This is a genomic window from Actinomycetota bacterium (assembly GCA_035640355.1).
Classification (GTDB): Bacteria; Actinomycetota; UBA4738; order UBA4738; family HRBIN12; genus CALGFI01.
On the sequence record DASQWI010000011.1, the window covers coordinates 227220 to 284890 of the forward strand.

The 57671-nt window shown below is 67.9% G+C and carries 56 protein-coding genes and 1 tRNA gene (2 of these 57 cut by a window edge); 41 read left to right on the forward strand and 16 right to left on the reverse strand.

Annotated elements, in window-relative coordinates; translation table 11 throughout:
- The 3 genes from VFA08_06530 to VFA08_06540 form a co-directional block, all read left to right on the forward strand.
- Nucleotides 1–13, forward strand: partial view of a xanthine dehydrogenase family protein molybdopterin-binding subunit gene (locus tag VFA08_06530; protein HYZ13249.1) — the final stretch only. It extends 2351 nt beyond the left edge of the window; 13 of the gene's 2364 nt are visible here — the last part of the coding sequence; the start codon falls outside the window, past its left edge; its stop codon occupies nt 11–13.
- Entirely contained in the window at nt 10–840 is an 831-nt protein-coding gene (locus VFA08_06535) for a xanthine dehydrogenase family protein subunit M (GenBank protein HYZ13250.1), read from the forward strand. Before VFA08_06530 ends, VFA08_06535 begins: the two co-directional genes overlap by 4 nt.
- A 65-nt stretch (nt 841–905) precedes the next feature.
- Nucleotides 906–1781: a mechanosensitive ion channel family protein gene (locus VFA08_06540; protein ID HYZ13251.1), complete on the forward strand. Its 876-nt coding sequence runs from the start codon at nt 906–908 to the stop codon at nt 1779–1781.
- A 66-nt stretch (nt 1782–1847) separates the two neighbouring features.
- Here VFA08_06540 and VFA08_06545 read toward each other — a convergent pair whose 3' ends face one another.
- The gene (locus VFA08_06545) at nt 1848–3053 is read right to left on the reverse strand and encodes a DUF222 domain-containing protein (protein ID HYZ13252.1); all 1206 of its coding nucleotides are present in this window, start codon (nt 3051–3053) and stop codon (nt 1848–1850) included.
- Between the two features lie 272 nt (nt 3054–3325).
- Between VFA08_06545 and VFA08_06550 the strand changes: the two genes are divergently transcribed.
- The 3 genes from VFA08_06550 to VFA08_06560 are packed head-to-tail and all read left to right on the forward strand — an operon-like array spanning nt 3326 to nt 6227.
- Entirely contained in the window at nt 3326–4204 is an 879-nt protein-coding gene (locus tag VFA08_06550; protein HYZ13253.1) for a MoxR family ATPase, read from the forward strand.
- A 3-nt stretch (nt 4205–4207) separates the two neighbouring features.
- Complete coding sequence (locus tag VFA08_06555; protein HYZ13254.1) at nt 4208–5365, forward strand: VWA domain-containing protein; 1158 nt, start codon at nt 4208–4210, stop codon at nt 5363–5365.
- A 37-nt stretch (nt 5366–5402) separates the two neighbouring features.
- Nucleotides 5403–6227 carry a tryptophan 2,3-dioxygenase family protein gene (locus VFA08_06560; protein ID HYZ13255.1) on the forward strand — a complete coding sequence of 275 codons (825 nt, stop codon included), beginning with the start codon at nt 5403–5405 and terminating at the stop codon, nt 6225–6227.
- Here VFA08_06560 and VFA08_06565 read toward each other — a convergent pair.
- Nucleotides 6224–6979: an MBL fold metallo-hydrolase gene (locus VFA08_06565; GenBank protein HYZ13256.1), complete on the reverse strand. Its 756-nt coding sequence runs from the start codon at nt 6977–6979 to the stop codon at nt 6224–6226. The two genes, VFA08_06560 and VFA08_06565, sit on opposite strands and share 4 nt — an antisense overlap.
- A gap of 77 nt (nt 6980–7056) precedes the next feature.
- Here VFA08_06565 and VFA08_06570 point away from each other — a divergent pair, with 77 nt between their 5' ends.
- Nucleotides 7057–7437: an ACT domain-containing protein gene (locus VFA08_06570; GenBank protein ID HYZ13257.1), complete on the forward strand. Its 381-nt coding sequence runs from the start codon at nt 7057–7059 to the stop codon at nt 7435–7437.
- Nucleotides 7438–7445: 8 nt separating this feature from the next.
- On the opposite strand, the gene VFA08_06575 is transcribed toward VFA08_06570, so the two are convergent.
- The 5 genes from VFA08_06575 to VFA08_06595 form a co-directional block, all read right to left on the reverse strand.
- Complete coding sequence (locus VFA08_06575; GenBank protein HYZ13258.1) at nt 7446–8762, reverse strand: (Fe-S)-binding protein; 1317 nt, start codon at nt 8760–8762, stop codon at nt 7446–7448.
- Between the two features lie 101 nt (nt 8763–8863).
- On the reverse strand, nt 8864–9919 hold the full coding sequence (locus VFA08_06580; GenBank protein HYZ13259.1) for an FAD-binding protein: 1056 nt from the start codon (nt 9917–9919) through the stop codon (nt 8864–8866).
- Entirely contained in the window at nt 9916–11379 is a 1464-nt protein-coding gene (locus VFA08_06585; protein HYZ13260.1) for an FAD-linked oxidase C-terminal domain-containing protein, read from the reverse strand. Before VFA08_06585 ends, VFA08_06580 begins: the two co-directional genes overlap by 4 nt.
- Nucleotides 11380–11426: 47 nt before the next feature.
- Nucleotides 11427–11774, reverse strand: coding sequence for a rhodanese-like domain-containing protein (locus VFA08_06590; protein ID HYZ13261.1), 348 nt, complete (start codon nt 11772–11774; stop codon nt 11427–11429).
- A 47-nt stretch (nt 11775–11821) separates the two neighbouring features.
- Nucleotides 11822–12322 (reverse strand): O-acetyl-ADP-ribose deacetylase, encoded by a 501-nt coding sequence (locus VFA08_06595; protein HYZ13262.1) that lies wholly within the window; start codon nt 12320–12322, stop codon nt 11822–11824.
- Between the two features lie 114 nt (nt 12323–12436).
- On the opposite strand from VFA08_06595, the gene ugpC reads away from it, so the two are divergent.
- From ugpC to VFA08_06640, 9 genes are all read left to right on the forward strand, one after another.
- Entirely contained in the window at nt 12437–13651 is a 1215-nt protein-coding gene (gene ugpC, locus VFA08_06600; GenBank protein HYZ13263.1) for a sn-glycerol-3-phosphate ABC transporter ATP-binding protein UgpC, read from the forward strand.
- A 14-nt stretch (nt 13652–13665) separates the two neighbouring features.
- Entirely contained in the window at nt 13666–15045 is a 1380-nt protein-coding gene (locus VFA08_06605; protein ID HYZ13264.1) for a GH1 family beta-glucosidase, read from the forward strand.
- A gap of 55 nt (nt 15046–15100) precedes the next feature.
- Nucleotides 15101–16420: an ABC transporter substrate-binding protein gene (locus VFA08_06610; GenBank protein HYZ13265.1), complete on the forward strand. Its 1320-nt coding sequence runs from the start codon at nt 15101–15103 to the stop codon at nt 16418–16420.
- 93 nt (nt 16421–16513) lie between these two features.
- Entirely contained in the window at nt 16514–17641 is a 1128-nt protein-coding gene (locus VFA08_06615; protein ID HYZ13266.1) for a sugar ABC transporter permease, read from the forward strand.
- Complete coding sequence (locus VFA08_06620; GenBank protein ID HYZ13267.1) at nt 17638–18612, forward strand: carbohydrate ABC transporter permease; 975 nt, start codon at nt 17638–17640, stop codon at nt 18610–18612. The genes VFA08_06615 and VFA08_06620 overlap by 4 nt, the downstream gene beginning before the upstream one ends.
- Nucleotides 18612–19175 (forward strand): hypothetical protein, encoded by a 564-nt coding sequence (locus VFA08_06625; protein ID HYZ13268.1) that lies wholly within the window; start codon nt 18612–18614, stop codon nt 19173–19175. The genes VFA08_06620 and VFA08_06625 overlap by 1 nt, the downstream gene beginning before the upstream one ends.
- A 19-nt stretch (nt 19176–19194) precedes the next feature.
- Complete coding sequence (locus VFA08_06630; protein HYZ13269.1) at nt 19195–20127, forward strand: carbohydrate kinase family protein; 933 nt, start codon at nt 19195–19197, stop codon at nt 20125–20127.
- A gap of 49 nt (nt 20128–20176) precedes the next feature.
- Nucleotides 20177–20410, forward strand: a complete 234-nt coding sequence (locus VFA08_06635) for an Lrp/AsnC ligand binding domain-containing protein (protein HYZ13270.1) — start codon at nt 20177–20179, stop codon at nt 20408–20410.
- Nucleotides 20411–20425: 15 nt separating this feature from the next.
- Nucleotides 20426–21133 carry a pirin family protein gene (locus VFA08_06640; GenBank protein ID HYZ13271.1) on the forward strand — a complete coding sequence of 236 codons (708 nt, stop codon included), beginning with the start codon at nt 20426–20428 and terminating at the stop codon, nt 21131–21133.
- A 6-nt stretch (nt 21134–21139) separates the two neighbouring features.
- Here the strand turns inward: VFA08_06640 and VFA08_06645 are convergent, their stop codons facing one another.
- Nucleotides 21140–22384: an FAD-binding oxidoreductase gene (locus VFA08_06645; GenBank protein ID HYZ13272.1), complete on the reverse strand. Its 1245-nt coding sequence runs from the start codon at nt 22382–22384 to the stop codon at nt 21140–21142.
- A 74-nt stretch (nt 22385–22458) separates the two neighbouring features.
- On the opposite strand from VFA08_06645, the gene VFA08_06650 reads away from it, so the two are divergent.
- The 4 genes from VFA08_06650 (at nt 22459) to VFA08_06665 (ending at nt 25679) form a co-directional block, all read left to right on the forward strand.
- Complete coding sequence (locus tag VFA08_06650) at nt 22459–23208, forward strand: CPBP family intramembrane glutamic endopeptidase (GenBank protein ID HYZ13273.1); 750 nt, start codon at nt 22459–22461, stop codon at nt 23206–23208.
- Entirely contained in the window at nt 23208–23828 is a 621-nt protein-coding gene (locus VFA08_06655) for a hypothetical protein (GenBank protein ID HYZ13274.1), read from the forward strand. The genes VFA08_06650 and VFA08_06655 overlap by 1 nt, the downstream gene beginning before the upstream one ends.
- A 193-nt stretch (nt 23829–24021) precedes the next feature.
- Nucleotides 24022–25158, forward strand: coding sequence for a hypothetical protein (locus VFA08_06660; GenBank protein HYZ13275.1), 1137 nt, complete (start codon nt 24022–24024; stop codon nt 25156–25158).
- Nucleotides 25159–25247: 89 nt separating this feature from the next.
- Nucleotides 25248–25679, forward strand: coding sequence for a DUF6766 family protein (locus VFA08_06665; protein HYZ13276.1), 432 nt, complete (start codon nt 25248–25250; stop codon nt 25677–25679).
- A 9-nt stretch (nt 25680–25688) separates the two neighbouring features.
- Here the strand turns inward: VFA08_06665 and VFA08_06670 are convergent, their stop codons facing one another.
- From VFA08_06670 to VFA08_06680, 3 genes are read right to left on the reverse strand one after another with little or no spacing between them, the layout of a single operon-like run.
- Nucleotides 25689–27668, reverse strand: coding sequence for a CocE/NonD family hydrolase (locus VFA08_06670; protein ID HYZ13277.1), 1980 nt, complete (start codon nt 27666–27668; stop codon nt 25689–25691).
- Between the two features lie 23 nt (nt 27669–27691).
- On the reverse strand, nt 27692–29206 hold the full coding sequence (locus tag VFA08_06675) for a phospholipid carrier-dependent glycosyltransferase (protein HYZ13278.1): 1515 nt from the start codon (nt 29204–29206) through the stop codon (nt 27692–27694).
- A 16-nt stretch (nt 29207–29222) separates the two neighbouring features.
- Entirely contained in the window at nt 29223–29642 is a 420-nt protein-coding gene (locus tag VFA08_06680) for a DUF3052 domain-containing protein (protein ID HYZ13279.1), read from the reverse strand.
- Nucleotides 29643–29716: 74 nt separating this feature from the next.
- Here VFA08_06680 and rsmI point away from each other — a divergent pair, with 74 nt between their 5' ends.
- From rsmI to VFA08_06730, 10 genes are all read left to right on the forward strand, one after another.
- Nucleotides 29717–30544, forward strand: coding sequence for a 16S rRNA (cytidine(1402)-2'-O)-methyltransferase (gene rsmI, locus VFA08_06685; protein ID HYZ13280.1), 828 nt, complete (start codon nt 29717–29719; stop codon nt 30542–30544).
- A 47-nt stretch (nt 30545–30591) separates the two neighbouring features.
- The gene (metG, locus tag VFA08_06690; GenBank protein ID HYZ13281.1) at nt 30592–32124 is read left to right on the forward strand and encodes a methionine--tRNA ligase; all 1533 of its coding nucleotides are present in this window, start codon (nt 30592–30594) and stop codon (nt 32122–32124) included.
- 117 nt (nt 32125–32241) lie between these two features.
- A complete protein-coding gene (locus VFA08_06695) occupies nt 32242–33051 on the forward strand; it encodes a TatD family hydrolase (GenBank protein ID HYZ13282.1) in 810 nt (269 codons plus the stop codon).
- Between the two features lie 165 nt (nt 33052–33216).
- A complete protein-coding gene (locus VFA08_06700) occupies nt 33217–34308 on the forward strand; it encodes an RlpA-like double-psi beta-barrel domain-containing protein (GenBank protein ID HYZ13283.1) in 1092 nt (363 codons plus the stop codon).
- Nucleotides 34241–35149, forward strand: coding sequence for a 16S rRNA (adenine(1518)-N(6)/adenine(1519)-N(6))-dimethyltransferase RsmA (rsmA, locus tag VFA08_06705; GenBank protein ID HYZ13284.1), 909 nt, complete (start codon nt 34241–34243; stop codon nt 35147–35149). Before VFA08_06700 ends, rsmA begins: the two co-directional genes overlap by 68 nt.
- Entirely contained in the window at nt 35146–36015 is an 870-nt protein-coding gene (ispE, locus tag VFA08_06710; protein ID HYZ13285.1) for a 4-(cytidine 5'-diphospho)-2-C-methyl-D-erythritol kinase, read from the forward strand. Before rsmA ends, ispE begins: the two co-directional genes overlap by 4 nt.
- A 10-nt stretch (nt 36016–36025) precedes the next feature.
- Nucleotides 36026–36096, forward strand: a tRNA-Gln gene (locus VFA08_06715).
- Nucleotides 36097–36144: 48 nt separating this feature from the next.
- Nucleotides 36145–37584, forward strand: a complete 1440-nt coding sequence (glmU, locus tag VFA08_06720; GenBank protein HYZ13286.1) for a bifunctional UDP-N-acetylglucosamine diphosphorylase/glucosamine-1-phosphate N-acetyltransferase GlmU — start codon at nt 36145–36147, stop codon at nt 37582–37584.
- 1 nt (nt 37585) lies between these two features.
- The gene (locus tag VFA08_06725; GenBank protein ID HYZ13287.1) at nt 37586–38563 is read left to right on the forward strand and encodes a ribose-phosphate diphosphokinase; all 978 of its coding nucleotides are present in this window, start codon (nt 37586–37588) and stop codon (nt 38561–38563) included.
- Between the two features lie 150 nt (nt 38564–38713).
- Nucleotides 38714–39841 (forward strand): DUF222 domain-containing protein, encoded by a 1128-nt coding sequence (locus VFA08_06730; GenBank protein ID HYZ13288.1) that lies wholly within the window; start codon nt 38714–38716, stop codon nt 39839–39841.
- A gap of 49 nt (nt 39842–39890) precedes the next feature.
- Here VFA08_06730 and VFA08_06735 read toward each other — a convergent pair whose 3' ends face one another.
- Both VFA08_06735 and VFA08_06740 read right to left on the reverse strand, forming a co-directional pair.
- Nucleotides 39891–41438, reverse strand: coding sequence for a hypothetical protein (locus VFA08_06735; protein HYZ13289.1), 1548 nt, complete (start codon nt 41436–41438; stop codon nt 39891–39893).
- A 22-nt stretch (nt 41439–41460) separates the two neighbouring features.
- Nucleotides 41461–41982, reverse strand: coding sequence for a sigma-70 family RNA polymerase sigma factor (locus VFA08_06740; protein HYZ13290.1), 522 nt, complete (start codon nt 41980–41982; stop codon nt 41461–41463).
- A 99-nt stretch (nt 41983–42081) separates the two neighbouring features.
- Here VFA08_06740 and VFA08_06745 point away from each other — a divergent pair, with 99 nt between their 5' ends.
- The 5 genes from VFA08_06745 (at nt 42082) to mazG (ending at nt 48803) form a co-directional block, all read left to right on the forward strand.
- A complete protein-coding gene (locus VFA08_06745; protein ID HYZ13291.1) occupies nt 42082–42747 on the forward strand; it encodes a 50S ribosomal protein L25/general stress protein Ctc in 666 nt (221 codons plus the stop codon).
- A 66-nt stretch (nt 42748–42813) separates the two neighbouring features.
- Complete coding sequence (pth, locus tag VFA08_06750; protein ID HYZ13292.1) at nt 42814–43395, forward strand: aminoacyl-tRNA hydrolase; 582 nt, start codon at nt 42814–42816, stop codon at nt 43393–43395.
- A gap of 169 nt (nt 43396–43564) precedes the next feature.
- Nucleotides 43565–46906: a transcription-repair coupling factor gene (gene mfd, locus VFA08_06755; GenBank protein HYZ13293.1), complete on the forward strand. Its 3342-nt coding sequence runs from the start codon at nt 43565–43567 to the stop codon at nt 46904–46906.
- Complete coding sequence (locus tag VFA08_06760; protein HYZ13294.1) at nt 46903–47928, forward strand: peptidylprolyl isomerase; 1026 nt, start codon at nt 46903–46905, stop codon at nt 47926–47928. Before mfd ends, VFA08_06760 begins: the two co-directional genes overlap by 4 nt.
- On the forward strand, nt 47925–48803 hold the full coding sequence (gene mazG, locus VFA08_06765; protein ID HYZ13295.1) for a nucleoside triphosphate pyrophosphohydrolase: 879 nt from the start codon (nt 47925–47927) through the stop codon (nt 48801–48803). Before VFA08_06760 ends, mazG begins: the two co-directional genes overlap by 4 nt.
- Here the strand turns inward: mazG and VFA08_06770 are convergent.
- On the reverse strand, nt 48788–49450 hold the full coding sequence (locus tag VFA08_06770) for a methyltransferase domain-containing protein (GenBank protein HYZ13296.1): 663 nt from the start codon (nt 49448–49450) through the stop codon (nt 48788–48790). The genes mazG and VFA08_06770 overlap by 16 nt on opposite strands.
- Before the next feature lie 81 nt (nt 49451–49531).
- On the opposite strand from VFA08_06770, the gene eno reads away from it, so the two are divergent.
- The 5 genes from eno (at nt 49532) to VFA08_06795 (ending at nt 53818) form a co-directional block, all read left to right on the forward strand.
- Nucleotides 49532–50812, forward strand: coding sequence for a phosphopyruvate hydratase (gene eno / locus VFA08_06775; protein ID HYZ13297.1), 1281 nt, complete (start codon nt 49532–49534; stop codon nt 50810–50812).
- The gene (locus VFA08_06780; GenBank protein HYZ13298.1) at nt 50809–51129 is read left to right on the forward strand and encodes a septum formation initiator family protein; all 321 of its coding nucleotides are present in this window, start codon (nt 50809–50811) and stop codon (nt 51127–51129) included. The genes eno and VFA08_06780 overlap by 4 nt, the downstream gene beginning before the upstream one ends.
- A 157-nt stretch (nt 51130–51286) precedes the next feature.
- On the forward strand, nt 51287–51580 hold the full coding sequence (locus VFA08_06785; GenBank protein HYZ13299.1) for a S1 RNA-binding domain-containing protein: 294 nt from the start codon (nt 51287–51289) through the stop codon (nt 51578–51580).
- A gap of 13 nt (nt 51581–51593) precedes the next feature.
- Nucleotides 51594–52979, forward strand: a complete 1386-nt coding sequence (locus VFA08_06790) for a DUF501 domain-containing protein (protein ID HYZ13300.1) — start codon at nt 51594–51596, stop codon at nt 52977–52979.
- A 50-nt stretch (nt 52980–53029) separates the two neighbouring features.
- A complete protein-coding gene (locus VFA08_06795) occupies nt 53030–53818 on the forward strand; it encodes a peptidylprolyl isomerase (GenBank protein ID HYZ13301.1) in 789 nt (262 codons plus the stop codon).
- Here the strand turns inward: VFA08_06795 and VFA08_06800 are convergent.
- Nucleotides 53805–54845, reverse strand: a complete 1041-nt coding sequence (locus tag VFA08_06800) for a lysylphosphatidylglycerol synthase transmembrane domain-containing protein (GenBank protein HYZ13302.1) — start codon at nt 54843–54845, stop codon at nt 53805–53807. The genes VFA08_06795 and VFA08_06800 overlap by 14 nt on opposite strands.
- A gap of 144 nt (nt 54846–54989) precedes the next feature.
- Nucleotides 54990–56216: a hypothetical protein gene (locus VFA08_06805; GenBank protein HYZ13303.1), complete on the reverse strand. Its 1227-nt coding sequence runs from the start codon at nt 56214–56216 to the stop codon at nt 54990–54992.
- Nucleotides 56217–56364: 148 nt separating this feature from the next.
- Here VFA08_06805 and VFA08_06810 point away from each other — a divergent pair, with 148 nt between their 5' ends.
- Nucleotides 56365–57671, forward strand: the 5' portion of a protein-coding gene (locus VFA08_06810; GenBank protein ID HYZ13304.1) for a hypothetical protein. The gene runs 199 nt beyond the window's last position; only the first 1307 of its 1506 coding nucleotides appear in the window; it begins with the start codon at nt 56365–56367; its stop codon lies beyond the right edge, outside the window.

Genomic DNA, 57671 nt, shown 5'->3' on the forward strand with positions numbered 1-57671 from the left:
GGGTGGGGCATGATCCCAGCACCGTTCGAGTACGAGCGCGCCGGATCGGTGGACGAAACGATCGCGCTGCTAGATCAGAACGAGGGCGCCAAGATCCTCGCTGGCGGCCACTCGCTGCTGCCATTGATGCGGCTGCGTCTGGCGAGTCCGTCGATGCTGGTGGACATCACGCGGATCGGCGAGCTGAAGTACATCCGCGAGGACGGTGACAGGATCGCGATCGGCGCGTTGACCCGCCACCACGACGTGGCGAACAGCGAGCTACTCCAGCGGGTGTGCCCGATCCTCCCGTACGCCGCGAGCAAGGTCGGCGACCCGCAGGTGCGGCACGTCGGAACGATCGGCGGCTCGGTCTCGCACGGCGATCCGGCCGGCGACATGCCCGCAGTGTTGCTCGCGCTCGGCGCCGAGATGACCGTGCGCGGTCCGAACGGCGCGAACCGGACGGTGAAGGCCGACGATTTCTTCCGCGGGCTGTTCGAGCCCGATCTCGCGTCGAACGAGGTCGTCACCGAGATTCATGTGCCCACGACCGCCGGGCGAGGGTGGAGCTACGTGAAGTTCAATCGACGCGCGCAGGACTGGGCGCTCGTCGGAGTCGCCGCGCTCGCGTCGAACGGCGCGCCAGCGGCGGTGACGCTGACGAACATGGCCGACCGGCCGATGCACGCCTCGGGCGTCGAGGAGGAGCTCGCCCGCGGCGCCGATCCAGCGAAGGCGGCCGAGCGCGCAGACGAGAACACCCGTCCTCCATCGGACGCGTTCGCAAGCGCCGAGTATCGCCACGAGCTCGTCAAAGTCCTCGTCAGGCGCGCGCTTGAGGAGGCGTTGCGCCGCTAGCTTTGACGCTCGGTCGAGGAGGCGTTGCGCCGCTAGCTTTGACGCTCGCTCGCTCGTCTGCCTAGATGAAAGCTGTGTTGGGCCAAATCCTTCCGGACGAGCTGAGCTGGTTCGAGGAATACGGCCTCCCCCTCCTCGTCATCGTGGGGGTCGCCATCCTCGTGACGATCGCCCTGCAGCTGGTCGTTCGCCGGTTCCGTCGCAGGCTGGAGGGCAGCCCGAGCCTCACGCAGGAGATCAACCTCCAACGTATCGCGACGCTCACAGGCGCGCTGTCTGCCGCAGGGCTCGTGCTGATCTGGGTCCTCGCCGTTCTTCTCGTGCTCGACAAGTTCCACGTTCCGCTCGGACCTTTCTTCGCGAGCGCGGGGATCGTGGGCGTCGCGCTGGGCTTCGGGGCGCAGTCGATCGTTCGCGACACGCTGTCGGGATTCTTCATCCTGCTCGAGAACCAGTTCGGTGTGGCCGACGTCGTCGAAGTGCGCACCACCGCGAACCCGGTCTCGGGGAAGGTCGAAGCGCTCACGCTCCGTGTCACCATGCTGCGCGACTTCGACGGAACGCTGCACATCATCCCGAACGGCAACATCCAGCTCGTCAGCAACAAGTCCCGAGGGTGGGCGCGCGCGATCGTGGACGTACGCGTCGCGTACGGCGAGGACGTCGATCGCCTGCGTGGCACCCTCGAGGACGTCTTCCACGAGATCAAGCAGGACGAGCTCCTCGGCGATTGGATCTACGAGGGACCGAGCGTTCTTGGCATGGAGACGCTCTCGGACTACGCGAAGGTCGTGCGCGTCGTCGCCGACACGCGCCCGTCGAAACGTTGGGATGTCGAACGCGCCCTTCGCGAACGCATCACGCGTCGCCTCGACTCCGATGGGTTCCGCACCCCGATCCCGCCCACGATCGCCGAGCGCCCCGGCGAGCCCGCGCGCTGAGGCCGTGTACTAGACCCGTTTGACACGATCAAGAGCGCCACCGCGCCCGCCGTCGGGTAGCGCTCGTCAGGGCGGCGCCCGATCCGCGGTCTCGAGCACCGTGCCGTCCGATCGGGAGAACCGCGGCAGTCCGTCCACGATCTGCACCGAGAACCGCTTGTGGTGGATCAGCCGGTGGTGTCGCCGACACAGCAGCACGAGGTTCGACAGCGCGGTCGGACCACCGTTGGTCCAGTGGACAACGTGGTGCGGGTCGCACCACGAAGGCGGTCTGCCGCAGTCGGGGAAGGCACACCCGCCGTCTCTCACCATCAGCGCCTTTCGGATCCACGGCGGGGTGATCCGGGTGGTCCGTCCCACGTCGAGCGGTCTCAATGTCGCGTCGGTGATCACCCGGCTCACCTGGGCATCACACGCCCACATCAGCGCGTCCGCCGCGGAGATGGCGCCGACGTCTGCGAGCCGACCGCCAAGTCGCGCTCCGGCGGAGCGAGCGGTGCCCGGCCCGTTCTCCCTTCGACCGAGGCTCCCCACGTCGATGGTGACGATGACGTGGGGACGCTCCCCGGCCACGGTCGGCCGGTCCGAGGAGTCGAGCCACTGGCGGCAGATCTCCCCCAGGGCGTCGGCCCGACGACGGGCGGGGGAGCGGGCATCGGTCCGGTCGTTCGAGCGAACCTCCGTGTCCTGCACCGCCCGGAGCGCGGTGATCATTACCTGGGTGGTCTCGGCGTTCAGATCGCCAAACACCTTGCCCCGGCCAACGAGCGTCGGTGAGAGATACAGCTCCTGGCGATCGTCCTCGGCCTCGTCGGCGTGGTCGTGGCGCCACCGCGCCACGACGTCTTTCAGCTCCTCGACGGAGAGCGTTCGGGCGGCAGCGACCAGTGACTCCTCGGCCCGGGCGAACTGCTCGGGCGCTTCCTCGCGGGCCGACGCGAGGAGCGTGATCGCCGACGATGAGAGCTCGCCAGAGGCGAGCGCGTCGGCGGCGACCGGCATCGCCTCCAATGCCCGAGCCATCCGAACGTGACCGGCTGCGGTCAACGGCGCGACGCGATGTCTGGAGGCGAGCCACGATGCCAACGAGAGATGGCCGTCGCGCGCATGAGTGCCCCGCCGCTCCAGTTCGGCGACCCGACGGCCACGCTCGACTTCGAACACGCGGGTGGCGTGTTCGAGCTCGTCGAGGTCCGATGCGAGTTGCTCCTCACTCAGTGCGAACACGTCCGTGGACCGGAGTTCATCGAGCGCGGATCGAAGCGTGCTCATCGCACGTACGACGATAGGCAACGCTCGTTCGCGCCGCAGTGAGGTCGGTCACACCTCCGACGAAATAGGTAGGTCCACAGAATCACGCCCCCTGCGGGTGATGGGCGAACGCGGCTCAGGGATGCCACGTTCGAACGCAGGTGACAACACGACTGACGGCGGGTCACAACGCGACCGACGGCGAGGTAACGGGGCAGCAGCGGGCGATCCGGAGGGACGGCGCCTGACGGCGAGTGACGGCGCGTCAGCACGGCGGCCGCTACGCTGACGCCGTGCCGAACGCCACGTTCGCATCCATTGAGGAACTTCAACAGCGGCTCGCCGCCGAGCGCTACCTCGCAGACCGTGGACTCGCGACGGCGATCTACCTCGCCGTCTCTCTCGACAAGCCGCTCCTGCTCGAGGGCGAGGCGGGCGTGGGCAAGACCGAGGTGGCCAAGGCGCTCGCATCGCTGCTCGATCGTGAGCTGATCCGGCTCCAGTGCTACGAGGGCATCGACGCCTCCCAGGCGCTGTACGAGTGGAACTACTCGAAACAGCTCATCGCAGTGCGCGCGATGCAGGACGTGACGGCAGAGACGAACGTGCAAGACCTGTTCGGACCGGAGTTCCTGGTCGAACGTCCACTGCTGTCCGCGATCCGCGCGGGCTCGAACGCGGTGCTCCTCGTCGACGAGCTCGATCGGGCCGACGACGAGTTCGAAGCGTTCCTGCTCGAGATCCTCTCGGAGTTCGCGGTGACGATCCCCGAGATCGGACGCATTGCAGCCGAGGAGCCACCGGTCGTCGTCATCACGTCGAACCGCACCCGCGAGCTCCACGACGCGCTGAAGCGGCGCTGCCTGTACCACTGGATCGACCATCCCGCGCTCGATCGAGAGATCGAGATCATCCGCACCCGTGCGCCCGAGGTTCCCGAGGCGCTCGCGCGCGACATCGCGACCGCCGTGATGCGGATCCGCGGGTTCGACATCACGAAACGGCCCGGCGTGGCCGAGACGATCGATTGGGCGAACGCGGTGACGTTCCTCGGCATCGACCGGTTGGACGAGGAAACCGCGATGGCAACGCTCGGAGCGGTGCTGAAGGACCACGACGACCAGGAGCTCGCGACGCCGCGCCTGGCCGAGGTCGTCGGCTCGGACGAATAGCCGATGGGCGTCGAGGCCGACGCGCTCGAGCGACTCATCGGGTTCGGACGGGAGCTTCGCCGCCGGGGCCTCAACGTCGGAACGGGCCGGATCGTCACGTTCTGCCGGAGCGCAGCCGCGCTCGGAGCCCTCGACCGAACCGGCCTGTATTGGGCCGGACGCTCCTCGTTGATCTCGAGGCCCGAGGATGCGCAGGCGTTCGACGCCGCCTTCGATGAGTGGTTCCGCGAGGGCATCCGGATCGAGCTCGACCTCGGCGCGCACCTGCCCGGAGCGGGGATCGAGCGCGACCTCGACGAGCTTCAAGGCCTGACGGTCGATGAAGACCCCGTGGTCGCCAAGGAGTGGCACGCGCTCGACGAGAGCGACGAGCCCGTGGGCGAGGACGCGATCCGAATCGTCGCAAGCGCGGTCGAACTCCTTCGCGAGAAGTCGTTCGCCGACCTAACCGAAGAGGAACGTTTGCGAGTGGCCCGCGTGATCCGTCGGCTCGCCGTTGCCGTCCCCAGGCGACGGACGCGACGCTTCCGACCGGCGCCGGGCGGAGCGCGGTTCGACGTGCGGCGAACGTTGCGTCGTTCGCTTCGGACCCACGGTGAGCCGTTCCATCGCGCCTGGCGCGATCGCGGCGTCAGGACGAGACCGCTCGTGCTCATCCTCGACGTCAGCGGTTCGATGTCGCCGTACGCGCGCGCGCTGCTGCAGTTCGCCTTCGCGGCGATGGCGGCGGGACGACGCGTCGAGGTGTTCTGCTTTGGAACCCGACTCACTCGGGTGACGCGAACACTCAAGACGAAAGACCCGGATCGCGCGATGGACGAGATCGGACGCCAGGTCGCGGACTGGGAGGGCGGAACGCGGATCGGCGCGTCGCTGAAAACCCTGCTCGACGAATGGGGGCAACGCGCGGCGCTTCGCGGCTCGGTCGCGGTGATCTGCTCGGACGGGCTCGAGCGCGGCGAGCCCGAACTGCTCCGCGACCAGATGGCGCGTCTTCGAAGGCTCGCGCACCGGGTCGTGTGGGTGAACCCGCTCAAGGGGAGCCCGAGGTACGAACCGCTCGCGCGAGGGATGGCCGCGGCGCTGCCCTCGATCGACGTGTTCCTCCCGGGTCACAACCTCGAGAGCCTCGAGGAGCTCTCCCACGCGCTCGCCGACTGACGCCTTCGGGCGCTGCGGCGTGACTACGATGACCGAGATGGATCAGTCGGAGGAACGCCCCGCATCGGTTCGGCGCATGGGGCGGCTCACCGAGTCCGCCGACGAAGGGCTCCTCACCTATGGCGGGTACCTCGCCGTCCCGGAGCTCCTCGCGCTCCAACGCCTTCGATCCGATCCGCCCGTGCACGACGAGCTCCTGTTCATCACCGTCCACCAGGCGTACGAGCTCTGGTTCAAGCAACTGATCTTCGAGCTCGAGTCGATCCGCGACCGGTTGATCGACGGCGATGCCGAACGAGCGCGCCACTACCTCACGCGCGTGCACGCGATCGAACGCGTGCTGATCGTGCACATCGAGGTGCTCGAGACGATGACGCCGCAGGACTTCCTGGAGTTTCGCTCGCTGCTCTCACCGGCGTCGGGGTTCCAGTCGGCGCAGTTTCGAGAGGTCGAGTTCATATCCGGCCTGAAGGATCGGCGCTACCTTCGCGAGCTCGCGGCGACGCCCGAAGAGGTCGAACGACTCAAGCGTCGCATGGACGAGCCGACCGTCTGGGATGGGTTCGTCGCGCTCGTCGAGTCGAACGGCCTACCGATGCCCGAGGACGACGAGGATGCGCGGCGCGACAGCCTTCTGCAGATAGCTCGCGAGCCGAAGCGGGCTCCGCTGTTCGCGGTCGCCGAGGGACTGCTCGATCACGACGAGGCGTTCGCGGAATGGCGCTACCGCCACGTGCTCATGGTCGAACGCGAGATCGGAGCGAAGGAAGGAACGGGGGGTTCGGCGGGGGTCGAGTACCTTCGCTCGACGCTGCACAAGCGCTTCTTCCCGGAGCTGTGGGGACTGCGCTCGCACCTCTAGAGAGCCCGCTTCGCGACGTACTCATCGATGAGCTCGTGGAGGCGCTCGCGTCCGAACGAGTCGTCGTGTCCACCGTGGACGATCCGAACAGGGAGATCGAGCAGCCGCCGCATGCTCCGCACGTAGTCGTCGATGTTCGACTCCGGCAACTCGTCGAGGAGTACGCCGCTCTCGTACACGCAGTCGCCCGAGAACAGCGTGCCGGTTTGCTCCTCCCACAACCCGATCTCGCCCGGCGTATGTCCGGGGAGGTGGAGGACCGTGAACCGTCGGTCGCCGAGGTCGAACACGTCACCCTCGTCGAGGACGCGCGTCGGCGCCGGGGGGTGGACCCGGTAGTCGCCGACGTCGAACCCCTCGTGCGGAAGCGCCGTGAGCAGCGACTGACCTACGTCGTAGCCTCCGAGCTCATCGGGCGGGTAGTCCTCGATTCGAAGGCTGGCGAACCCGCCGGCATTCGCGACCGACGCGGCGTCGTTGCGGTGGACGGCGACCTCGTCGAACTCGTGCAGGCCACCGGTGTGATCGAAGTGGCGATGAGTGGCGACGGCGACGACCGGCCGCTCGAACAGCGTGTCGAGCTGCTCGCGGAGCGAGGCGATCCCGAGACCGGTGTCGACGAGAAGGTCCCGTTCGCGCCCGCGAACGAGGTACATGTTCCCGCGCAGGAACGGGTCGACGTGAGGCTCGACGATGCGGATCACGCCTTCGTCGACCGTCTCGTGGTCGAACCACCGGTCGGCGACGCGCATCGCGCGGGATCGTAGCGATTTGACGGGCCGCGTCGGCCCGGGATAGGACCCGCCTGTTCGGTCGAAAGGAGGTTCGCATGGCCACGGATCTGTCGGTGTCGGTCAAGGACGAGCCGGGCGGGCTCGCGGGAGTCGCGAAGGCGCTGGGCGACGCTGGCGTGAACATCGAGGGACTGGCGGGACTTGGTGGCGGCGGCGCCGGTCACATCCATCTGCTCGTGGAGGACGCCGGCAAGGCGCGGTCCGCGCTCGAGGGGGCCGGTTACTCGATCGACGGCGAGCGCGAAGCGCTGGTACTGGACGTCGCGGGTGAGGATCGTCCCGGCTCGCTCGCCATGATCGCCGGCAAGGCGTCGGACGCGGGTGTCAACCTCACGGCGTGTTACGCCGCGACTCGTTCACGAATCGTGCTGGTCTCGGACGACGCTGCGGCACTGCGAAAGGCGGTCGGCGGGTAGACGTCGGTTCAGCTCGAGCGAGGACCGTTCCTCTCGGACTCCTGATAGGCGCGGTCCAGCAGCTCGATGGGATGAACGACGCGGACGTCCGCGCCGAGCTCCCGCACGCCGGCCGCGATCTGCATCGTGCACCCCGGGTTCGCGCTGGCGACGACGGCGGCGCCGGTCGACACGACGGCCTCGGCCTTCCGCCTGCGGAGCTCCGACGACATCTCGGGCTCGACGACGCTGTAGAGACCGGCCGCGCCGCAACAGACGTCCCCGTTCGGCACGTCGACGACCTCGAGTCCGGGGATCGTTCGCAGCACCGACCGCGGCTGTTCGCGGATCTTCTGGACGCGGAGGGCGTGGCACGCGTCGTGATAGGCCACGCGGTCGACGCCCGCGCCCGCCGTCGGACGTTCGAAGCCCTCGTCGGCCAGCAGCTCCATCACGTCGCGTGCCTTCGCAGACAACGCGTGCGCGCCGTCGGTCCCGAGGAGCTCGCCGACGTCGGTCAGGTGCGCTCCGCAGCCCGCCGCATTCGCCGCGACGAAATCGGCGTCGGCGAAGGCCCGCACGTTGTGATCGGCGAGCCGTCGAGCGGTGTCCAGTCTGCCGTGGTGCGCCGAAAGGGCTCCGCAGCAGTGCTGCGCGCGCGGCACCACGACATGCCATCCGTTCCGCGCGAGGACGCGGATCGTCGAGCGGTTCACCTGCCGGTACCAACGATCTTGAACGCAGCCCGACAGCAGCGCGACCGTGCCCTTCGCCTCGCCGCGTGGCCGCGTCGCTTCGGGGAGCCGCCGGAGCAGCTCGGTTCGCTTCGGGACCATCGCGCGAACGCGTTTCGGCATGAACGCCACGCCGATCGGTTGGAGTGCGGCAGCGAGCCACAGCAACTTCTTGCGTGGCAACGTCACGTCGAGCCCGAGCCATCGGACGAACCGCGCGCGTCGGGAACGGAGCGGTTCGATCTGCGTGCGCGCGTGCTCCATCATCCGCCCGAACGGGACGTGCGATGGGCACACGTCCTCGCACGCTCGACACGCAAGGCAGAGATCCATGAATCCGGCGAACGTGTCGTCGACGTTCGCCACGCCCTCGTTCACCGCGCGCATCGCGGCGATCCGGCCTCGTGGCGAGGCCGACTCCTCGCCGGTCAGCCGGTACGTCGGGCAGTGCGGAAGGCACAGCCCACACGCGACGCACGAGGAGAGGTCGGCCGTCGTCGGCGCGTCGGCCACGACCGGCCAGCGCGGCTCGGCGCCCGGGAGCGGACCGATGAACCGCGCGCCCTCCGGCATCTCCGCGCCGAGCGCGGTTCGTTCGTTCGCCATGTCCATCTTCACGGCGATGCTATCGCCGTGAAGATGGGAGACCCGGACGAACGCCGCTCAGCCGGTGTTCTGACGACCCGCCGCGACGCCGTTGATCGTTGTCGCGCTCAGACCCCGCCCCAACCCCGGCCGGGCGCCAGCACGCCGTTCGGATCAAACGCCGCCTTCAGTCGTCGCTGGACCTCCGGCGCGGGTATCGGATCCTCCCCTAGGCCGCCGGGCCCACGGATCACCGGGCCGATCCCGCCGGCCTCGTGCACCCGCCGGCGAAGCGTGTCGAGCGGAGCGTCGGCGTGATCGAGACCCACCCAGGCGATCCCCACGCCGACGAGTGCGCTCCAGCGGTCGCCGTCGACGACGTCGCCGAGCCGCGACGGCGTGACCGCGACTTCCGCGACGACCGGAGCCTCGTCCCACGGGCTCGACAGGGGGAACGGAGCATCGTCTGCCTCATCCACCGGTTCTGCGACATCACGCGCGGCGAGCGACTGCTCGTCCACCTCAGCGGTCCAGCCCTCCAGTCGAAGCTCCACACCGTCCGGCGTCGCGATGATGCCGGCCGCCGCCGGCACCGCGTCGAGGAGCGCGGTTGCCATCGTCAGATCGCCACCGAATCGAAGCGTCCGCCGGCGTTGTGGGAGCGGACGGACCTTGAGCGCAACCTGCGCGATGACTCCGAGCGTGCCGAGCGAGCCGGAGAGGAGCTTGTGCACGTCGTAGCCGGTGACGTTCTTCACGGTTCGCGCGCCGCTGCGAACGAACCGGCCGTCGCCCGTCACCACCTCGGCCTCGAGCACCGTATCGCGGAGGGGCCCGAGCTTGAGCCGTCGCGGGCTCGAGGCCGAGCTCGCGACGACTCCGCCGACGGTCGCGGCATCCGGCGCGTCGGCGGGCCACTCCTGTCCGCCGCCCGCCAGGAGACTCCGAAGCGTGCCGACCCTCATGCCGGCCTCGACGACGGCGATCATCTCGGCCGGCTCGTACGCGATGAGCGCATCGAGCTGCGTCGTCCACAGCTCGCCGTCGACGTCGGAAGGGTTTCCCTTGTCGAGATGCTGCCCGCCGCCGACGACGAGCACACGTCGTCCGTCGGCGTTTGCCCGACGAACCTCCTCAACGAGGTCTCGCTTCGTTTGCGGGTGGATCCGCGGAACGGGGGTCACAGCCAGGCGCCTTCGGGAAGCTCGGCGGCCGCGCGCGCCGCGTCGTCCCCGCGCGCCATGGCGAAGTCACCGCATCGAGCGCCATCGGGAAGGACCTTCAGTGGGTTCATCCGGGCGTCGGGATCGAACGCCGAGCGAACGCACGCCTGCGCCGAGAGATCCTCGGCGGTGAACACGAGGGGCATGAAGTCCCGCTTCTCCAGACCGATGCCGTGCTCGCCGGAGAGCGCTCCACCGGCATCGACGCAGAGCCGGACGATCTCCTCGCTCGCGGCGAGAACGCGCTCGAGCGTTCCCGGAACGGTTCGGTCGAACGAGAGCAACGGATGGAGGTTGCCGTCGCCCGCGTGGAACACGTTCGTCACGATGAGGTCGTGACGGTCGGCGATGTCGTACACGCCGGCGAGGACGTCGACGAGCTTGGACCGCGGTACGACGCAGTCGTGGAGGTGGTAGTGCGGCGCGATCTGAGCAACCGCGCCGAACGCCGACTTCCGCCCCTTCCAGATCAGCGCCGCTTCGGCTTCGTCCGCCGCGACGCGGATCGTTCGAACGCCATTGGCGCTCGCCGCCGACTCGACCGCGGTCGCCTGCTCCTCGACCGCGGCCTCCGTGCCGTCGACCTCGACGATGAGGATCGCGGCGGCGTCGGTCGGGTAGCCGGCGTGCGCGAACCGCTCGGCGGCGACGACGATCCCATGGTCCATCATCTCGACGGCGGCAGGAACGACCCCGCTCGCGATGATCGCCGAAACCGTTGCGGCGCAGTCGCCAACGGTATCGAAGTCGAGCAGCATGGTCCGGATGGCCGGCGGCAGGGGCGTCAGCCGGACGCACACGGCGGCGACGACGCCGAGCGTTCCCTCCGACCCGACGAAGACTGCTCGAAGGTCGTAGCCGGCCGCCTCGGGGCCCTCGGAGCCGAGCCGTTCGACGGTCCCGTCGGGCAGGACGACGTCGAGCGCGAGGACGTGGTTCGACGTCACGCCGTAGGCCAGGCAGTGCGGTCCGCCGGCGTTCGTGCTGACGTTGCCGCCGATCGAGGATGTCTGCTGCGACGACGGGTCTGGCGCGTAGGTGAACCCGTACGGGCGGAGAGCGTTCGCCAGGTCGAGGTTCGCCAACCCCGGCTCCACCCACGCGATACGATCGGCCGGACGAACCTCGATGAGGTCGGTCATCTTCGACGTGACCACCACGAGCGCGTCCCCGATCGGCGTCGACCCCCCGGCGAGGCCGGTTCCCGAGCCGCGCGGCACGATCGGCAGGCCGTGCTCGCCGGCGATACGAACGCACGCGACCACGTCCGATAGTCGTTGGGGGAACGCCACGAGCGCGCATCCACCCTCGACGAGCGACGCGTCGCGCGCGTACAGACGGAGGGCGAGCGGATCGGAGAGGACCTCGGATTGACCGAGCGCTCCCTCGAGTGCGCGACGTGCTGCCTCGACGTCGGCCATGACGCGCGTTCAGGCTAACGCGGTCCGTCGATCGGTTGAACGCTGCGTTAGGCGACCCGGCCGGGCTGACCCTCAGGCGTCGACAGCGGTCGGCCCTCCGCCGCCCACTCCTCGAGCCCACCATCCAGGTTGTGGGCAGTGAACCCACGCGCCTGCAGCATCAAGGCGCCGAGCTCGCTGCGGTTGCCCGAACGACACACGACGACCGTTTCCTTGTTCGGATCGAGCTGGTCGACGGCGCCGGCCAGGATCGAGTTCAGCGGGACGTGGATCGAGCCTTCGATGCGCCCCGCCTCCCACTCGTCGGGCTCACGGCAGTCGACGATCTGCACCTCGTGGAGGCGCTCGGCCAGGCCGCTCGATGTCGTGAGATCGCTCGTGGTGTCTCCCCGCACGCGAGGGAACGGGAAAAGGCAATGCTAGCAGCGCGTCCGCGTACGACTCACTCGCCGAGAGCGCGTTGGAACGCGTCGAGGGCCTCGCCATCGAACAGCACGAAGCGAACCTCGTGGACGGATGTCCGCGCGCCCCGCACGGATTGAATCGCCACGGATGCTGCCTCCTGAACCGGGTACCCGAACACGCCTGTCGAGATAGCGGGAAACGCCACCGTCTTGGCGCCGAGCTCGTCGGCCACGCGCAACGCCTCCGCGTGGCACGTTGCGAGAAGCTGAGCTGGTTCGTCTACGCGGTCGTAGACCGGCCCGACGGTGTGGATCACCCACTGCGACGGCAGCTCACCCGCCGTCGTCGCGACCGCCTGCCCCGTTGGAAGACCGTCCGGGAACCGCGTCCGCCGGACCTCTTTGCACTCCTCGAGGATCGCCGGGCCACCTTTGCGGTGGATCGCGCCGTCGACGCCACCGCCGCCGAGCAGGGACGAGTTCGCCGCGTTCACCACCGCGTCGACCTGCTGTTCGGTGATGTCGCCTCGCGCGAGCATGATCCGTGGAGCCACGACGTCAGCGTAGCCTGCGCCGAGCCACCGGTTCGACCTGGGAACGCCACCTGCGGTTCAATACCCGTAGCTGAACGAACCAAGGAGACGGAGGGAAGCGTGGCCGAGATCGTGATGGACGACGTATCGAAGGTCTATCCAGATGGAACCGTCGGCATCTCGGACCTCAGTCTGGACATCAAGGACGGCGAGTTCATCGTGCTCGTCGGCCCGTCGGGCTGCGGCAAGACCACCGCGCTGCGGATGGTCGCCGGACTGGAGAGCATCACCGGCGGAACGATCAGCATCGGCGACCGGGTCGTGAACGCGGTTCCCCCGAAGGAACGCGACATCGCGATGGTGTTCCAGAACTACGCGCTGTATCCCCACATGAGCGTGTACGACAACATGGCGTTCGGGCTGAAGCTGCGGAAGCTGTCGAAGGAGGAGATCGACCGGCGAGTGAAGGAAGCCGCGACCATCCTCGGATTGGAGGACTTCCTTCAACGCAAGCCGAAGGCGCTGTCGGGCGGTCAGCGCCAGCGCGTGGCGATGGGTCGCGCGATCGTTCGCGAGCCGAAGGCGTTCCTCATGGACGAGCCGCTGTCCAACCTGGACGCGAAGCTCCGCGTGCAGATGCGTTCCGAGATCGCCCGCATCCAGCACGAGCTCGGCGTGACGACCCTGTACGTGACGCACGACCAGACCGAGGCGATGACGATGGGCGACCGCGTCGCGGTCATTCGCAAGGGCGTGCTGCAGCAGGCCGACACGCCGCAGTACCTGTACGACCACCCGTTGAACCTGTTCGTCGCCGGTTTCATCGGGTCCCCGGCGATGAACATGGTCGAGGCGACGGTCGCGCGAACGAACGGATCGGCGGCGATCGAGTTCGGCGGCTACAAGCTGCGCATCCCGGATCACGTGATGTCATTGCGGCCGGCGCTGAAGGGGTTCGACGGGAAGCGGGTGATCGCCGGGATCCGCCCGGAGGACATGGAAGATGCGTCGCTCGGATCGCAGGCCTCCGATGACCGGATCCGATCGACGGTCGACCTCCGCGAGGCATTGGGCTCGGACGTCGTTGTCCACTTCAAGGTGAACGCGCCGCCGGCGATCACGGAGGACGTCAAGGAGCTCGCGCACGACGTCGGCGCCGAGGCCCTCGAGGACGTGGAGCACAAGGCCGAGCAGGGCGAGTCGACGTTCGTCGCTCGGCTCAATCCGCGGACGAAGGCCCAGCAAGGCGAGCCGATCGAGCTCACCGTCGACGTCGGCCGGATGCACTTCTTCGATCCCGACACCGGACTCGGGATCTACGAGGACGGCGCCTGAGCCGAGACTCCGCAATCCACGCCTTCCCCGACGGCTTTCTCTGGGGTGTCGCCACGTCGGCGTACCAGGTCGAGGGCGCCGTTCACGAGGATGGGCGCGGAGTCTCCATCTGGGACACGTTCTGTCGGACCCCGGGAAAGGTCCGAGGCGGCGAGACCGGGGACGTCGCCTGCGACCAGTACCACCGGTACGAACAGGACGCCGACCTCATGGCGGAGCTCGGGATCGGGGCGTACCGGTTCTCGATCGCGTGGCCGCGGATCCAGCCCGAGGGGCGCGGTGCGCCGAACCGAGCCGGGCTCGATCACTATCGCCGACTCGTCGACGCGCTGAACCGACGGGGCATCGCCCCTGTGGCGACGCTGTACCACTGGGACCTTCCCCAGGCTCTCGAGGACGCGGGCGGGTGGCCGGTTCGCGAGACCGCCGAGCGCTTCGCCGAGTACGCACGCCTCGTCCACGACGCACTCGGAGGCGAGGTGCCGTACTGGATCACGTTGAACGAGCCGTGGGTCGCGGCGTGGCTCGGGTACGGCACCGGCGTGCACGCGCCCGGCAAGAACGACGATGCGCTCGCCCTCGCAGCGACCCACCACCTGCTGCTCGCGCACGGACTCGCCCTCGATGCGCTGACAACCGGCGAGGTCGGCATCGCCCCGAACCTCGAGCCGTGCCTGCCGGAGACCGATCGGCCGGAAGACGTCCGCGCCGCGCGCCTGGCCGATCTCCACCTCAACGCGTTGGTGCTGGATCCGCTTTTCGGCCGCGGATATCCGCGCGAGCTCATCGAGCACTTCCGCGGCGTGACCGACATGGAGTTCGTGCTGGACGGCGATCTCGAGGCCATCTCCGGGCCGCTCGACTACCTTGGCGTGAACTACTACCGCCGGCACACCGTGAGCGCGCGTCCGCGACCCGGGCGCTCCAGCGGGGACTTCCCCGGATCGCTCGGCGCATGGTCGTACCCGCCGCCGGGCGTCGAGGTGACCGCGATGGGGTGGCCCGTGGAGCCCGAGGGCCTCGCCGTCGTCCTGACCAGGATCCATCGCGAGTACGGGCCGGCAAAGATCTTGATCACCGAGAACGGAGCGGCTTTTGAGGACGAGCCGGGAGTCGACGGTTTCGTCCAGGACGATCGTCGCGTGACGTATCTGCGTGAGCACGTGACGGCTGCGAAAGACGCGCTCGACCAGGGGGTTCCACTGGCCGGGTATTTCGCCTGGTCGCTGCTCGACAACTTCGAGTGGGCGGAGGGGTACGCGAAGCGGTTCGGCGTGGTCCGGGTTGACGTCGCCACCCAGGTCCGGACGCCGAAGGCCAGCGGGCGCTGGTTCGCCGACCTCATTGCGCGTTCGGACGACGGCGCCATGGCTCGACCCACGACCCCGGGTTGACCGTATTAGATACGTGTGGGCGAAATAGCTTGCCCGCGAGAGAGGGGGAAGGCGTATGCGTTTGCTCAGGCTGATGGCGCTAGCTGTCGTCCTCGTCCTGGTCGGAGCGGCTTGCGCCGCCGACGAGGACGGAGACGGCGGTGGCGGCGGGGGAGGAGGTAACGAGAACACCGGCACGGTGAACGTGCTCTCGGCCGGCGACCCCGGAGAGGTCGAGGTCTACAACGGGATCATCGACGAGCTGATCAATGCGAACGTCGACTACACGGCCGAGATCGAGGCCTCGGGCGAGGCGGAGCAGCAGGCTCAGATCCGGGCCGAGGCCGGCACCCTGGACATCTTCCTGGCGCCGCAGCCGGGACTCGTCGCTGACCTCGCACAGGCTGGCCAGCTCACGTCGCTGGAGGACCTGGGGATGGACGTCGGCCAGCTCGAGGAGCTGTTCGGCGAGTACTTCGTGTCGCTCGGCGAGGTCGACGGCCAGCACTACGGTGTCCCCACCAACATCAACCTGAAGAGCATGGTGTGGTACCCGAAGGACGACTTCGACGCCGCGGGATACACCGAGCCCACGACGTGGGACGAGATGCTTGCCCTGTCCGATCAGATCGTCGCCGACGGCGGGACGCCGTGGTGCGTGGGCTTCCAGAGCGAGGGGTCGACCGGCTGGCCGGCCACGGACTGGATCGAGGACATCATGCTGCGCACCGCGGGGCTCGACGTGTACGAGCAGTGGTACAAGCACGAGATCCCGTTCAACGACCCTGCCGTTCTCAACGCGGCGCAGATGTTCGGCGACGTCATGTTCCACCCGGACTACGTGCTCGGCGGCGCGGAGAACACGCCGTCGGTCCAGTTCGGTGAGGCGCCGCTCCCGATGTTCGACGATCCGCCGGGATGCTGGTTGCATCGACAGGCCAGTTTCATCAACGCGTTCTTCCCGGAGGGCACCGAAGCCGGTGTCGACTACGACTGGTTCCCGCTCCCGCCGATCGACCAGGAGGGGACACTGTTCGCCGGTGAGCTCGCCGTCGTGGGGACGGGCGGGAACCGTCCGGAGGTCCGGGACTTCCTCGAGCGGTTCATGGCCGAGGACGTCCAGTGCGCGCTCTCGGGCGATCCGGCGTCGTCCCGCATCTCCCCGAACATCAACGTCGGCGCGGACTGCTACGCGAACGACATCCTCGCCGAGTCGTCCACCGTACTGACGGACGGCCTGTCCGCGGGGACGGCCGGGTTCGACGCGTCGGACCTGATGCCGTCGGCCGTCGGGGCGGGCAGCTTCTGGACGGGGATGGTGGACTACATGCGCGACGGTCCGGACTCGATCCAGGGGATCCTCGACGAGATCGAATCGAGCTGGCCGGCGGAGTAGAACCGAGGAGAGTTGCCGGAACGAGGGGCGGCCGCACAGCGGCCGCCCCTCGTGTTTGCGCGAGTGACCGAGGTCGGGAGAGGATGACCCGACGTGACCGACACGACCCCTGAAGCGGTCGCACCGCCCGCGTCCGCGGGACGGGCAGGCGTCTTCGTCCTCCGGCTGCTCAGCGCGATCGTCGTCCCCATCGTCGCCTTCACCCTCCTGTGGGTGACGTTCGACTACCTGCGCGACGAGAACGCCAATCGCTTCATCGTCGTCGGGGTCGCGCTCGTCGTCGGCGTGGGCGGCGTCTTCTTCCTCTACTGGGGGGCGAACAGGGTCATCGAGTTCCTGCCCGAGCGCGTACGCGAGGGAGTACGTCCGTACGTGTTCGTCGGCCCCTGCCTGGTGATCCTCGCGGTGTTCCTGGTGTATCCGGTCATCAACACCATCCTCATCAGCTTCAAGGACGCGAGGTCGGAGAGTTTCGTCGGGCTCGCCAATTACCGGTTCGTGTTCACCGACCACGACATGCTGACGGCCATTCGCAACACGGCGGCGTGGATCGTGATCGTCCCGTTCTTCGGCGTGACCATCGGGCTCGCGTTCGCAACACTGGCCGACCGGCTCCGGCGGGGTGAGGCGATCGCCAAGTCCGCGATCTTCCTGCCGATGGCGATCTCGTTCGCCGGAGCGTCGATCACCTGGCGGCTGATCTACGACTTTCGGCCGCAGGGATTCGGAAGCAACATCGGCCTGCTGAACGGGATCTGGATCGGGCTCGGTCAGGACCCCGTCGCGTGGCTCACGCTACAGCCGTGGAACAACCTGTTTCTCATGGTGATCTTGATCTGGATCCAGACCGGGTTCGCGATGGTCGTGCTGTCCGCGGCGATCAAGGCGATCCCGGACGAGATCATCGAGGCGGCACGCATCGACGGCGCCTCGGAGATGCAGGTCTTCCGGCGGATCATCGTGCCGTCGATCCTGCCGACCATCGTCGTCGTTACGACTTACATGGTCATCAACGCATTGAAGGTGTTCGACATCGTTTTCATCATGGGGAACGCGGAGTCCGACGGCACGGTCGTGATCGCAGAACGGATGATCGACTGGTTCTTCAGCAGCCGGAACTTCGGACGTGGAGCGGCGATCGCCGTGGTCCTGTTCATCGTGATCGTCCCCGTGATGATCTGGAACGTCCGGCGCTTCCGCGAGGAGGAGCTGACACGATGAGCTCGACCGTCCCACCGGCCGTCGCCACCGAACCGCAGCGCGGCGAGGTCGCACTCCGCGACGTGCCCGGAGAAGCCGGAAACGTCGGCGAGCCCAAGAAGGGCGGCTGGGGCGTTCGGATCGTCGTCACGGTGATCTGCGTGGTCTGGTTGGTCCCCACGGTTGGCGTGCTGATCACGTCGTTCCGTCCGGAGAACCAGGTGCTCAGCACCGGGTGGTGGACGGTGTTCGCGCACCCGTTCCGGCTGGCCGAATGGACCGTTGAGAACTACCGGACCGCGCTCGACGCCGCCGGCTTCGGCAACGCCTTCATGAACAGCCTCGCCGTGACCATCCCGGCGACCGTCATTCCCATCACCATCGCGGCGTTCGCCGCGTACGCGTTCTCGTGGATGGACTTCAAGGGACGGTATGTGATGTTCGTCATCGTGGTCGGGCTCCTCGTCGTCCCGCTGCAGATGGCCCTGATCCCGATCCTCAAGCTGTACAACGAGGGCGCTGTGCTGTTCGGCCGGCAGATCTTCCCCGATCTCGACCTGAACGGGACGTTCCTTGGCGTGTGGCTTGCCCACGCGGGATTCGGGCTGCCGCTCGCCACGTACCTGCTCCGCAACTACATCGGTTCGCTTCCGTCATCGATCATCGAGTCGGCGAAGATCGACGGCGCCGACCATTTCACGATCTTCTGGCGGCTGATCATTCCGCTTTCCGTTCCGGCGCTCGCGGCGTTCGCCATCTTCCAGTTCCTGTGGGTGTGGAACGACCTCCTCGTCGCGTACGTCTTCCTCGGAGGGACCAGCCAGAACCAGGTGCTCACGGTCGCCCTGCGGAATCTCCTCGGGGGACGGGGGGAGGATTGGCAGGTGCTGACGGCCGCGGCGTTCATCTCGATGTCGCTGCCGCTCGTCGTGTTCTTCTCGCTGCAGAAGTACTTCGTGCGGGGCCTCACCGCCGGCGCCGTCAAGGGATGATGACCTCGAGGTCACGGCGGCCGGCCTCCGCCGGAGCCGAGCCCCTTCCGGCGCAGCGCAAGTGGCGCGCGATCCTGCTGTCCACGCTCGTTCTCGCGCCCGCGTACTGGTCGATCCTGGTGGGTCTGGTCTCCGCCGCGTCGGAGGAGGCAGACGCACCCGCGGCGGGGCCGTTCATCGCGTTTGGCTTTGCGCTGATCCCGTTCGTCTTCCTCGCGCTTGCGTTCCTGTCGGAGCACCCGCGCGGTCCGGGCGCCGTCGTCGGGGCGATGATCCTCACACTGGTCGTCGGGGTCCCGGTCTGGGCGCTCGCCGCCGACGGCGTCACCGGCTTGGTCGCCGGCATCGGCGCAGGCGGGATCGTCGCGCTTCGATCGGACCAGGACGAGAGCTGGAAGGCGCGTGCGCTCGCGGTCGCGGTCACCGCCGCGTATGTCTTCCTCAGCGTTCGCGTCGCCGGCGACGTCGTGCTCATCGTCGCGCCGGCGCTGCCGTTCAGCGCGATTGGCGTCGCCGACCACCTGTCGGAGCGGAGACGTCTGCGCGAGGCGGGGCGGAGGTAGCCGGGATTAGGCTCTCCGTGTGGCTCGAGCGTTCGACCTGTTGGTTCTGGGTGACGCGAAACCGGACCTGATCGTTACCGCGGACCGGCTCCCGGAGTTCGAAGAGGGCGAGCGCCTGGTCCAACGGTCCGTGCTCACGCTTGGTGGTTCGGGCGGAATCGCGGCGTGCGGCGCGGCGACACTCGGCCTCGCCGTCGCGTTCGCCGGCATCGTCGGCGACGACGCGTTCGGGCGGTTCGTCGTCGAGTCCCTCGACGCGCACGGCGTCGACACCACCGGTGTCGTTCTCGATCCCGAGCGCACCACAGGCCTGTCGATCGTGGTGAAGCGCGACGAGGCCGAGGCGGTCATGACCGACGTCGGCACGATCGCAGCGCTGGACGAGAGCCACGTCGACCGTGCGGTGCTGTCGTCCAGCAGGCACGTGCACGTCTCGTCTCTCTACCTTCAGCAGTCGCTCCGTCCGGACCTGCGGGAACTCTTCGAACGGGCGCATCACGCTGGTGCGTCGACATCTGTCGATCCGAACCGGGATCCGACGGGGAACTGGAACGGCGGTCTGTTCGACCTTCTGTCCGAGACCGACATGCTGTTCGCGAACTCGATCGAGATCCGCGCCATCACCGGCGTCGACGATGTCGACGTCGCAGCCGAGGCGTTGGCCGAACGCGGCGCGGTCGTCGCCGTGAAGTTCGGGCAGGGCGGCGGCCTCGCGATGTGGGGTGATCAGGTCGTCCGCTCTGAGGCAATCCCCATCGACGTCGTCGATACGACGGGGGCCGGGGCGACCTTCGCCGCGGGGTTCATCGCCGGACGGCTTCGCGGATGGTCGCTCGACCGGTGTCTGGCGCTCGCGGTCGCGTGTGCGTCGCTGTCGGCCCGGGCCCTCGGAGGCACCGCGGCTCAGCCGACGATGGAGGAGGCGATCGGCGCGCTCGAGCAAACGGCGTGAATCGGTTCCGAGTACGATGGCTGCCGGCCCAGCACGAGGGGGGTTCTCCGTGGTCAGCGCGTACATCCTGATCCAGACCGAGGTCGGCAGGGCGAACCACGTCACACGGGAGATCTCGGGCATCAAAGGCATCATGCAGGCCGACGGCGTCACGGGTCCCTACGACGTGATCGCTCGCGGCGAGGCGGCGGATCTCGACGAGCTCGCCAAAGCGATCGTCATGCCGATCCAGTCGGTCGAGGGCGTCACGCGCACGCTGACCTGCCCCGTCTTGCAGTTCTAGCCGCGCGGACGCGCGATGGCGATCAAGATTCGACGCGACAAGGAGATCTCGGACGTCGAGGGTGGTTGGTTCCGGGCGCGCTGGCACTTCTCGTTCGACACCTACTACGACCCCGAATACACGAGCTTCGGCACGATGCGCGTCTTCAACGATGATCGACTGATCCCCGGCGCGATCTGGCCACTGCATCCGCACCGCGACATCGAGGGACTGACCTACGTCGTCGAGGGCTCGTTCCGTCACGAGGACAACGTGGGCGGCGCACCCGGCCCGCTGCCGGCGGGTTCGGTGCAGCGGATGACGCTCGGCAGTGGAGCGTGGCATTCGGAGCAGAACGCGTCCGAGAGCGAGCCGATGCGGTTCATCCAGATCTGGATCATGCCGAACGAACGCGGACTCGAGCCCGGCGTGGAGCAGAAGGCGTTCACGGTCGCGGACCGCACGAACCGGATGCTGAAAGCGATCAGCGGCGACGGTGGCGCAGCGGTTCGGGTCCACCAAGACGCGCACGTGTTCGTGTCGCGGCTGAACCATGGAGCGTCGGTCGAGCACGAGCTCGGCCGGGAACGCGGCGCGTATCTCTACGTGATCGAGGGTGACGTCGACGCCAACGGCGAGCAGTTGCAGACGGGCGACGCGGCGCAGATCAGCGACGAGTCGTCGGTTCGGATCTCGGCGAATGACGTGTCCGAGCTGATCCTCGTGGACGTCGCGTTGCGGTAGCGATCCTCACTCGTCGGGATCGTCGGACAGGTCGACCGGAAATGGCAGGGCGATGGGGTCGTACGAAGGCGACCGTCCCTGTTCGTCGAACCGGTCCAAACCGAACCCGCTCACATCGACGACGCTCGTCCGGAGTTTGACCGCCAGGTCGGCCGCAACCTTCGCGACGGCAGGTCCCCACATCATCCCGTGACCGGCCGCCGACGCGACCACCGTCCCGTCCACTTCCTGCCCGTCGCTCGTGATGAGCGGCCCGAGGATCGGCAGGTGGTCGGGCGTGTAGTCGATCGTCGCCGCCCACACCTTTCGGATGCCGAGGTTGCCCGTCACCGGAACGAATCGCTTCAACCGTCGCTGCATCTTCCTCAGGTACGTCCAATCGATCGTTCGCGCTTGCCCCGGCCTCTCATCCGGATTGCTCATGCCCCACAGCAAGCCGCCCTCCTCGAGCCGCCAGTACAGCCCCGCGCCGACGTCGAAGACCATCGGAAGCCGATCGACACCGAACGCGTCGTGCGGCTCCGAAACGGCCACCTGGTGGCGTGCGCCCCCCGCCGGGATCGTCGCACCGGCGATCTGCCCGACCGCTCGGAGCGCGGGCCCACCGGTGAGGATCACGCGTTCGGTCGCGATCGGGCCGGCGCTCGTGTCGACGCCCACGACACGCTGACCGGAGCGACGAAGTCCGGTGAACGCCGTCCGCTCGCGCAGATCGACCTTCGAGCGCTGCATCGCGAGGGAGTACGCGCGTACGTTGCGCGGCGGATCGATGTGTCCATCGGTCGCGACGTACGAGGCGCCGCGGAACCCGTTCCGCGCCAGTGTCGGGTTGAGCTCGACGGCCTCGTCGACGCCGAGCCACCGCGCGTCGAGCTCGCCCGCGCGCTGCATCGCCACGCGCTCGCGTCCCTCGCGTTCGTCCTTTCTCGTGACGGCGAGGAGTAGGTAGCCGAGCTCGCGGAACCCGGAATCGGTCCCCAGCAACTCTTGCTGTCGGTTGTAGAAGTCGATCGACCATCGGCCGAGGGCGACCGTTTCACGCGTTCCGCCTTGCGCCCGAACGATCCCGGCGGCACGGCTGCTCGCTCCCTGCCCGGCGAGGTCGCGTTCGATAACCACAACGCGCTTGGCGCCGTTCCGCCTGGCGAACCAGGATGCCCACCCGCCGATCGTGCCGGCGCCGACGACGACGACGTCGGCGACGTCGCGCGCGCGCCTTCCGCCGGTGGCAGTCACGGGAGGGCCGGCCACACGACGTTCGCTTCGTTCACCGGCCCGGCACGCACGTCGGCGCGCATCGTACGCACTCGCCGTACGCTTGCGCCATGCGCACAGACGAGCGTCGGCGGGACGCGCCACCCCTGCCGCGGCGAACGCTCGCCGAGGAGACGCTGGTCGTGCTGTCCCTGTCGCTGCTCGCGAGCGCCGTCTTCGCGATCCTCACGCTGTTCGAGTTCCCCGTGGAGGGCGCACGCGTCGCGTCGGTCTCGCAGAGCACGATGCTCGCGCGGCAGGTGCTCGGATCGCTGTTCGGACTGGCGCCCGTGTGGCTCGTCGTGTACCTGGTGCGCCGGAGCGGCGAGGGCATTCGTGCGCTCGGCGTTCGCGCCGACCGCGTGCGCGACGACGTGCTGCACGGCGTCGCGTTGTTCGCCGTCGTCGGACTCGCCGGCATCGGGGTGTACCTGGCGGCCGTTGAGCTCGGCGTGAACCGGTTCGTCGTCCCGGTACCGCCACTGGGGCACTGGTGGACGGTCCCGGTACTCGTGCTGAACGCCATCGAGGCGGCGCTGCTGGAGGAGGTCGTGGTCGTCGCCTACCTCGTCACGCGGCTGCGGCAGCTCGGTCTCAGGGAGAACGCGTCGGTCGGCGCGAGCGCTCTGTTGCGTGGGACCTACCACCTGTACCAGGGGTGGGGTGGGTTCCTCGGCAACCTGGCGATGGGAGCGCTCTTCGGAACGGTCTTCTCGAGGACGAGACGAGTGTGGCCGATCGTGGTCGCGCACCTTCTGCTCGACGTCGCCGCCGGCCTCGGGTACATCCTGTTCCGACAGCATCTGCCGGGCTTCGAGTGATGGGGGCGCTCGCGAACGGCGTCGATCTGTCGAACGCGCTCCGCCGGACGGCATCGGACGGGTTCTCGCACCTCGACGACGTGCTCGACGAGCGATTCGCAGCCGAGCTGTGGGACGAGATCCGCGGCGGGCCACTCCGAACGATGTCCGGCGAGTTCGGAACGGCGAAGGTCCGAATGGAGATCGACGGGTTCGACGTCGAATCGCCGTTCGGCGGCTTCCCGTGCATCCGAACGCTCGTGGGCGAGTTCGCAGAACGTGTCGGCACGGACGGCGGAAACGTGCGCGGCTTGGCGACGTGGCGGCCGAACGAGGTGGGAGTGGGCGTGTATCGGCCGGGCTCCGTCGGCGTGACGGCACACATGGACGGTCGATGGTATCGGCGGCTGGTCGCCGTCTTCACGGTGATCGGCTCCGCACGGTTCGAGGTTCGCGCGTCGCGCGAGGGCGCCGTGGTCGAAACGTGGACGGCACGTGCCCGCGGCGTGACGCTGATACGGGGACCCGGCCTCGCCGGAAGTCGCGACGGACGCCCATACCACGCCGTGTACGGGCCCAAGCGAGGCGTTCGGTGCTCAACGGCGCTCCGGATGGCGCACCCGCCCGACGCGCCGAGTTGATACGGTCGCCGTGATGCGCTCACGCGCGGCCGGTTCGCCGAGAACCCTGCGACGATCGCGAGCACTCGCTCTCGCGTTCGCGCTTGCCGCGGCGGCGTGCACATCTCCCGCTGACGACCCGGATCTGCCCGACGTGGACGTCGGCTCTCCACCCGCCTCGTCTCCGACCGAGACCTCGCCTGGGGTATCGCCGGTGCCGTCGTCGGAGGGGCGCGTCCCCGCGTCGCTGGGCGGTCGGCTGATCGTGATCGACGAGGCGGGCAACCTCGTCAACGTCGCGCCCGACGGATCCGATGCCATCGTCCTGGCAGAGGTCGTTCAGGACGAGAACCTCGTGGTGCAACCGACGTGGTCCCCGGACGGTTCCCGCGTGGCGTGGGTCAGCCTCGAGGCCACGGCCGGCGAGCCGGCGGCGACGCTCGTGACGACGACCGCGCGGGGGACGGAACGGACGGAGGCGTCGACGACGGTCGCGCCCTTCTACCTCTCATGGGATCCGACATCCTCGCGCATCGCGTTCCTCGGCTCGCCGCAGGGCGACGGTATCCAGCTCGGCGTCGTCGACGTCGAGGCGGGTGGCAACCGGGCAACGCGTCTGGACGGCGGCGACCCCTTCTACCTGTCGTGGGATCCGACGGGCCGGGAACTGTTGGTGCACGTCGGGTTCGATCGATTGGAGCGGCTGCGCCTCGACGGATCGCTCGTTACCGTGAACCCACGTCCCGGTTCGTTCCGCGCACCCGTGTGGACGGCCGACGGCGCGAACTTCGTCTACGCGGCCGGCAGGCCGACCGGTCAGCATCTTGTCGTGCAGGACGTCGCGCACGCGCGCGTCGACGAGCTCCTGTCGTTCTCGGGTTCCATCTCGTTCGTCGTGAATCCGGACGGGAGCCGCATCGCGTTCCAGGTCCTGGAAGGCGCGAACGATGTGCAACCACTGTCCGTGCTCGATCTCACCACCGGCGACATCGAGCAGGTGTCGTCGAGCTTCGTCCCCGCGTTCTTCTGGAGCCCCCGAGGCGACCGTCTGCTCCATCTACTTCCCGAGGAGGATGCCGGGCGAGTGTGGTTCCGGTGGGCCGTGTGGGGCGGAGACGAAACGATCACGTCGCATCGCTTCTATCCAAGCCAGACGTTCGGCAGTGACTACCTGCCGTTCTTCGAGCAGTACGCGCAGAGCATGAGCCTGTGGGCCCCCGACGGGACCGCGTTCGCCTACGCCGGCATCAACGAAGCCGGTGAGGAAGGCGTCTGGGTGCAATCGGTGCGACCGCCGGGCGCACCCGTGCGAGTGATGGCAGGTTCGTTCGCGACCTGGTCGCCTCGCTGACGCGACGCCCGTCGCGCTCATACGGTTTGCCGGGCAGATGCTTCGGGAAGCGTTCGTTGTCCGGAACGCCCGGCCAAAGGAGGCAACCCGTGGGGACCTTGTTCGGTGTCCTGACGCTCTTGGTGCTCGTGCTCGTGCCGGCATACCTGGTGGGGGTCCTGATCTGGCACATCCGGTCCGAGCGCCGACGGGAGAACATCCGTCGCGTCTGGGCCAACTTCGCGCTCAGCATCGTCCTGTGCATCCTGTTCTTCGTGAGCTGGGGAGGTCAGGCCGTGGCCGAATGGCGAGCGGTCGTTCAGGAGCAGCGTGATCACGGGCAGACTGCCAGCGCCGGGGAGTTCTTCATCGAGTTCGGACAGTCGACGCTCGAGAACTGGCAGTCCGAGTTCCTGCAGCTGTTCTCGTTCGTGGTCCTCGCAGCCGCGTACATCCACCGCGGGAGCGGTGAGTCGAAGGACACTGAAGAACGGATGGAGGAGCTGCTGAAGAAGATCGCGAACAAAGTGGGCGCGAACTAGTCCGAGTTGCTACTGCAGCACTCGTTCGATTCGCCGGTCCCACCGGCGGGACCATTCGACGTCCTCACCCTCACCCGCTTCGAGCTCCAATCGGACCGTGTACGCGTCCGCATCGCTGTGGATTTTCAGGCACGCCCGCGTTCGAACGGTCGCCTCGGGGAAGCGGATCACGTATGTCGCCGTCGCGTCGACGTACGCACGTCCAGGATCGTCGATCGAGACGCCCACCGTTCCTCCATACCACTGCTCGAACCCCGGAACGTGGTTGGTTGCCTCGACCGGCCCGCCGTACTTGGCGACGGCACGGGTCTTCCCCTCCGCGACGTCGTGTTCGATCCGCCAGATCAGCTCGTCGAGCTCGTGGCCGTGTGCGGACGACATCACGGCCTGCGACAGGCGGGGTGGAGGCAACGTCGGCCGCCCCGCGGCCGGCGTCGGTCCGTCAAGCGTCGGGAGCTCGAGCGTCGAGCCTGTTCGGTCGACCGACAGCGTCGACGCGTACGGCGGCGCCCACGCGTTCGGCCAGTCCGCGCCCGCGATGTCGAGGCGGACGCGATGTCCCGGTTCGAACACCCACGATGTGACGTCGAGCTCGAACGCGACGTCGTACGTCTCTCCGGTCACGAGCGGCTCGGGACGCTCGCGTGACGCCCGGTGGGTGAGGTTCAGCAGCCCTCTCGTGACGAGCTGCGATGCGCCGTCGGGATGCACGTCGCACAGCTTGGCGCTCAGGTACGCAACCGGAGCCGAGCTCGACAGCCGCAGCGCGACACGGGGATGACCGAGGATCTCGACCTCGTCCTCGAGCGGCTCCCAGTCGTAGACCAGGCTGAACGCCTCGTCCGGGCGCTGGTCCTGTGGCTGCCCCCAGGGCAGCGCTCCGGCGCAGCTGATCCATGCGGTCCACCCGACGTCCCCGCGGACCTCGAGCTCGTCGGGTCCCTCGCCGTCGCGGTTCACGTCGGCCTTGGCCAGCTCGAGCGGCAACGTCGCCGAGCGCTCGAGCGGCCATCCCGGTTCGTAGCGCCATTCGCCCCGATAGGTGCGAAGCACGGCGGAGGGCGGCGTGGGTCGGCGTGCGAACAGCACGATCGGTGGCTCGCGGTCGACACCGTTGTCGACGCCCTTGAGCCACCGATCCCACCACCTGACCATCTCGGGGACGATGTCGGTATTGGGCCCGGGCAACGACGTCTCGAGGTAGGAATGCCCCCATGGACCGGCAACGAGCCGCTTCGGGCACTCGAGCGCGGCGAACCCACGCAGGGCGATGTTCTTGTAGCCGTCGACCCAGCCGGTCACGAGCATCGTCGCTGCCTCGATCGACGTGTAGTCCTCACGGAGCGAGCCGCGCTTCCAGAAGTCGTCGTACGTCTGATGCTCGAGCCACGTCGTCGTCCACGGCTCGTAGCGCTCGAAACGTTCATGCCACACGTCGCGCCATCCGTCGCCGAACACGCTCGGAACGGGCGGCAGGACGTTCATCGCCTCCATATACGTGGGGTAGTCGACGAGGTCGAGCTGCTTCAACGCGCCGCCGAAGTAATGGACGTCGTCGGCGTATCGGTCATCGGACGCCATGATCGAGCAGATCGCTTTCAACGCGGGCGGCCGAAGCATCGCCACTTGCAACGAATTGAACCCCGACCACGACGTGCCGTACATGCCGACCTTTCCGTTCGACCACTCCTGCGACGCGAGCCAACCGATCGTTTCGGCGATGTCGGCAAGCTCTCGCGCCGTGTACTCGCCGGCGGGTAGCCCCTCGGACGAGCCGGTTCCCCTGACGTCGAGCCGGCACACCAAGTAGCCGAACTCGTCGGCGAACCGGTGGTACTCGTCTCCGTAGGACGCCGTGAGGTCGTCTTTGCGATACGGGAGCGCCTCGATGAGTGCCGGCGAGGGTCTGTCGCTGGACGGGTAATACAGCGTCGCGTTCAACCGAACGCCGTCGGACATCGGGACGAAGACGAGCTCGGTGCGCGCCACGGTTCGCGAATCCTACCGGCTGGTCAGGTCCAGCTTGGGAACCACGCGCGGAGCGTCCACGCCTCGTCCGTCACCGGCGCGCCGGTGAGCACCGGCCAGAACCAGATGAACAGACCGACCGCAACGAGAACGAATCCGATGGCTACCGGCAGGTACGGACGAACACTCCGATCCGCGCGGCCGGCGGTGTGAAGGGCTCGGTACCTCACGTCGGCCAGTTCGCGCAGCGCATAGACGCACGCGAGCACCAGGAACGGCGTGATCGGCGTCGCGTAGAAAAAGAACTGCGGACGGGGAACGAGGAACCAGGGCCCGTACAGGATTGCGACCGCGACGACGACGAACCCGGCGCGCCAGTCGCGCTTCTGCCACCACGCGAACGCCGTGTACGGGATGGCCAAGATTGCTCCCCAGAAGATCGCGGGGTTCCCGTTCGCGTAGATGACCTGGCGAACTCCCTCCCCGTAGTCGGCGTAATAGAAGACCGGACGCCACAGGAGGATCCACTTCCACGCCTGCGACAGGTACGCGTGCACGGGCTCGCCGGTCGCCTGGTCGATCGTGCGGAGATCGCGATGGTAGGTGTAGATCGCTCCTTGGAGGTTCATCCACTCACCGAGATCGAACCCGTAGTGGGCGAACCAACCCACGTACGAAACGACGTACACGAGCACCGGAACAACCAGGAGCGAGAGAACGAGGCCGAACCCCTCGGCGGTGATCGCGCGGATGAACGGCCTCCGCACCTCCGCCCTTCGCCGGCGCGAGACCTCCCAGACGAACGACAGGACGCCGACGGCCGCGACGGCCGTCAACGCCGACCACTTCGTGGCGATCCCCCCTCCCAGGGCCAAGCCCGCCGCGAACCGCCACGGCCGCCACAGCGGCGCGGCGACGCGCGTCCGAATCGTCGCTTCCTCATGCGAGTCGGCCGACGCGATGCGCTCGGCATCGCGTGCATCGATCCATCGCCGATCCAAGAGAAGGAACAGGAACGCGAGGACGATCCAGAAGGCGACGAAGACGTCGAGCATCGCCGTTCGCGACTGGACGAAGTGGAGGTTCTCAACGGCGAGCAACAACCCACCGGTGAACGTCCAGATCGGACTGGCGAACAGGAGCTGGACGATCCACGCGAGCGCCATCACCGTCGCGGTGCCGGTCGCGGCGGCAGCGACGCGCCAACCGAACGAATCCGTTCCGAACGCCAGCTCCCCGAGCGCGACCATCCACTTGCCGAGGGGAGGATGGACCCACGCGCCCGTGTCGTTTCGCACCCGCCGCCAGTACCGCTCGTTGCTGCTGTTGATGTCACAGACGTCGTTCGAGTAGCCGAGGAAGATGCACGCGGACTTGGAGTAGTAGTACTCGTCGAAGACGCGCTGCTGCGGGTACTCGAGGTTGACGAAGCGAACGGCTCCCGCGATCGCGCCGACCGCGAGGATCGCCACGACCGGTCGGTTGAGCCACATGAGCCGGGACGCGAGCGACACCGAGACTCGCTCGGACAGCGTCGGCTCGGTCACGACGGTCGGCATCGACCGATGGTACGGCTCAGCGGCTGGTTCGATCCTTCAGCCGGTACACGAACTGGACTCCCTGGAACTCGTCGTCGATGGAGCCGGACTTGTTGTCGACGAGACCGCCGTCGAGCCCGACCCGCTGGACCGTCTCGAACGTCAGGTCCGTCGCGATCCCCGATGCCTTCTTGGGCCACGCCACCCACAGCCTGCCGGCAGGAGCGAGCGCGCGGGCGAGCACGGGGAACCGCCGCCTCAGATCGCTGTGCCGGGTGACGAACAACAGGACGACGTCGAGCGGCGCGCGCACCCGGGCCACGAGCTCGACGCCGCTCGGGATCGGGTGGAGCCGGAACCCGTCCGGGGCCCCCGCGACCAGAACGCGCGAGCTCTCCCGCACGCCGAGCTTCTTCGGCAGCGGCGTCCCCGAATAGTCCCTATCCGTGTTGGCCACCAAACGATCGAACTGTACCGACGCGGACAGCTCGAAGGTGTGTCGACGGAAGGCGCGTGGGAGCATCGGTCGCGATGAGCGGGCGACTGTTCCTCGTCGGTACCCCGATTGGGAACCTCGGCGACATGACCGAACGCGCGAAAGAGACGCTCGCCGGCGTCGACGTCGTCGCGGCCGAGGACACGCGTCGCACCGGACGCCTGCTGTCGCGTTTCGGCATCAAGCGCCCGCTCGTCTCGCTGTTCAAGGGGAACGAAGCTCGCCGAACCGCGGAGCTCCTCTCGGGCCTTCGCGAGGGGAAGGACGTCGCGCTCGTCACCGACGCCGGCATGCCGCTGATCTCCGACCCCGGGCACCGGCTCGTTCGCGCGTGCGTCGACGACGGGATCGACGTCAGAGTCGTTCCGGGACCCTCAGCCGTCACGGCCGCGCTCGCGGTGTCCGGGCTCCCGAGCGACCGGTTCGTGTTCGAGGGGTTCCTGCCGAGGAAGGCGGGGGACCGGCGCGAGCGCCTTCGCTCGCTCGCGGACGAGCGGCGGACGATCGTCGTGTTCGAGTCGCCCGTACGGCTCGAGAGGCTGCTCCGCGACGTCCTCGAGGAGGTGGGCGACCGTCGGGTGGCGGTCGCACGCGAGCTCACCAAGTTGCACGAAGAGGTCGTTCGCGGACGTGCTTCCGAGGTGCTCGCGCGGGTGGCAGGGTCCGAGCCGAAGGGCGAGGTCGTCGTGGTCATCGAGGGACGCGCCTGGGGCAACGACGTCGCGCTTGCGGAGCTGGTCGGGGAGGCTCGCCGGCTGGTCGACGAAGGGATGCGCAAGCGCGAGGCGGCGTCCAGCGTGGCGAAACGCCACGACGCAAGCGCGAACGCGATCTACGAGGAGCTCATCCGACCGGGGTCGTAACCATCCCCACGAACGGCTCGAACGCCTCGGCTACCATGGCTCGCACCATGGGTCGAGACGTCTTCTACATCACCACGCCGATCTACTACCCGAACGACGTTCCCCACATCGGCCACGCCTACAACGCCGTTGCGACCGACTTCATCGCCCGGTACCACCGGCTGCGCGGCGAGGAGGTGTTCCACCTCACCGGTACGGACGAGCACGGCCTCAAGCTCCAGCGGGCCGCCGAGGCGGCGGGGATGGAGCCGAAGGCCTGGGTCGACCAGATGGAGCCGCGCTGGCGCGAGGTCTGGGCTCGCCTGGACATCGCCTACGACGACTACATCCGCACGACGGAACCTCGCCACGTCACCGCCGTCCAGCGGCTGCTGCGGGCCGTCCACGACAACGGCCGCGACGACATCTACCTCGGCATCTACGAGGGCCTGTACTGCGTCTCGTGCGAGCTCTACTACACGGAGGACGAGCTCGTCGACGGCAAGTGCCCGATCCACGGCCGGCCCGTGGAGCACGTCCGCGAGGAGAACTACTTCTTCCGGCTTTCCGCGTACGCCGATCGTTTGCTCGCGTGGTACGGGGAAGACCCCTCCCGGATCGAGCCGGAGACCCGACGCAACGAGGTCCTCTCGCTCATCAGGGGCGGGCTCCAGGACTTCTCCATCAGCAGGACCAACTTCGACTGGGGCATACCGTTGCCGTGGGATCCGAACCACGTCTGCTACGTCTGGTTCGACGCCCTCACGAACTACATCACCGCCGCCGGATACGGCAGCGACGAGGCGCGGTTCGCCCGAGTGTGGCCGGCGAACATCCACCTGATCGGCAAGGACATCCTCCGCCAGCACGCCGTCTACTGGCCGGCCATGCTGATGGCCGGCGGGGTCGAGCCGTTTCGCCAGGTGTGGGCCCACGGGTATCTGACCGTCGGCGGGAAGAAGATGTCCAAGACCAACGCCACCGGCATCCACCCGTTCGAGCTCCTCGACCACTTCGGCGTGGACTCCTACCGGTACTACTTCATGCGGGAGATCCAGTTCGGCCAGGACGGGAGCTTCTCGTGGGAGTCGATGGTCGACCGCCACAACGCCGACCTGGCAAATGGGTTGGGGAACCTGGCCAGTCGAGTGCTGGCCATGTTCGGTTCCTACTTCGACGGCGTCGTTCCGGCGACTCCCGGTGACGACACCGACCTGCCCAAGGTGATCGAGGAGTCCCGGCGCAGATATGACGAGCTGATGGGCACGCTCGCCCTCGGCTCGGCGCTCACGGCCGTTTGGGACATCGTCGGGCGCGCGAACCAGTACCTCGTCGAGCGCGAGCCGTGGCAGATCGCCAAGGACGACGAGCGCCGGGACGAGCTCGCGGCGGTCCTCTATACCGCCGCAGAGACGCTGCGGATCCTCGCGGTGTTGATCTCGCCGATCATGCCGACCGCGGCCGCGGCGTTGTGGTCGGACCTCGGGATCGACGAGCCGCTCCACGCACAGCGCCTCCCTCACGCCGCGCGGTGGGGTGGACTCGCACCTGGGACGAAGACGTCGAAAGGGGAGGCGCTGTTCCCGCGTCTCGACTCCTGAGTGAAGGTTGTCGCGCTCACGTTTCACGTGCGACCCATGCCCTCGAGTGGCGGTACACATGGGGCGCGTTCGTGACGCCGGGCGCCGATCGATCCTTCGACTAGCCGTCGAGGAACCGTGACCGAGGGTGCTCGCTCCGACGGCAACCCTGCACTCGGACTGAAGACGTCCGCGATCGATACGCACTGCCACCTCTTCTTGATCGAGCGCGACCCTGCCGACGTGCTGTCGGAGGCTCGCGGAGCCGGCGTGGAGCGCATCGTCTGCCCGGGTATCGACCTGGACTCGAGCCGTCGCGCCGTCGAGCTCGCAGAGTCCCTGGAAGGCGTGTTCGCGACCGCGGGAACCCACCCGCACGACGCGTCTGGGTTCGACCTGGAAGCCGCGGCCCGGACCGCGGAGCTCCTGGCGCTCGAGCGCGTCGTCGCGGTGGGCGAGTGCGGGCTCGACTTCTTTCGGATGCGATCTCCGCGAGAGGACCAGATACGAGCGTTCCGAGTGCACGTCCGTCTCGCTCGCGAGGCGCACCTGCCGATGGTCGTTCACGTCCGTGACGCGTGGGAGGACGTCCTTCGAGTCCTCGATGAGGGCGGCGTCCGCGACGTCGTCCTTCACTGCTTCACGGGTGACGTCGCCACCGCGCGCGCGTGCGCCTCGCGCGGCTGGTACCTCTCGTTCGCGGGGAACGTGACCTACCCGAAGAACGCCAACATTCGCGACGCCGCCGCGGCGATCCCCCTGGATCGACTCTTGGTCGAGACCGACAGCCCGTTCCTCGCGCCACAGCGGCTCCGAGGTCGCGACAACGCGCCGGCGAACGTCGTCGACGTGATCGAGACGGTCGCCACCGCCCGCGGCGAAGCCGTCGAGGACGTCCGCGCGGCCACGCTAGCCAACGCGTTCGCGGCGTTTCCCCGCCTTCGATAGCGGTACCCACACCCCGGGGACCGGTGGAAAACCCGTGGAAAGGATGCTCTTTCAAGTTTGCCTTGAAGGTTGAGGGTTTGATACGGTCCTCGCGCTCACCTAGGAGGCTTCGGCACCGGCCCCGGCCGCTTTCCCCCCGAAGCCTTCCTTCATAGGAGGAGTGGCATGCCGGTGCGACCCTCGCGGGTCCGGAGGCTCCGGGCTCGCAAGGCGGTGGGGAACGTGGCCCTGACGGGTGCAGCCGTCGTGCTCGCCGTCGGGTACATCGCCGTCCAGAAGACAGTGACGTTGGTGGTCGAGGGGGAGCCCGAGGTGGTTCGGACGATGAGCGCAAACGTCGGCGAGCTCCTCGACACCGAGGGCGTGGTCATCGGTTCCGGCGATGTCGTGACGCCTCCGAAGGCGACTCCCCTTTCGGACGGCATGACGGTTGAGGTGGATCACTTCGCGGAAGCGTTCGTCGCTCCCGCGCCACAGGATGTGGGGGTCTGGGTGATGGACGGGGTGCCGGGGCCGCTCGGATCGAACGCGGCTCGAAGCACCGAGGTGATGTTCTCTGCGGGTTACCCGGCCGGAAGGTCGGAGGTGGTGGACGCGCGCGTCGTGGTGATGGGGAAGGACCTCGACGTGCTCACGAACGCCCCCTCCGTCGGCAAGCTCCTCTCGGCCATGGGGATCGAGCCCGACCGGTGGGACCGCGTCCATCCATCACCCAAGACCCCCCTTCAACGGAACATGCAGGTTCGGTTCACCGCGATCGATTACAGGATCAACGAGGTCCAAGTTCCGATCCCCTTCACCACGTACACGTCTCGCTCGGACGAGATCGCGCCCGGCGAGATTCAGATGGTTCGCGCCGGCGTAAACGGCGTGATGATGGAGCGCTACGAGATCAAGCTCGTGAACGGCGAGCCATATGCTCGTACGCTGCTTTCGCGCGAGGTGCTGAGTGAGGCGGTCGCCGCCAAGCGGATCATCGGTCGAGAGCGCGCCGTCCCCACCACGGACCCTCAGACGCAGGTCGGCGAGGCCAGCTGGTACTCGTTCGCGCCGGGCGACGGACTGACCGCGGCGCATCCGTGGTTGCCGTTCGGTACGGTGGTCAGGGTCACGAACATCGCGAACGGCAACTCGGTCACGGTGGTGATCAACGATCGCGGACCCTTCGGTGGACGCATCATCGACCTCAGTGAAGAGGCATTCGCCCGTATCGCCCACCTCGGCGAGGGCGTCGTCCAGGTCCGGCTCGTCTGGTAACGCGCTCGGGCGTTCAGCCCTTCGCGCACTCGCCGCTCGTTACGGGATCGCTCCGTCGAAAGCGCTCGGGCAACACTTCCTGGCCGACCCGAACCTCGCGCGTGCGATCGTCGCCGACGCCGGCGTGGGCGCCGGCGACCGAGTCCTGGAGATCGGCGCCGGGCTCGGCTCGCTCACGGTCGCGCTCGCGGAAGCCGGCCCGAACGTCCTCGCCATCGAGTTCGACCGCCGTCTCGTTCTCGCGCTTCGCGACGTGGTGGCCGGGTGGCCCTCGGTCCGGGTGGAGGAGATCGACGCGATGCACGCGGACTGGCACGCGCTCCTCGGCGAGGGCGTGTGGCGGATGGTGTCGAACCTTCCCTACAACGTGTCCGTGCCGCTCGTGGTCGACCTCGTTGAGGGTGTCCCGGCGATCGACCGGTACCTCGTGATGGTCCAGCGAGAAGTCGGGGATCGCTTCGTCGCGTCTCCTGGAGAGGACGAGTACGGCCCGGTCACCCTTCGGATCGGGTACCGCGCCGAGGCCGAGATCGTCAGGCGCGTTTCGGCCAGCGTGTTCTGGCCGACCGCGAGCGTGGATTCCGTCCTGGTGCGGATCGAGCGGCATCCCCCGCGCGTTGACGTCGATCCGGTTGCGCTGTTCCGCGTGATCGATACCGGATTCGCCCAGCGCCGCAAGACGATGGCGAACGCGCTCAGGCGGCTGGGGCTCGATGCAACCGCCGCTGCCGCCGTGCTACGGCGGTGTGACATCGATCCGTCCGCTCGAGCGGAGGGATTGTCGCTGGACGAGTTCGCGTCCGTTGCGGATGCGATGCTTGAAACGGGGTGGCGGCCGTGACGTCGAAGACGATCCACCGGGAGGCCTTCGCGAAGATCAACGTGTTCCTCCGGGTGCTCTCGTCGCGCGATGACGGCTACCACGACGTCGAGAGCCTCGTCCTCCCGATCTCGTGGTCCGACGCCGTGACCGTCCGCCCGGACGAGCGTCTGCGCGTTGAGGTCCGCGGGGCACCGGCGATGTCGGGGGAGACTCCGGCCGGTGGGATGAACCTCGCACTCGTCGCCGCGCTGGGCCTCGCCGATGTCTGTTCGAAGGCGGGCGGCGCGCTCATCGAGATCGAGAAGCGCATCCCGCTCGCGGCGGGGCTCGGCGGCGGCAGCGCTGATGCCGCGGCGACGATCCACGCACTGAACGAGCTGTGGGGATGCCGGCACGACCCCGCAACGCTCACCCAGGTGGCCGAGCGCGTCGGCTCCGACGTCCCGGCGATGCTCCTGGGAGGGCCGGTGCTGATGTCGGGGCGAGGCGAGTTCCTCGCGCCGGCCGACGTGGCGACCTTCTGGTGGGTCGTCGTGCAGCACGGGTTCGGCGTTCGGTCACCCGATGCGTACCGTTGGTGGGACGAGGCCGGCGCCGAGCCAGGGCCGGATCCAGAACCGGCGCTCGACGCTGCCGCTGCGGGTGACGCGAAGGGGCTCGGCGCGGCTATGTTCAACGACCTCGAGGCGGCGGTCACGAAACGACACCCGCAGATCGAAACGACGAAGGACGAGTTGCTGCAACGCGGTGCGCTCGGCGCCGTCATGACCGGGAGCGGCTCGTCGGTCGTTGGCCTCGCGTCCGACCGTGCGCACGCCGAAGAGCTCGCCGCAGCGATCCCCAACGCAGTCGTCGCGTCGGGCCCGCCCTCCCTCGCGGGATAATCTGGACGCGTCCGGGGTCGTCTAACGGCAAGACGCGGGCCTTTGGAGCCCTAAATGGAGGTTCGATTCCTCCCCCCGGAACGGGCTGGATCTGGCGGTGGCCCTTCGAGCCTTCAAGAGAGGACCGAGTTGTCGACATCGCGCGCGGGGTCGTCGCTGGCGGCCGTCGTCCTGGCGGCGGGCAAGGGTAAGCGCTTGCGTTCGGGAACGCCGAAGGTCCTGCATCCGATCTGCGGTCGCCCGGCGCTGTGGTGGTCGCTCAGGAACGTCGCAGCGGTGCGGCCGTCTCGGATCGTGATCGTCGTCCACCACGGCGCGGATGAGGTTCGAGACGCGGTCCGTTCGTGGGGGATCAAGCCCGAGCCGGTCTTCGTCGAGCAGGGCGAAGCGCTCGGGACGGGGCACGCAGTGCTCGCCACCGAGGACGCGGTCGGTCGCGTTCGGGAAGTCGTCGTCGTCGGGGGCGACTTCGATCCCGTCCTTCCCGAACACATGCGACGGCTGCTCTCGGTCCATCGAAGGACGAAGAGCGCCGGAACGATCCTCACGACGGAGGTCGCAGAGCCGGGTGGGTACGCGCGGATCGTTCGCGACGGGAGCCGGCTCGTTCGGATCGTCGAGGGAACGGACGCGCCGCCCGAGCTGAAGCGCTTGAACGAGGTGTCGCTGCTCGTCTTCGCGTTTCGGCGGGCTGACTTGTTCCGTGCGCTCCCGTTGGTGGGACGCGAGAACCGCCAAGGCGAGTACTACCTCAACGAGGTCTTCCCGATCCTCATGGACAAGGGGGAGCGGATCTCGGCGGTGAACATCGACGCGGTTGGCGCGATGGGCATCAACTCTCGGGGAGATCTCGCCGAGACGACGCGGATCGTGCGCGAGCGAATCAACGCCGAACACATGTCGAAGGGCGTCACGCTGGTGGATCCCGCGAGCACGTTCATCGACGTCGGTGTGAGGATCGGCACCGATACGGTCATCCATCCGCTCACCTTCCTGGAGGGCTCGACGCGGATCGCCGAACACGCCGAGATCGGACCGTCCACCCGGATCGTCGACTCGAGGATCGACGAGGAGGCGATCGTGCAGTTCTCAGTGGTGCGCGGCGCTCGAGTCGGCAGGGGCGCGCAGGTCGGGCCCTTCGCCCACGTTCGACCCGGCACCGTTCTGCACGAGCGCGCCAAGGTGGGCGCGTTCGTCGAGGTCAAGGCGGCGACGGTGGGCGTGCGCTCGAAGGTGCCGCACCTCTCCTACGTTGGCGATGCGTCGATCGGGGACGACGTGAACATCGGGGCGGCTACGGTGACCGTCAACTACGACGGGTACGAAAAGCACAAGACGGTGATCGAAGACGACGCGCGGATCGGTTCGGATACGATGCTCGTCGCGCCGGTTCGCGTCGGCAGGGGAGCGGTGACTGGCGCGGGATCGGTCATCACCAAGGACGTCCCGCCGGGCGCGCTCGCCGTCGAGCGTTCGGAGCAACGCGTCGTCGAGGGGTATCGCAAGCGCAAGGACGACGAGGCCAAAGCGCAGGGGAAGCGGAAGCCGAAGGGCAAGGGGGCGCACTGAGGTGGAGATCGTCACCAAGAAGAAGATGATGCTGTTCTCCGGGACCACCCACCCGGAGCTCGCCCAGGAGATCGCCGACAACCTCGGCGTACCGATCAGCCCCTGTGTGATCTCCCGCTTTGCCTCCGGCGAGATCTACGTCCGGGCCCAGGAGAGCGTTCGTGGTGTCGACGTCTTCGTCGTCCAGACCCACGCCGATCCGATCAACGAGTCGATCATGGAACAGCTGGTGATGATCGACGCCATGAAGCGGGCGAGCGCGAAGCGAATCACGGCGGTTGTCCCCTACTACGGCTATTCGCGCCAGGACAAGAAGGGACTCGCGCGCGAGCCGATCAGCGCCAAACTGGTCGCGGATCTGTTAACCGTGGCGGGCGCGGACCGAGTCGTCTCGGTGGACCTGCACGCAGGACAGATCCAGGGATTCTTCGACTTTCCGTTCGATCACCTCACGGCACTCCCCGTGCTGACCACCTACCTGCACGACGATCTGGGCCTGCACGACGAGGAACTGGTCGTGGTCGCGCCCGACGCCGGCCGCATCAAGACGGCAGAGCGGTTGCGCGAGAGCTTGCACGCCGATCTCGCGTACCTGTACAAGCGGCGGTCGCGCCACGAGGCACACAAGATCGAGGAGATCGCAGTCGTCGGAGAGGTCCAGGGGCGTCCGTGCGTCCTCGTCGACGACATGATCGACACCGCGTCGACGGTCGCGGCAGGCGCGAGCGTTCTTGCGCAGCACGGCGCAGGTCCCATCTACGCCGCGGCGACGCACGGCGTGCTCTCGGGCAAAGCGGTTCAGCTGCTCGAGGAGGCGCCGATCCGCGAGGTGGTCATCACCAACACCGTGCCGGTTCCCGAGGAGAAGATGTTCGGCAAGCTCAAGGTGCTCTCGATCGCGCCCCTGATCGCCGACGCGCTCCGCGCGGTGTTCGAGGACGCGAGCGTGTCGGAGCTGTTCCACGGAGAGAATCAGTAGCGATACCCGCGCATCTGAGGCTTGCGCATCTTGCGCATTTTGACCGCGCAGACGTAGTCATCCATTACTGATCGAACACGGCAACTCGAACGTCGCCGCGCGTGTCGAACACTCAATCGAGTGTCAGTGGCGGATGTTAGCGTCGCACCTATGTTCGAAGACGCGACGCATCCGCTGACTGCTGCACTCGACAGTGCGACCGCAGACGTCGGTCGCGCGCAGCGACGGATGCTGCGTCTGATCGCCGACGCCGATCGTCGAGAGGTCTGGCGCGATGCCGGTGCCCGCGACACCGCGCACTGGCTCACCATCCGCTACGGCATCTCCGAGTGGAAGGCAAGGCGGTGGGTCGGCGCCGCACACGCCCTGGAGGATCTACCGCTGATCGCCGAAGCGTTGGAGCAAGGAGCGCTCGGCATCGACAAGGTGGCGGAGCTCACTCGGTTCGCCACGCCCGAGACCGAGGCGCGCCTGATCCGGTGGGCGGCGACGGTCTCGGTCGGCGCGGTCCGCCACCGGGGCGACCTCGAGGCCACGGCATCCATCAAGGACGTCCGGCAGACCGAGCTGAGCCGCGAGGTCACGTGGTGGTACCACGACGAGGGACGCCGGTTCGGCTTGGAGGCCGATCTTCCCGCCGCGTCCGGTCCGGTGATCGTCAACGCCCTGGAGCGTGAGGCCGACCGTATCGCGGTGCTGCCCGGCGAGGAGGACGAGGTGTACGCGTCGGCCCGCCGGGCCGACGCCCTGGTGGCGCTGTGCTCGGCCCGGATCGGCTCCGATCCCGAGCCCGACCGGGCCACGGTCGTGGTCCACGCCCGACTGGACGGCCTGCAGCGGGACACCGGCGGGTGTGAGATCGAGGGCGGTCCGGTGATCCACCCCCAGACGGTCCGGCGCCTGCTATGCAACGCCCGCGTGCAGACCGTGGTGGAGGATCGCGACGGGAACGTCCTTGGGATCGGGCGAGTCTCTCGCGAGCCGCCACAGTGGATGCTTCGACAGGTCCGCCACCGCGACCGGGAGTGCCGCTTCCCCGGCTGCGGGGCCAGGCGGTTCACCGAGGCCCATCACCTTCGGTGGTGGCGTCACGGGGGCAGAACCGACCTTGCCAACCTTGCGCTCGTCTGCTCGTTTCACCACCGGCTGGTCCACGAGCACGGCTGGTCGGCAAGACGCGAGTCGACCGGCGACCTCCTGTGGCGCCGTCCGGACGGAACGCGTTACGAATCCGGCCCGTCTCCAGGTACGACAAAGGTGTTCGAACGGGCCGTGTGATCAACGACGCAATCATCCAATCTCAGCGACGCGTCCCGATCCTTTGGTCTCAGGGCGTGTATTGCTCCTCGATCTCGACCACGACGCCGTCTTCGATCGTGATCCACCAGGAACTCAGGCCGCGGTAGATGACGTCGTCCTTGCCTCGAACGTCGTCGACGAGCACGTCGGTCTGCTCCTCGATGGCCTTCGCGAACGGGCCGATTTCTCCGTCGAAGAACGTGTCACAGCAGTCGGTCCAGTCGAGCAGTCGCAGTCGCAGATCATCGGCGAACGTCAGCTCCCGCAGCCGCGGGTTCTCGTTGACGACGTAGTAATCATTCGGCACGGGACCCGTCTCACCGGTCGCCTCCTGGTACGCGCGGTTGGCTTCCTCGCCTGTCAAGAAGTACGCGAGATCGAATTCGATCGTGCCCTGAGTCGGATGGACCGCGCGCACGAACCCGTAGTGGCGTCCGTCCTCCAGCGCCGGCTCGTCCGACGCCGGCTCGTCCGATGGCGATTCGACGGGTTCGCCGCGGTCTGACCCGGTGCGACCGCTCGCGATCACGTTCCCGTCTGCGTCGACGGCGTTCAGCTCCGCCTCGCGGCCCACGTCGAGCACCACGATGAACGCCTCGAACCTATCGTCGATCTCGTCGGGGACGTCGAACGTTCGGACCGCTGTCGCATGGGGGCAGTCGATCGCCGCAGTTCCGGGGGGCACGGCGCCGAACACCAACGTGCGCGCGCCTGGTCCGCCACCCACGACGATTTCCGCGAATTGCAGCTCGGTGCTTTCCGGAGTGAAACCGTGGATCCCGGACCCCATATCGTCCGTCTCGACAGACAACGACAGCCCCGAGTCGTCGCGGGAAGCGATGAGCTGCCACGTCTCGCCTCCGATCTCGCCGGTCTCGAGGACCGCCGCTGCGGGTCCGCTCTTTCCGGGAGAGAAGGTCATCGTCGCGAACGCCCTGAACAGCGCGTCGCGGTCGGCATCCGTCACGTCGGGTGAGAAACCGACTCTCGCTTCGAACGTGCGCCCCTCCGCGGTCCAGCCCGCGTGCAGGAACTCCCATCCCGGGTAGCAGGCCGACTCGTCGGTGCCGACGTCCAATGGTTCCAGCTCGACCGGCCACAGCCGCGCCCCGTCGCCGGTGAGCGCGCGCGGCTCCTCCTGGATCGTCATGAGGAACGTCGGCGAGTCTCCCTCAGCCATCCCGGGACAGCCGAATAGCTGGCCGGGGTCGAACGGCGCGAGCGCCAGAACGATCCGTGGTAGTTGAGGCAGTGGATCGGGGTTCCCCGGATCCGAGCCGTTCAGCCCTGCCACATCGGGATCGATCAGCGTCCACCGGTCAGGAAACGTGATCCTGATGCCGTTCATCTCCTCGGTCGTGGATGCCGGAACGACTTCGCCGGACTCGCCGCTGAGGGCGCCGAAGCCGACGACGGCGATCGCGATCAATGCGGCTGCGGCGATCACAGAGCCCGCGATCATTCCCACCTGGCGCCGGCGTGTACGCCTGACCGCCGCGCCCGCGTCGTGCGGCGCCGGCGCGTCGCCGGCCTCGCGATCCAGCGCGTTGCGAAGCTCACGCTCGAGGTCGTTCATCGAAGCTCACGCTCGAGGTCGTTCATCGGTCCTCCCGGTCGATCATCGTTCGAAGCATCTGCATCCCTCGCGACAGCATCGAGCGCGCCGCGGGGACGGAAACGTGCATAGCCTCCGCCATCGCCTCCTCGGACAGGTCCTCGTAGTAGCGGAGGACTACCGCGGCACGCTGCCGAGCGGGTAGGCGCCTCAGCGCTCGGACGAGCTCGTCTCTCGCGCCGAGGTCGGGTGGATCGGTAGCGGCTTCGACCGAGTGAGACCGCTCACGCTCCAGATAGTCGCGTTCGACGCGCTCGCGACGGAACTGCGAGGTGCATAGGTTGACGACGGTTCGGCGCAGATACGCGTCGAACGCGTCGGGAAACCTGAGGTGCCGGAACCGGGCGGCAACCCGGACGAACGCCTCCTGCGCGATGTCCCGGGAGCGTTCGCGGTCGCCCGTGATGAGGTAGGCAAGCCTGACCGCGGCCGGCGCGTGCCGCTCGTACAGTTCGGCGAGTCCTCGTCCCTGTTGCTCGCTCGCCCTGCTCACCGTCGCGCTCACCATACGGCCCGTCGCTCCGCCTCCCTGCAAGCCTCCCTGCTATGAGAGACGCACGAGCGAGCGCTTTCCTCGCGGTCTCGTTGGTACCATCGGTCTCCGATGGAACAGAGGCTCGTCGCCGAGACACGAGAGCGAACCGGCAAGGGCGCCGCGCGGAAGCTGCGCGCCGCCGGCCGCGTGCCCGCGATCCTGTATGGCCACGGGATGGACCCTCTCGCGCTCTCCGTCGACTCGCGCGAGCTTTTCCATCTCCTTCACACCGGAGCCGGCGCGAATGTCCTCGTCGACCTCGTCGTCGACGGGACCGAGCACCTCGCGCTCCCGAGGGACGTTCAGCGCGATCACATCAGGGGCCGGTTCGTGCACGTCGACTTCCTCGCCGTTCGGCGCGATGAGAAGATCAACGTCACGATTCCACTCCGCATCGTGGGGGAGTCGCCCGGTATCAAGGCCGGCGGGGTCCTCGAGCACCACCTGTGGGAGCTCAATTGCGAGTGTCTCGCGACCGACGTGCCCGAGGCGATCGACGTCGACATCTCCGGGCTCGAGATCGGGTCCGGCGTTCGCGTGAGCGACCTGAAGGTCCGGAGCGGCGTCACGATCCTGACCAGCCCCGAGGACTCCGTCGTCGCGGTCACCCAACCGCAGGTGGCCGTCGAGGAGGAGGAGGCGGCCGAGGCCGTCGAGGGCGAGGCCGCCGAAGAAGAGGGCGAGGGCGCCGCGGCCGAGGAATCCGAAGGCGCGGCCGAGCAGCCCGAGGGCTAGCCGGCCGGGGGTGCGGGGGCCAACAAGCGAGCGGAGCGAGCGTCGGCCCCCGATGGAACGGGCCGCATGACCTGGCTCGTCGCCGGGCTCGGCAACCCTGGCCCGGGGTACGCCAAGAACCGGCACAACATCGGCCACGTCGTGGTGGACGAGCTGTGCACGCGCGGCGGGGGGCGGTTCAAGAAGGTCCGGTTCGTTCCCACGGACGTATGTGAGATCGACGAGCTCGGCGAGCGGATCCTGCTCGCAACGGCGCATGCTTTCATGAACGAGAGCGGGCCTGCCTTCGCCTCGCTCGCCCGCAAGCGAAGGATCGACCCCGACCACGTGATCGCGGTCCACGACGAGATCGATCTCCCGTTCGGCGCCATGCGCGTGAAGTTCGGCGGCTCGACCGCGGGCCACAACGGGCTGCGATCACTGTCGAGCGCGCTCCGGACGCCGGACTTCTACCGGATCCGTCTCGGCGTCGGCAGGCCGACCGGCCGGAAGGATCCCGCCGACTGGGTGCTCGAGGACTTTTCCAAACGCGAGGAGCCGGACGTCGCCAACCTGATTGACGACGGCGCCGACGCGGTGCTCTCGATCGTTCGGGAAGGTCTTCGGGTGACGCAGGACCGGTTCAACCGCTCCGCCCCGCGCACGTAGCCCGCGACCGCAGCCCGCGCGCACCCCAACTCACCACGTACCGCCTCGTGCGCCTAGCTCCCCACCACGTAGGCGGTACGCGCGGAGCCGTAGAATCGGAACGAACAGGCCTGGTTCCGCGAACCGGGCCTCTTCGTGCTGTCCGGATGCTGTGCGGAAGGGATCCGCGGTGCTGGAACGCCTGCTCGACACGCTGATCGGCTCGGACGCCTTCGAGCGTCTGCTGACCGAACGTGCCCGGCCCGTGCTGGCGCGGTCGGATGCGGGCGAAGACTTCGTCGTCGCCGCGCTCGCCCGTGCGCTCCAAGCGCCGGTCATGGTGGTTGCAGCCGGACCGCGCGAGGCCGAACCGCTCGTTCGCGGCGCAGAAGCCTGGCTCGGCGGCGATCGGGTCGCCTACCTCGCGCCGTGGGAAGCGCTGCCGTACGAGGGGATCAGCCCGTCTCCCGAGGTCTCGGCGCGTCGCGCAGAGGCCGTTCGCCGGCTCCGCGACGCCGACGGCGCGTTCATCCTCGTCACCACGGGCCTCGGCGCCATGCAGCGGATCCCGCCGACGCTCGGCGCGACGCCGCCGGTCGAGATCCGAGCGGGCGCGGAGCTTCCCCCGGACGCGCTCGCCGACGGGCTGGTCGATCTCGGATACGTGCGCGCGGACGTGGTCGAACACCGCGGCGAGTTCGCCGTCCGCGGCGGCGTCGTCGACGTCTACCCCGGCACCAGCCGCCGGCCCGTCCGTGTGGAGTACTGGGGCGATGAGATCGAATCGCTCCGCGAGTTCGCGCCGTCGAGTCAGCTCTCGACGTCACCCCTCAAGGGCGTCGATGTTCCGCCGGTCCGCGAGCTCATCACCGACGCGGCGGTCCGGCAACGCGCAGCCGCGCTCGCGCCGAAACACCTCGACCGCATCCGCGACGGATTGCAGCGGATCGCCGACGGACTGCACGCCGAGGGAATGGAGTCGTTCGCGCCGCTGCTGTTCGATCACCTACCGACGCCCGCCGAGCTTCTGCCATCGGGCTCGTGGATCGTCGTCACACAGGCGCGGCGAACGCGCGATCGCGCGCGGCAGGCGTTCGACGAGGCCGAGACCATCGCCGACGCGAGCGCGTGGCCCGGTCCCCGTGTGCTCGAGCCGCTCGATGAAGCCATGGCCGGTCGAACCCAGCTCCATCTGACCGAGTTCACCGAGGGCGTCGACCTGGGGATCACGCACTGGGGAACCGCGCAGGGCAACTCCGTCGAGCTCGCACGCCGGGCCGAGGATCTTCGGGCGCGCGGTTACCGCGTCCTCATCACCGCGGGCGGGCACGGTTCACTCGAACGCGCGAAGGAGGTGGTCGGTTCCGCAGCCACCGATGCTATCGAGGCTCCGCTCGCCGGTGGATTCGTGTTCGCCGGCGGCAAGCTCGCCGTCGCAACCGAGGAGGACCTGTTCGGTTCACGTCGCCACACGCGAGCTGCGCCACGACTGACGAAGCGCCGGCAAGATTCGATCGCCGAGGAGCTCGTGCCGGGCGACTACGCGGTCCATCGGATCCACGGTGTCGCGAGGTACGCGGGGATCCACCGTCGGGCCGTCGGCGGCTCCGAACGCGACTACATGGTCCTCGAGTACGCGCAGGGCGATCGCCTGAGCGTTCCGACGGACCAGGTGGGGATGGTCGCGCGTTACATCGGAGGCGACGTGCCCCGCCTGTCGCGCCTCGGCAGCAGCGACTGGGCTCGAACCACTCGGCGCGTCAAGCGCGCCGTGAAGGACATGGCCGGCGAGCTCGTCCGCCTGTACTCGGTGCGCATGTCGATCGAAGGTCACGCGTTCGGTCCCGATACGCCGTGGCAGGCCGAGCTCGAGGACGCCTTCCCGCACGCCGAGACGGGCGATCAGCTCACGGCGATCGAGGAGGTCAAGGCCGACATGGAGCGGCCGAAGCCGATGGATCGCCTGATCTGCGGCGACGTGGGGTTCGGCAAGACGGAGATCGCCGTGCGCGCCGCGTTCAAGGCAATGATGGACGGCAAGCAGGTCGCTGTTCTCGTCCCAACCACGCTCCTCGCCGAACAGCACTTCATCACGTTCTCCGAGCGGTTCGCGCCGTTCCCCGTGAAGGTGGCGATGCTGTCACGCTTCGTCCCGAAGCTAGAGCAAGACCGGATCGTCGAAGACCTGAAGAGGGGCGCGATCGACGTCGTGATCGGGACGCATCGCCTCCTGTCGCGCGACATCTCGTTCAAGGACCTCGGCCTGCTCGTCGTCGACGAGGAGCAGCGCTTCGGCGTCGCGCACAAGGAGCGGCTGAAGAAGTTCCGCGCGCAGGTGGACGTGCTGACGATGTCGGCAACGCCGATCCCACGGACGCTCGAGATGGCCCTCACCGGCATCCGGGACATGTCGACCGTCGACACGCCCCCAGAGGATCGCCAGCCGGTGCTGACCTACGTCGGCCAGTACGACGAGGGACTCGCCCTCGGCGCGGTTCGGCGCGAGCTGCTCCGGGAGGGTCAGGTCTTCTGGGTCCACAATCGCGTCGCGACGATCGACCGTCAGGCAGCGTGGTTGCAGGAACAGGTCCCCGAGGCACGGATCGTCGTCGCCCACGGACAGATGGACGAGTCGGTCCTGGAAAAGCAGATGATCCGGTTCTGGGACCGCGACGCCGACGTTCTCGTATGCACCGTGATCATCGAGTCCGGCCTCGACGTCCCGAACGCCAACACCCTCGTCGTGGACTCCTCGCACTTGCTCGGGTTGTCGCAGATGTATCAGCTGCGTGGGCGGGTCGGACGGAGCACGGAACGCGCCTTCGCCTACTTCTTCTTCCCGCCGACGCGTGAGCTCACCGAGGAAGCGCACGAGCGGCTCACGACGATCAGCCGCCACCAGGCGCTCGGCAGCGGCTTCCAGATCGCGCTCCGCGACCTGGAGATCCGGGGGGCGGGCAATCTGCTCGGCGCCGAGCAGCACGGGCACATCGCCGCCGTCGGGTTCGACACGTACGCGCGGTTGCTTCAGGAGTCGGTTGCCGAGCTGAAGGGCGAGCCGCTCCCGGAGGAGAAGGAGATTCGGATCGAGCTTCCGGTGAAGGCGTTCGTTCCGCCGGGATGGGTCGCGCAGGAGGCACTCCGTCTCGACCTGTATCGGCGCATCGGGTCCGCCGGCGCGCACGACCGGCTGGCCGAGGTGCGGACCGAGACGATCGACCGCTACGGGCAGTTGCCCGCCGAGGTGGAGACGCTCTTCGCCGTCGCGTCGCTTCGCGTCACGTGCGATCGCCTCGGCGTGATGGAGGTCTCGACGTACAAGGACCAGGTGCGTGTGAAGCCGGTCGACCTGCCCTCGTCGCTCGAGCTCGAACTGCCGCAGCGCGTGTCGAACGCCTCGTACCACCGCACGACGCGAACGTTGAACCTGACTCCTGATCGGATCGGCGGTACGGAGCTGCCGGCGTGGGTGGAACAGCAACTGATGCGCGCAATGGGTGCGGAGGAAGCGGTTGCTAGGATGGCCGGGTGATCCGCCCCCTCCTGTTGTTCCTTTGGCGTCGCCGCGTCGTTGCCATGCTCGCCGTCGCCTCGATCGCGCTTGCGGCCTGTTCATCCGGTACATCGGCGGCGATCGTGGGCGACGCGGCGATCTCGCACGATCGCGTTCGGACCGACATGGTGTTGTTCACCTTCCTGTCGGGTCTTTCCGGCGCGCCGTGCGGATCGCCGGTCGACGGTGAGAGCGCCGATGCTGCGTGCGCGCGGTTCACGCTGACGAACGAGATCCAAGAGGAGATGGTGAAGGCGTACGCCGTGACCCACGACATCACGGTGGAGGACCGCGCCGTGGCCGACGCCATCGAGCAGTTGCAGCAGAGCCTCGGCGGGACGGACCAGGTCGAGGCGCGTCTGGCCGAGGACGGCCTGACGCTCGCCGATCTCCGCGCGCTCGCGCGACGTTTGCTGCTGTTCGGCGAGGTCCAGGACACCGTGATCGCCGAGCGCCTCGGGGACGAGGAACTGAGAGCGTTGTACGAGGAATCGAAGGATCAGTTCACGACCGTGGAGGTTCACCATATCCTGCTGCAGGACCGCGGCGATGCCGAGGATGTCGCCCGTGAGGCGACGGCCGAGAACTTCGCGCAACTCGCGCGGTTGCGCTCGACCGATCCCCAATCGGCCGAGAGCGGCGGCAACCTCGGCTCGTTCTCGGAGTCGCAGTTCCGATCGCAGTTCGATCCGGTGTTCGTCGACGCGGCGCTGGGGCTCCCGGTGGGCGGCATCTCCGATGTCGTCGAGACGCAGTTCGGGTTCCACGTCATCTACTTGGCGCGCCGGGACGTCGCGACGTTCGAGGACGTGCGTGACCAGCTCTCGGCACAGCAGGCGTCTCGCGTGTTCGGCGAATGGATGCGCGAGCGATACGGGGACGTCGACGTCGAGGTGAATCCGCGATACGGGCGCCTCGATGCAGCGACGTTCTCCGTCGTCCCCATTCGCAGCACCGAGAACGAGCCGGCATCGCCGACGCAGCAGACGCCCGGCTTGTGACGGGGGGGTCGGGGGGCCCAAGAAGCGAGCGCGAACGCGCGAGCGTTGGCCCCCCGGAAAAGGGGGACGCGGTCGAGTCCGTCCTCGCCGACCTCGCCAAGCGCCCGGTCCCCTCGTCGAGGCATGGCCAGGCGCTCCTGGATCTCGTGCGCGTGATGGCGCGGCTCCGCGGCCCTGGCGGATGTCCCTGGGACCACGAGCAGACGCATCGCTCGCTGGCGAGACACCTGCTCGAGGAGACGCACGAGGCGCTCGACGCGATCGACACGGACGACCTCGAACTCCTGCGCGAGGAGCTCGGCGACGTGTTGCTTCAGGTGGTCTTCCACGCGCAGATCGCCGCAGACGATCGGGCGTGGGACATCGACGACGTCGCGGACGGCATCACCCGAAAGCTGATCCGGCGGCACCCCCACGTGTTCGGCGACGTCGACGTGTCGGGCGCGGACGAGGTGTTGGTGAACTGGGAGCGAATCAAGGCGGAGGAGAAAGGCGAGGCCCCACTCGAGGAGGACATCCCCGAGACGCTTCCCGCGTTAGCCCGCGCGGCGAAGGTTCAGCGTCGCGCCGGCGGTTGGGGTTTCGAGTGGCGCTCCGTCGATTCCGCGCTCGAGGCGCTCGACGAGGAGGTCGCCGAGCTCCGCCGGTACACCGACGCGGCCAACGCCGAAGAGGAGATCGGCGACGTGCTCTTCGCGACGGTGGCGCTCGCACGCAAGCTGGGCGTCGACGCAGAGAGCGCGTTGCGGAGGACGACGCGGGGATTCGCCGAGCGGTACGAGCGGTTCAACGAGCTCCTCCGCGAACGCGGCCGGAGCCTCGACGAGCTCTCCGAGGCGGAGATTCGTTCGCTCTTCCGTCAGGCTCGTGCGTAGACGGCGAGGTGCCAGACGAGCCGGGGGTGCGAGCTCCGGACCAAGGTGAAGCCCGCGGCCCGAACCCGTGCGTCGATCCGTTCGACGTCGTGGACGTACGTCTGGAATCCACCGAACGTGCTCTTCCGTAGCCGGTACCACGCGTTCCAGACCGCGGTTCGCGTGCGTTCCCAAATCCCGACGAAACCGCTCGAGCGGGGGATGGTGAACGCGTAGACGGATCCCGCGACGGCGAGCGAGCGTTCGAGGAGGCCGTTCGCGTCGGGGTAGCAGCAGAACACGCGGTTCAGCACAACGACGTCGGCGCGGGGAAGCTCGATCTTCGCCCCGTCGCCCACCTCGAACATCGTCCGGTCGTCGACGCCCCGTTCCCGCGCGAGCGCGCGCGCCTCGCGGATCGCCTTCTCGGACAGGTCGAAGCCGCGAGCGCTCTTAGCCCCTCGTCCGACGGCCTCGATCGATAGATCGCCGATTCCGCAGCCGACGTCGAGGACGGTTCGCCGGTCAAGGCCCGCCTCCTCGAGGCCTGTGAGCACCGACCGCGTGATGCTGCGGGCGACTCCCTTCTTGCGCGCGGTCTTCGACCAGTCGTCCACCCAATCGTCGAAGCAGCACCGTTCGGCTTGGGGCTCGGCGCGATCGTCCACGGCCCAAGTCTAGGGTTCGAGGGCGGGCGGCTCGGATCGAGCGTGCTGGACCGCGCTCCCCCCGTCACTACAATCGCGCACATGCCCGTTATCGAAGGCGTCCACGCGCGCGAGATCCTCGATTCGCGGGGGAACCCCACCGTCGAGGTCGACGTGCTCCTCGAGGACGGCGCGTTCGGCCGCGCAGCCGTTCCGTCAGGCGCGTCGACGGGGGAGCACGAGGCGCTGGAGCTGCGCGACGACGATCCAGCGCGCTACGGCGGGAAGGGCGTGCAACGGGCGGTGGCGAACGTCATCGACGTGATCGGGCCCGCGCTCGAAGAGGAAGAGGCGCTCGACCAGCGCGCGATCGACGCGATGCTCATCGATCTCGACGGCACCGCCGACAAGTCCAACCTCGGCGCGAATGCCGTCCTCGGCGTCTCGCTGGCCACGGCGAAGGCCGCCGCGCTGTCGCTCGGCATCCCGCTCTACCGCTACCTCGGCGGCCCGAACGCGCATCTTCTGCCGGTCCCGTTCATGAACGTGATCAACGGCGGAGCCCACGCCGACAACGAGCTCGAGCTCCAGGAGTTCATGTTCGCGCCGATCGGAGCGGCGTCCTACGGCGAGGCCGTTCGTTGGTGCTCCGAGTGCTATCAGGCGCTCCGATTGATCCTCAAGGACAAGGGACTGTCGACGGGCGTCGGCGACGAGGGCGGGTTCGCCCCTCAGATCGGGGAGGCTCGCGATGCGCTCGAGCTGATGACGCGAGCGGTCGAGCAATCGGGGCTTGAATTGGGCGACGAGATGGCGCTCGCCATGGATCCCGCGGCATCGGAGATCTACCGAGACGGGATCTACCGGTTGGAGGGTTCGTCCCGATCGAGCTCGGAGATGGTGGCCTACTGGAAGGGAATGCTCGACGCGTTCCCCATCGTCTCGATCGAGGACCCCCTCGCCGAGGACGACTGGAGCGGGTGGACGGAGCTGACGGCAGAGCTCGGCCGACGGGTACAGCTCGTTGGGGACGACATCTTCGTGACGAACCCCGAACGGCTGGCGCGAGGGATCGCTGAAGAGGTTGGCACCGCGATCCTGATCAAGGTGAACCAGATCGGCACGCTCACCGAGACGCTCGACACGGTCGCGCTCGCCGAACGGAGCGGCTACGGCGCGATGGTCAGCCACCGTTCGGGCGAGACCGAGGACACGACCATTGCCGACCTGGTCGTCGCCGCGAACGTCGGACAGATCAAGGCCGGCGGGCCGGCGCGCGGCGAGCGAACGGCCAAGTACAACCGTCTCCTCAGGATCGAGGAAGAGCTCGGCGACACGGCGCGCTACGCGGGGGCGGCAGCCGTCTTGCGAGAGAGCGCATGACGGGGACAAAGACGATTCCCCGCGACCGCCCTCGCCTCACGGGGAGGGCGGGAGCCCTGCTCGTCGCCGTTGCGCTTCTTGCCATGCTCGCGCTCGTCCCGCTCCGGTCGTTTCTCGCACAGCAGAGCCACATCGCCGACCTCGAGCGGGACAGGCTGGCGCTGCAGGTGCAGAACGCGCTGCTCCGTCGGGACATCTCGAATCTGCACGATCCCGTCGAGCTCGAGCGCCTCGCCCGCGAGTGCCTGGGGATGGTCGGCCCGGGCGAGACGGCGCTCATTGTTCCGGGCGCCGCGGGCGACCGTTCGGACTGCTGATCCCACCGCTGTTGACGTGGGAAAAGACGCGATGGGATAGTGGCCGAGCCGTGCCTACTCGCGCACGGAACTCTCGGAGGAGGAGAAGCTGGCAGACCTAGAGGTCGGGGCGGTCGTCGACGGGACCGTCTCGAGGATCACGCCGTACGGGGCGTTCCTGACCCTGGAAGGCGGCAAGGTCGGCCTCGTCCACATCTCCGAGATCGACCGCAACTATGTCAAGGACGTGCACGACCATCTCCGAGAGAGCGACGTCGTCCAGGCGAAGGTCATCGCCATCAAGGAAGACGGCAAGATCGATCTCTCGATCAAGGCGCTCCAGGACCCGGCGCCGCCGCGCGTCAGGCGGGGGAGCGACCCGGACTTCGAGTCGCGACTGAAGAAGTTCATGCGTCAGAGCGAGGAGCGGCAGGTCGACTACAAGCGCTCGGTCGAGCACAAGCGCAAGTGATCCCCGCCCATCGATGGGCGAGCTCCGCCGCAGCGACCTAGAGATCGTTCGCGAGCAGCTCGGCCGCGAGCCGACGACACCATTCACGGTCGTTGCGCGCTGTTCGGACGGACACCCGCTTGTCATCCGGAACGAACCGTTCGACGCTGAGGGACATCCGTTCCCCACGCTGTTCTGGCTGACGTATCCGACGGCGGTCAAGGCCGTGTCCCGTCTGGAGTCCGAAGGCGCCATCGCCGAGCTGAATCGCCGCGTCGGGACTGAAGACGATCTCGCAGCGGCTGTGGCTCGGGCGCACGAGGAGTACGCCCGCGAGCGTGCCCGTGGCCATCCCGGTGCCGAATCGCAAGGGGGTGTCGGAGGGACGAGGACCGGCGTGAAGTGCCTGCATGCGCACTACGCGAACCATCTCGCGGGAGGCGACGATCCCGTGGGCGCTTGGGTCGCCGAGCGGATCGAGCCGATCCACGACGAACGGCCCGGTAGGTTCGCAGTCGTGGACCAGGGGACGAACTCGATCCGACTGCTCGTCGCCGAACCGGACGCGAATGGTGGGTTCGTCGAGCTCGCGCGCGACATGGTGATCACGCGTCTGGGGCAGGGTGTCGATCGAACGGGCGTCATCGCACCCGAGGCCCTGGAGCGGACCATCGACGTGGTGGCCCGCTACGTTCGGCGCGCTCGCGCCCTGCATGCCGAATTCATCCGCGTCGGCGCGACGGCTGCGGTTCGAGACGCATCGAACCGCGACGAGCTCGAACGCGCCGTTCGGGATCTCACGGGATCGACGCTCGAGGTCATCACCGGCGAACATGAGGCCGCGCTTTCCTTCCTCGGCGCGACGCGCGGTCTCGACGCCCCGGCACCGTTCCTGGTGCTCGACATCGGCGGTGGCTCGACGGAGCTCGTCGTCGGCGACGCGGCGCCGGGCCCCGCTGTCTCCGTGCAGATGGGAAGCGTCCGGCTGACCGAACGGTTCGTTCGCAACGATCCCCCGGCACCCGAAGAGATCGACGCGATGCGAGCGTTCGTCGAGTCGCGGCTCGCGGAAGCAGAAGATGCGGTTCCGGCTCGAGACGCGCGAACACTGGTGGCCGTCGCCGGCACGTCGACGACCGTGCAGGCGATCGCCCTCGATCTCGAGTGGTACGAGCCCGAAGCGATCCACCGAACGGAGCTGTCGCTGCCCGACGCGGAGCGCGTGCTCGACCGGCTGGCCTCGATGACGACGCCGCAGCGCGCGGCGCTCCCAGTGATGGCGCCCGGCCGCGGCGACGTCATCGTCGCCGGAGCCTTGATCCTCGTAACGGTGATGCGGCGGTTCGGGTTCGATCGGGGGCTCGTATCGGAGACGGACATCCTGGACGGGCTCGCGTTCGAGACGCTCAGCGCTCGGTAACCTCTGTCGCCGTGGCCAAACGGACCAGACACCGGCAACTCGCGCGGCAGGTGGCGCAGCGTCGAGCGGACCGGCGGCGACAACAACGGCGCCGTCAGATGGCGATGGTCTCCGTCGCGCTCGTCATTGCGCTCGTCGGTGGCGTGGTGTTGTTCTCGACGTTCGTGGTTGGGGGCGACGACACGCCGAGCCCGAATCCCACCACCGAGCCGGGGACGCAGACGGGAACGGTCGACCCCGAGCCAGGCCCGAGCGAGGTGGCCTGTGACGCGGACACCCCGCCCGGCGCGCTGCGCCCCAAGCCGCAGTTCAACGCCCCCGCCGAGGTCCTGCAAGACGACCAGTCGTACACGGCTACACTGAAGACGTCGTGCGGTGACATCGTCGTTCGGCTGCTCTCGGATCGCGCCCCCGAGACCGTGAACAGCTTCGTGTTCCTCGCCGAGCAGAAATACTTCGACGGGACGCGCATCCACAGGATCGACGAGTCGATCGACGTGCTGCAGGGCGGCGATCCGATCGGGACCGGCACGAGCAGCCCCGGCTATTCGATCCCCGACGAGCTGACCGGAGAAGAGACGTATCCGCCGGGCACGCTGGCGATGGCGAACTCGGGTCCAGACACCGGCGGGAGTCAGTTCTTCATCATCACGGGCGAGGACGGACACAACCTCGACGCGAATCCGAACTACACGATCTTCGGTCGCGTGATCGACGGGCTCGACGTCGCCCAGGAGATCCAACAGATCCCGGTCCAAGATCCCGGCGCAGGCATTGAAGGTCAGCAGCCCGCCCAGGCCGTCTACGTCGAGCGAGTAAGGATCTCTACGAAGACGTAGGCCGCATCTCCGACGCTGCATCTCGTTGGTCCACGGCGTCCTGGCGAGCCCCCGGCAGCCGGTCGCGGGCCGACGAGCCACGAGTTCCCACATAGACGACCCCACCGACCGCGCTCGAGGCAAAGGTGAGCGCAAGCAGCAACAGGGCGAACGCGAGCGCTTCGTCGTGACCGATCCCGAACGCGGCCAGACACCACACGATGGCCGCCTCCCGGAGACCGAGGCCGTTCATCGAGATCGGCAAGACCGCCAGCGAGGCCGAGAGCATCACGACACCTGGGTACCCCCAGACGGGCATCCGGATCCCGAGCGAGAACGCGGCGACCGCCGCCACGGCGATCAGGACCAGCGCCGACGCGACTCCGAGCGCCGAAGCTCGGAGAAGGGTCCTCATCGAACGGCCGGCCGTCGCGAAGGACGCCGCGAATCTCCGGATCCGCGAGATGAGGCGCGAAGTCCCGTCGGTCGTCGAGGCGAGCCGCGGGGCGAGCATCAGTGCGAACCCCGACGCGGCGAGGACTGCGAGCGACAGCCCTCCCGCGATGAGTGTCACGCGGTCTTGGTGACCGGTCGCGAGCCGTGCGATGCACACCGCCTCTGCAACGAACGCGAGCCCGACGAGTCCCGCCAACCGATCCAGGAAGACGGTGGCGAGCGGGGGGGCCATCGAGCCGGCCTCACCTCTGAGTCGGAATGCCTTGTAGGCGTCGCCTCCGACCCCCGTCGGCAGGAACACGTTGAAGAAGTTCCCCACGAGCGTCAGTCTGAGGAGCTCTCCCATCGGTAGCGCGAGGCCGACAGGCTGAAGGAACACCTGCCAGCGGAGCGCGCTGATGGCGAGCCAGACGAGCAGCAACGCAAACGCCAGCGCTGCGGCCCCGGGACGGACGTGGCCGAACGCCGTCTTCAGCGACTGCAGATCCGCGGTCGCCAGCAACACTGCTATGCCGACCGCGCCGATCGTTGCTCGGAGGCCGAGACTCAGCGCTCGCCGACGAGGCGAGGGGCGCGCCGGCACTGCGGGCACTGCGTCACGAGTGGCTCGGGGGCGGTCTGTAGGGCGGGCAGGCGCGGACGTCTCGAGGAGGCTCATGACGTGAGGTATCGGCTCGTCGAGCCCGCTTCCGTAGGAGCCGCTGGCGGCAACTTCTACCGAGGCGCGGAAACTGACTCAGCGAGCCTTGGAAACAGCCGTTGGCGCGACGGTTCCTCGGAAACTGAGCCCGTCGCTCTTCGGGGGCGGCACCCCGTGGCCGCGACTCACGAGGAACCAAACGGGAACGAAGACACACAATCCGTTCCGTGCGAGCAGCATCAGCGCGCCGAATGGCTCCAGGCCGTCGGCGAACTGGAAGAGCGCGATGCTCACTCCGGCGGTGAGGACGACGATCGCCGACGCCGAAGCGATCGGAATGCGACGCGGGTCACGACTCGCGACCGCCGCCCACGGGGTCAACCATCCGGCGTATTGGAGGGAGAAGATTGGGGAGCACGCCAGCAAGGCGCATAGCGCGACGAGTGACGGAACGCCGAGGAGGTCCTCTTCCTTCCTTCTGAGCGCCTTCCACCAGACGGCGCCGAGGAGCACCACGACCAGCACTCCCGTTACCCACGTGAGAGCTTGCGACGAGCCGACCCGAACCGCCCCGTTTTCCCATCTGGGCTCACCGCCGCCGAACAGCCACACGAGCGTGCCGACGGTGCTCTCGATCTCCCATCCCGTGGCGGACCGGAACGTCGCCACCTGGAGAACGCCCCCGACGCCGCCGAGAACCAGCCAGCCGACGCCGGCGACCAGGCTCGCCACGACGAAGGGGAAGGCCCGACGACGCGTCTCTCCCAACAAGGCGGGAGCCAACGCGACCGGCCAGAGCTTGGCGAACAGGGCGAGCGCACCTATGACGCCGGCGGCGTCGGGTCGCCGCTTCCGCAAGAGCGCGAACGCCCAGACCGCAAGCGCAACCGGGAGATACCAGACTCGGAGATATCCCAAGACGAGCAACGGAACTCCGAGCCACAGATAGGTGATCGCGACACGACGACCCCAGCCGCGCCACATGCCGGCGAACGCGAGTAGATCAAGGAGGAAACACGCGACCACGAGCCGCGTGGCGGTTGCGCGAACGTCGGCGCTGCCGATCAGCCGGATGAAGCCGAGCTCGACTGGGGCGTACTCGACCGGGTAGTCGCGGTACGGAATGCCCGCCTCCGTGGACAGCGCGGAGAAGCGCCGAGCGTCGGCGTCGACGACCGGCCACGTCCAGATCGAAAACACAACGACGACGACGAGCGTCGCTCGGATGGCGATGTTCCCGCCGATCGAGAGCGCCTCCAATGAAGGGCGCGCTTGAGGGCCTCGATGAACCGACCGCTCGAGAGCTCCAGATTGAGTCGCCATGTCGATCGACCGCTTGTGCATCGGTGCGTGGCCGATCGAGCTTGATTCATCGTTTGGATCTCGGGCCTCACCGCTCTCGCGGTTTGTATGGCGGACGCTATCGAGGCGCGACTAAGGTCGTCGCGACGCAGGGCCGATTGTCGAGACGATGGCTCGACGCAACAGTCCCTCGATCACCGTACCGATCATGCCCGCTCGCAGCATCTCTCGGGATGTGGGGCAGCTGTTCGAGTGGGCACTGGTCGTGTTCGCCGTCGTCGCGGCTGCGTTGTTCATCTTCGTTGCGTTCGCTCACCTATCCGATCGTGCGTTCATCACCTACCAGGCGGGATCTCGGATGGGGCTGGCGCTGTACGCGCGCGAAGGGATTCTCTACCCCCCGCTGTTCGATCACGGCTTCTACGGCGGCACCAGGATGATGCCGATTCCCATTCTGCTCCATACCGGTCTCTCGTTCCTGACGGGCGAGTTCTTAGTGTCCGGAAAGCTGCTTACGTTCCTGTCGTATCTCGCCCTGCTCTTCGTGGCGTTCAGAGCGATGCGGAGCGTGGGCTGCCCCCCAGTCCGATCGGCGGTGCTGTTGATTGCCGTCACGGTGTCCGCGGTCGGAATCTGGACGTCACTCACGATCTCGTATGACCCGCTCCCGGTCGCCCTTCAGCTCGTGGCCCTCATGCTCGTCGCTCGGGGTCGAGGGAAAGCCCCGATCGTCATCGCAGGCGGGCTTTGTGCCCTCGCCCTGTTCACCAAGCTGAGCGCGATCTGGGCGATCGGCGCGATCGCCCTGTGGCTGTGCCTCCGAGATCGACGCGCGCTTGCTTCATTCCTCGTCGCGTTTATCGCGGTGTCGGGGCTGGCAATCCTGCTCGTCCAACTCGGGAGCGAAGGCAGGTTCTGGCAGAACATCTCCTCCTTCTCGTCTTCTGCGGTGGGCGATGAGGGCATCGGCCGCGTTCCGTCTCAATTGGTGGAAATGGCCAGCATCGCCCCCGTCCTCTACGTCTTGCTGCCGTTGGCGGTGGTCGAGTTCGTACTTTCGATTCGAAACAAGGACGTCACCATCCATCACGTTGCCGCCCCATTCGCCGCCGCGACCCTCATCGTCCTCCTGACGCGTTCGGGCGCGGTATTCAACCACTTGCTCGACATGATGATCCTGAGCGCCGTGTTAACGGCTCGACTGTGGATGCGTTGGACGCACGAGGCGCTCACCAGGGCAACCCTTGTACCGATCGCGGTCACGCTGGCGATGGTCGCTTCCTACCCTGTACTCCGAATCTCGGTCGCTGAAGCATCATCGGAACTCTTGCAGGGCGATGAGGCGTTCCTCGATCGGATGCTCGATCCTGCCGATCGGATCCTCTCCGAGGACGCATCGATTCCGATCATGCAAGGCCAGGTGCCCGTAGTGTTGGATCCCTTCCTTCTGCCCACCATTGGGGCGCGGGACCCCTT

Bases quoted from the DNA above. Each gene is read 5' to 3' on its own strand.
- VFA08_06575 (HYZ13258.1), bottom strand. From the start codon at position 8,762: ATGGACATGGCGAACGAACGAACCGCGCTCGGCGCGGAGATGCCGGAG.
- VFA08_06790 (HYZ13300.1), top strand. From the start codon at position 51,594: ATGGGCGAGCTCCGCCGCAGCGACCTAGAGATCGTTCGCGAGCAGCTC.
- eno (HYZ13297.1), top strand. From the start codon at position 49,532: ATGCCCGTTATCGAAGGCGTCCACGCGCGCGAGATCCTCGATTCGCGG.
- VFA08_06545 (HYZ13252.1), bottom strand. From the start codon at position 3,053: ATGAGCACGCTTCGATCCGCGCTCGATGAACTCCGGTCCACGGACGTG.
- VFA08_06595 (HYZ13262.1), bottom strand. From the start codon at position 12,322: ATGCTCGCGCGAGGCGACATCACCGAACAGCAGGTCGACGCGGTGGTG.
- pth (HYZ13292.1), top strand. From the start codon at position 42,814: ATGACCTGGCTCGTCGCCGGGCTCGGCAACCCTGGCCCGGGGTACGCC.
- VFA08_06625 (HYZ13268.1), top strand. From the start codon at position 18,612: ATGACCTCGAGGTCACGGCGGCCGGCCTCCGCCGGAGCCGAGCCCCTT.
- VFA08_06730 (HYZ13288.1), top strand. From the start codon at position 38,714: ATGTTCGAAGACGCGACGCATCCGCTGACTGCTGCACTCGACAGTGCG.
- VFA08_06585 (HYZ13260.1), bottom strand. From the start codon at position 11,379: ATGGCCGACGTCGAGGCAGCACGTCGCGCACTCGAGGGAGCGCTCGGT.
- VFA08_06650 (HYZ13273.1), top strand. From the start codon at position 22,459: ATGCGCACAGACGAGCGTCGGCGGGACGCGCCACCCCTGCCGCGGCGA.
- VFA08_06535 (HYZ13250.1), top strand. From the start codon at position 10: ATGATCCCAGCACCGTTCGAGTACGAGCGCGCCGGATCGGTGGACGAA.
- VFA08_06675 (HYZ13278.1), bottom strand. From the start codon at position 29,206: ATGCCGACCGTCGTGACCGAGCCGACGCTGTCCGAGCGAGTCTCGGTG.
- VFA08_06735 (HYZ13289.1), bottom strand. From the start codon at position 41,438: ATGAACGACCTCGAGCGTGAGCTTCGCAACGCGCTGGATCGCGAGGCC.
- rsmI (HYZ13280.1), top strand. From the start codon at position 29,717: ATGAGCGGGCGACTGTTCCTCGTCGGTACCCCGATTGGGAACCTCGGC.
- VFA08_06570 (HYZ13257.1), top strand. From the start codon at position 7,057: ATGGCCACGGATCTGTCGGTGTCGGTCAAGGACGAGCCGGGCGGGCTC.
- VFA08_06780 (HYZ13298.1), top strand. From the start codon at position 50,809: ATGACGGGGACAAAGACGATTCCCCGCGACCGCCCTCGCCTCACGGGG.
- VFA08_06555 (HYZ13254.1), top strand. From the start codon at position 4,208: ATGGGCGTCGAGGCCGACGCGCTCGAGCGACTCATCGGGTTCGGACGG.
- metG (HYZ13281.1), top strand. From the start codon at position 30,592: ATGGGTCGAGACGTCTTCTACATCACCACGCCGATCTACTACCCGAAC.
- VFA08_06540 (HYZ13251.1), top strand. From the start codon at position 906: ATGAAAGCTGTGTTGGGCCAAATCCTTCCGGACGAGCTGAGCTGGTTC.
- VFA08_06560 (HYZ13255.1), top strand. From the start codon at position 5,403: ATGGATCAGTCGGAGGAACGCCCCGCATCGGTTCGGCGCATGGGGCGG.
- VFA08_06610 (HYZ13265.1), top strand. From the start codon at position 15,101: ATGCGTTTGCTCAGGCTGATGGCGCTAGCTGTCGTCCTCGTCCTGGTC.
- VFA08_06640 (HYZ13271.1), top strand. From the start codon at position 20,426: ATGGCGATCAAGATTCGACGCGACAAGGAGATCTCGGACGTCGAGGGT.
- VFA08_06565 (HYZ13256.1), bottom strand. From the start codon at position 6,979: ATGCGCGTCGCCGACCGGTGGTTCGACCACGAGACGGTCGACGAAGGC.
- VFA08_06805 (HYZ13303.1), bottom strand. From the start codon at position 56,216: ATGGCGACTCAATCTGGAGCTCTCGAGCGGTCGGTTCATCGAGGCCCT.
- VFA08_06655 (HYZ13274.1), top strand. From the start codon at position 23,208: ATGGGGGCGCTCGCGAACGGCGTCGATCTGTCGAACGCGCTCCGCCGG.
- VFA08_06700 (HYZ13283.1), top strand. From the start codon at position 33,217: ATGCCGGTGCGACCCTCGCGGGTCCGGAGGCTCCGGGCTCGCAAGGCG.
- VFA08_06745 (HYZ13291.1), top strand. From the start codon at position 42,082: ATGGAACAGAGGCTCGTCGCCGAGACACGAGAGCGAACCGGCAAGGGC.
- VFA08_06620 (HYZ13267.1), top strand. From the start codon at position 17,638: ATGAGCTCGACCGTCCCACCGGCCGTCGCCACCGAACCGCAGCGCGGC.